Genomic DNA, 57,422 nt, shown 5'->3' with positions numbered 1-57,422 from the left:
CCGGGTGCGTGCGGTCCGGGTGCGAGTCCGGGTCGGGGCCCCGGGTGCGGGCCCGGTGCGGACGGGTCGCCGGGGCCTCCGGCGCACCTGACGCCGTGCCGGCGCCACCTCGACGCGTCGGACGGTCTCCGGCCCACCCGGCGGCCCCGGCCGGGATCGCCGGGCGGGGCCGGGCGGGCTCGCCCCGAGGGCGGGCGGTGGGCCGGCGGGCCGCCGGCCGGGCTCAGTGGTCGACGGTGACGACGATCTTGCCGACCTGGGCGCCGGCCTCCAGGTAGCGGTGTGCCTCGGCCATCTCCGCCAGCTCGAAGGTGCGGTCCACCACCGGGGCGAAGTCCCCACTGCGCAGGCCGGAGGTGACGAAGGCCGCCGCGCGGCGCAGCCGCTCGGGGTCGGTGGTGATCTCGTGCACGGTGTAGGTGCGCATGTTCAGCGCGGGCATGCCGAGTTCGAATCCCGGATACGGGGTGACCTCGCCGCTCAGCGCCCCGTACACGAAGAGCGTCCCGCCGGGGGCGACCGCCTTGGCCAGGCCCACCACCCCGGGGCCGGCGACGGCGTCGAAGACGAACTCCGCGCCCCGGCCCCCGGTCAGGCCGAGCACCCTCGCGGCGGTGTCCTCCTCGTCGGTGACGACCACCTCGGCCGCCCCCGCCCGCAGCAGCGCCTCCTTCTTGGCGGCGGTGCGCGTGGTGGCGATGGGCACCGCTCCGACGCGGCGGGCGATCCGGATGGCGGCCAGACCCACGCTGCTGGAGGCGGCGGTCAGCACCACGGTGTCCCCGGCGCGCATCCCCCCGACCTCCACCAGCGCCCCGTAGGCGGTCAGATAGGGCATCCACACCGCCGCGCCGCCGACCGCGTCGAGGCCGTCGGGGCGGTCCAGCACCGCGGCGGCGGGGACGACGGCGCGCTCGGCGTAGACCCCGTAGTCGTTCATGGAGAACGCGGGCAGCACGCTGACCGGCCGACCGGGCTCGAACCCCGTCACCCCGGCGCCGACGGATTCGACCACTCCGGCGGCCTCCGCCCCGAGCCGCGCCGGGAACGCCTTGACCGGCTCGATGTAGTGGCCGCCGCGGAACAGCGCCTCGGCGCGGTTGAGGCCGATCGCGTCGATCCGGACGAGCAGCTCGCCGGGTCCGGGCCGGGCGAGGTCCACGTCCTCCAGCCGCAGCACCTCCGGCCCGCCCACCTCGTGGAACCGTACCGTCCTGACCATCGCGCATCCCCCTTCGACCGGTGACCGCGGCGCGGAGGGCGCGCCGCCGCGCCACACTCAAGCGGAAGGTGCGACGACTGTCAAACTTTGATGGTCGTCATACTTCGATCGGTGCCATACTTCGACGGGTGTCGTACGATGCGGGCGGGAGGTCGATGACGATGACGGCAGCACGGCGCACGGGACGGGACCGCGTCCCGCCGCACCCGGACGTCCGGACGATCAGCCTGCAGCAGGTACTGGAGGCGCTGGTCGACCCGGTGCGCCGGCACATCGTCAGCGAGCTGTACGCCGCCGGAGAGGACCTCGCCTGCGGCGCGATCGACCTGCCGGTCAGCAAGTCCACCGCCACCCACCACTTCCACGTCCTGCGCGAGGCCGGCCTGATCCGCCAGTACTACGCCGGCACCTCCCGCCTGAACGCGCTGCGCCGCGACGAGGTCGACGCCGCCTTCCCCGGACTGCTCATCGCCCTGGTGGCCCGGCGCGACGGGGCCTGACCGGCCGCTCGGGCCGCTCGGGGCAGGGCGACCCGGCGCGCCCGCGGGTCACAGCCCGCCGCCGCAGCCTCCGCAGCCGCCGCAGCTCGCGCAGCCGGCGGAGCCCAGGCCGGGCGGGTCCGAGGCCCGCGACGAGGAGTCCTGGCCGGAGGAGGAGCGACCGGAGGAGCTCGTCGAGCCGGTGGACGGACGGACCGGCGGCCCGTCGAGAGCCTTGCGCAGCCCGGAGCCCGCGGGTGCCTGCCGCAGCCCGTCCCGCGCCACCCTGGCCAGCACCCCCGCCTCCCGCTCACCGCACCGGAGACCGGGGTCCAGTGCCGGCACCCAGGAGGACCGCTGCCCGTTCACCAGGTCCAGCATCGCCAGGCCGGCGTGCGTGTACGGCAGGTGGAACGGCACCGGGGTGCACACCGCGGCCAGTTGGGCCACCACCGCCAGCAGCGCGAAGGCCACCAGCGGCGGCAGCGCGCTCCGGTCCCGGGCCAGTTCCAGCACCACCACCATCAGCCCGGCGGCGAGCGGGAGGAGCGTGGCGTACCGCTGCCTCGCGGCGGCGCTGCGGGCCGCGCGGTGGGCGGCGGGCCGTACCGTCAGGCCGCCCTGGACGAGCCGTTCGGCGAGCCGGCGGACGGACGGGGCCTCCTCCGCCTCATCCCGCAGCTCGCGTGCGTCCCGGTCCCGGGCCGTGGCCAGCCGGGCGGCGATGTCCGCCTGGATCTCCTCCTCGGGTGGCGGCTCGCCGGTCATGGTCAGCCGGTAGCTGCGGACCACCGACAGCCGGCCGGCCAGATGCAGCGCCACCAGCGCCGTCTCCACCACCCGCCGCTCCCCCGCCCGCAGGTAGGCCACCTCGTACACGGTGGGCGGAGTCCCCGGCGGGCGCGGCTTCGCCGCCCCGAAGTGCAGCGTCCGGTACGCCTGGATCCGCAGTGCGGTGGCGATGGCCACCACCGCAGCGGTCACGACGAAGACGATGATCCACACAAGTCCCCCTGATTCCCCACGCGTCGGGACCACTGTGGACCTGTCCGGCACCGCGGACAACGGCCCGGGCGGGCTTGGCAGGTCCGTGCCATCGCCTTGCGGGAAGGCCGGGCGTGTGTGCGGCGGCGCGGGCCTCCGGTGGACGCGCCCTCAGCCGCCGGCGCGGGAGGCGCGGGACGCCGCGGCGTGGTGCGCGGCGGGGTCGGCGGCGATGGCGGTGCGACCGGTGTCGGGCGGGGCCGGGCGGGGGCAGGAGGCCGCGGGTGGTCGAACCAGGCGCGCAGGGTGGACGCCGGCACCAGGTCCGGCAGGCGGTCCAGCACCACCTGCCGGCCCGGTGCGTCCCGTCATGCCTGTGCCGCCACCAGGTCCGGCAGCGGCCGTTCGCTCGCCCGGTCCGGGACGAACCGCAGGCCCCAGGGCGGGTCGACGACCGTCCGGGCGAACACGGCCGCGCGCGCCCGCCCCCCGTCCGGCGGATCGGCGAGAGCGTCCGCGGCCCCGCGAGAGACGTCCGGCCACCGGAGCGAGCCGTGACCGGAACGGCTCCGGCGGCGGGTCAGTGCAGGACCACGGCCGCCGTGATGCGCTTCCCGCCGCCGGGGAGCGGGACCACCTGGACCTGGCAGGCGAGGTGGCACACCATCGGCCAGCCGTGGCCGCCCGGCAGCGGCGCCGCGGAGTCCCGGGTGAGGCGGGGCAGCGCGTCCTCGGCGTCCTCCACGGTGATCACCACCCGGCCGTCGAGGACGGCCGTGTGGTAGCCGGTGACGCCGCCGGCGTGCCGGATGGCGTTGGTGACCAGCTCCGAGGTCACCAGCAGCGCGTCGGTGATCGCCGTGTCGGGCACCGGACGGAGCTGGTCGCGCAGCAGCCGGCTGACCGTGTCCCTCGCGTCCGCCGCGGACCGGGGCAGGGTGTCCCCGACCCGTTGTGACCCGGTGGTCGCCATTTCCGTACCCCCGTGGGCCCGGCCGTGCTGTGTCCCGCTCAGCAGCGGCCCCGGCCGGACCGAGCCGCCATCGCGTCCCTAAACCTCGCCCGCCGGCCACCGCAGCAGGGCCGACCGTACCTGGCGCTGAAGCAACCCTAGGCACTCGGCCAGGGACCGGCAAAGGGTGACTGCGGCCGAATCGTAACCGGACCATGGCCGAAGACACACGCATGATTCCGGAAAGAGCGGGCAGCGGCCCCTTACCCGCAGGAGAGGGTGCGGGTGGCGTCACTCGAGTGTAGGAGGGGTTTCACCGTGACCACGGCAGTCGCTGCGCAGACCACGACCACCGGAGAGGCAGAGTGGAGCGAGCCGCCGAGGGAGAGCGGTACCTGTTCGTCCGGCTCCCCGGCCCCCTCCGAGGTCACCGATCCGCGGAACATGTCCCCCCAGGACGCCCGCGCCCTGTCGAAGGTGTTCTTCCAGCGGCTGGCCGTGCTGGAGGAGGGCACCCCGGAGTACCAGTACGTGCGCAACACCCTCATCGAGATGAACATGTCGCTGGTGAGGTACGCGGCGGGACGTTTCCGCGGCCGGGCCGAGGAGATGGAGGACGTCGTCCAGGTCGGGATGATCGGGCTCATCAAGGCCATCGACCGGTTCGAGCTCTCCCGGAACGTGGAGTTCGTCACCTTCGCCGTGCCCTGCATCGTGGGTGAGATGAAGCGGTTCTTCCGCGACACCACCTGGGCCGTGCACGTTCCCCGGCGCCTGCAGGAGGCCCGGGTGGAACTGGCGAAGGCGACGGAGGAGCTGACCAACCGGCTCGGTCGGTCGCCGCGGGTCGGTGAGCTGGCGGAGCTGATGAACCTCACGGAGGAGGAGGTCATCGAGGCCCGGGTGGCGGCCAACGGCTACAACACCGCTTCCCTGGAAGCCGTGGTGGGCGGCGAGGGCGACAAGGACGGTGAGGCGGCGCTGGTCGACTTCATCGGCGAGGAGGACCCGGCGCTCGACCTGATGGAGAACTTCCACGCGCTCGCCCCGCTCATCGCCCAGCTGAGCGACCGGGACCGGAGGATTCTGCAGCTCCGGTTCTCCGAGGAGTTGACCCAGTCGCAGATCGGCCAGGAGCTGGGCGTCTCCCAGATGCACGTCTCGCGGCTGCTCTCCGGCATCCTGGCCCGGCTGCGGGCCGGGCTGCTGAGCACCGCCTGAGCCGGCCGGCCACCGATCGGCCCGCCGGCGAGCGGCCCCCGGCCCCGCCGGCCCCGTCCGTCCCGCCCGGAGTCTTCCCCTCCGGGCGGGACGGACGCCGTCTGCCCGGGGCCGCACGTCATGCCGCCGTCCGGCCGCGCCACCCGGGCCGTGGGACGCCCGGCCCGCGCACCCGCACGGCCCGCTGCCGCGAATCGCTCGGCCCGGCGCGCCGATGAGGCGACGCCGCACGGCCCGGTGCCGAGGAGCCGATGCCGATGCGCGCAGCCGGCCCGGTGCCGATCAGCGCAGCTCGATACCGATGAGGCAGGTGTCGTCGTCGGTGTCGGACCGGCTGTGGGTGAGCAGCCGGTTGAGGTAGGAGTCCAGGTCGCCCGTCTGGCTCCCGGCCGTGCCGACCAGTTGGCCCAGGGAGTGCTCCACCGAACGGTCCCGGCGCTCGACCAGGCCGTCGGTATACATCAGCAGCCGGTCCCGCCCGTCGAGGCGCAGCCGGTGCTCCTCGTAGTGGGCTTCCGGCACCGCGCCGAGCAGGATGCCCGGGGGCAGCGGCAGTGCGGCGGCCTCGCCGTCCCGGACCAGCACCGGCGGCAGATGACCGGCGCGCGCCCAGCGCAGGGTCCGGGTCGCGGGGTCGAACAGGCCGCACACCGCGGTGGCGGTGATCTGCGAGGTCAGATAGTGCGCCACGGTGTTGAGCCAGGTCAGCAGCTGCCCCGGGCCGGCCCCGGTGACGGCCAGGCCGCGCAGCGCGTTGCGCAGCACCACCATGCTGGTCGCCGCCTCGATCCCGTGCCCCGCCACGTCGCCGACGCACAGCAGCACCTGCTCGGAGGGGAGGACGACCGCGTCGTACCAGTCGCCGCCCACCAGGTGGTCGGTCTCCGCGGGCCGGTAGCGGACCGCCACCCGCAGGTTCGGGGCCAGGATCGGGCCGCGGGCCGGCGGCATGATGGCGTGCTGCAACTGCAGGGCCAGCCGGTTCCGTTCGGCGGCCCGCGCCTCGGTGTGCGCCAGCTGGTCGCGGGTGACCGCCAGCGCCACCTCCGTCCAGTGCTGGGAGGAGACGTCCTGGTAGGCACCGCGTACCGCGGTCAGGACGCCCCCGTCCGCGAGTACCGGCTCGGCGACGATGCGGATGTGGCGGGTGACTCCGTCCGGCCGCCGCAGCCGCAGGGCCGCGGAGGCGGGGCGGCGGTGGTGCAGCAGCGTCCGCAGGAAGCGGCGGATGGCCGCCGAGTCGTCGGGGTGGGCGTGGCCGGGCAGCTGCTCCAGCGGCACCGGGGTGGCGGTGGGCGGCAGCCCGTAGAGGTGGAACAGCTGGCTGTTCCAGACGATCTCGCCGGTCCGCAGGTGTTCCTCGAAACCACCGATGCGGCCCAGCCGCTGGGCGTGCTGGAGCAGGCTCGCCAGTCGCGCGGCCTCGTCCTCGATCCGCCATATCAGCAGCACCGCGTCGCCGTGGCGGCTGATGCTGACCCCGGTGACGGCGGTCACCGGAACCTGTCCGACCAGCGCGGTCAGCGGCATCCGCTCCGCGCGGAACGGCTCTCCGGTGGCGTGCACCCGCTGCACCTTCTCGAACAGGCCGCTGTCGTCGGCGCTCATCGGGTAGGCCTCCAGCAGCAGCGCCCCGGCCACGGCCGCCCGGGGGCGCCCGACCGGGTCGACGAACATGCTGTTGGCGTGGCGGATACGGAAGTCGGTGAGCCGCCCGTCCGGGTCCAGCTCGGGCCGGAGCACCAGCGCCGGGTCGTGCAGGCCGTCGGCGAGGGCCACCAGCTCCGCCAGGTCGCGGTCCGGTGCCCGCACCGCACCGGCGAGCGGCACCGGATGGTCCTCCAGGGTGTGGGCGCACAGTTCGGCCAGCGCCTCCACCTGCCGGTCGACCTGCGGCGGCTGCGGCGGCAGCGGGCGTGCCCAGCCGATCTCCAGCACGCCGGTGATCCGGCCGCCGGCCCCGGCCGGGACCGCCACCCGGCCGCCGTCGGGGAACTGCCGGTAGCCGATGGTCGGCAGGCCGGTGCGGGAGAGGCTGTCCAGCCGGATCAGGCGCAGTTCGCTGAGCGCCCGGCGGGCCACGGTCGCCACCCCGGGCGGAACGTAGTGCCAGCGGGCCGCCTCCTCCGCGGAGAACCCGGCGCAGCCGGCCAGGGTCAGGGAGGAGTCCGCACCGGCCGCCCAGACGGCCACCGCGGTGGCGCCCAGCGGGGCGAGCGCGTGCTCCAGGATCGACTCGGCGACCGCCTGGGTGTCGTCGGCGGCCAGCGCGCCGCTCTCCGCGGTGCGCAGCCGTACCGCCACCGACGGCAGTCCGGGTCCGGCGGCCGGCCCCGGCTCCGCGGACGCGCCGTTCGCCAGGGCTTCCGTCCGGTCGGCGGTCACCTGCGCCAGGAAGTCCCCGGCCGCCTCGGCGAGCCGGTCGTGGGACGCCTGGTTGACGATGTCCGCGGCGAGTTCCAGCTGGGTCAGGCCCACGCCGTCGGCGAGGGCGGCCAGCTGCCGTGCCGCTTCGGCAGGGCCGCAGTGCAGCCGCTCCACCAGCACGCCCTTGGCCATCTCCACCAGCCCCCGGCCGTCGGCCGCCGCGTGGGCCTGCCGCACCTCGCGCCGGAGCCGGTCCACGGTGGCGGCCAGCCGGCCGATGCCGGTCTCCTCCGACTCCGGTGGCCTGCGGGCGGGTTCCTGTGCCGCGGGCCCGGACGGCCCGCCGGACAGCCCGGCGGTCGTCTCGCCGGACGGCTCGGCGGACGGCTCGGCGGACGGCTCGGCGGACGGCTCGGCGGGGACGGTGCCGGGCTCCGGCAGCCGGGCCGCGGGCACTGCCGTCCCGTCCGGTCCCGCGGCCGGGGCGGCCGGCGGTTCGCTGCGGGCCTGCCTCTCCTGCGGCTGGGGGTACTCCACTGCACTGCTCCTCGCGGGATCGCTCGAACGGCCGGTCGCGGAACCGGGCGTTTTTCCCGTCATCCGCCGTCTACCCGCTATCCGTCCAGCCACCGCCGGACGCACGCGATCAGCTCGTCGGCGTCCACCGGCTTGGTGATGTAGTCGCTGGCCCCGGACGCCAGGCTCTTCTCCCGGTCGCCCGGCATGGCCTTGGCCGTCACCGCGATGATGGGCAGGTCGGCGAACCGCGGCAGCGCGCGGATGGCGGCGGTGGCCGCGTAGCCGTCCATCTCCGGCATCATCACGTCCATCAGCACCACGTCCACGCCCGACGCGGCGTTGAGCATGTCGATGCCCTCGCGGCCGTTCTCGGCGATCAGCACCCGCATGCCGTGCAGTTCCAGTATCCCGGTGAGCGCATAGACGTTGCGGGCGTCGTCGTCCACCACGAGCGCGGTCCGTCCGGCGAGCACCCCGTCCGGCTGCGCCATCGGCTGCTGGGTGTCCTCGGGCCGGACCAGGGGCAGCACGTCGCCGGGCTCGTCGGCCGACAGGTGCAGTGCGATCCGCTCGCGCAGCTCGTCCAGGCTGGACAGCAGCTCCAGCGGCCGGCCGGTGGCGCGCGCCCGCAGCGCCTGCTCCTGGGCGGCGGTCAACGGCCGGCTGCTGTGGGCCAGTACCGGCACGTTGTGCAGCGCCGAGTCGCCGTCCATCGCCTCCAGGAAGCTCCGGACCGGCGCTTCGGCGGTGCCCAGCTCCAGCACCACGCAGTGGCAGGGCTCGTTGGCCAGCGCGGTGGCGGCCTCCTGCGGCCCGACGGCGGTGACGACTTCCAGGGCCACGCCGGGGTCCGTCGGGTGGCGGCTGTCGGTGAGGTCGCCCGCGGCGCTCTCGGCGACCAGCGACAGCAGGCCGCGCGGCCGTTCCTCGATGACCAGCAGCCGCCGGCGCCGTTCCGGCCGGGCCGGGCCGACCGCCGGGGCGGCGGGTCCGGCAGCGGCCGTCGCCCCGTCCTCGTCCCCTGCCGGGAGCGCGGCCGGCGCCGCGGGCGGCCGGAAGTCGGGGCGGGCGACGGGCAGGTAGAGGGTGAAGGTGCTGCCGACGCCGGGGGTGGACTCCGCGGCCACCGCGCCGCCCAGCAGATAGGCGATCTCCCGGCTGATCGACAGCCCCAGGCCGGTGCCGCCGTACTTGCGGTTCGTGGTGCCGTCCGCCTGCTGGAACGCGCCGAAGACGGTCTCCAGCTGCTCCTCCGGGATACCGATCCCGGTGTCCTTCACCCGGAAGGCCAGCACCGCACCGCCCCGGTGCACGGAGTCCGGCAGCTCGGCGTCCGACGCCGGTTCGATGCAGAGCTCGACGCCGCCCTGCTCGGTGAACTTCACCGCGTTGGAGAGCAGGTTGCGCAGCACCTGCCGCAGCCGTGAGTCGTCGGTGAGCAGGTCCACCGGGACGCCGGTGGCGGTGGAGATCCGGAACTCCAGGCTCTTCTGCGTCGTCATCGGCCGGAAGGTGGCCTCGACGTAGTCGAGCAGCCGGCGCAGCGACACCCGCTCGGGGTTGACGTCCATCTTGCCCGCCTCGACCTTCGACAGGTCGAGGATGTCGTTGATCAGTTGCAGCAGGTCCGACCCCGCCGAGTGGATGATCCCCGCGTACTCCACCTGCTTGGGCGAGAGGTTGCGGGTGGGGTTCTGGGCGAGCAGCTGGGCCAGGATGAGCAGGCTGTTGAGCGGGGTGCGCAGTTCGTGGCTCATGTTGGCCAGGAACTCCGACTTGTACTTCGAGGCCAGCGACAGCTGCTGGGCCCGGGTCTCCAGCTCCTGCCGGGCCTGCTCGATCTCCAGGTTCTTGTTCTCGATGTCGCGGTTCTGGTCCGCCAGCAGCGCCGCCTTCTCCGCCAGTTCGGCGTTGGACCGCTGCAGCTCCTCCTGCTGGGACTGGAGTTCCTCGGAGCGTTCGCGCAGTTCGGCGGTGAGCCGCTGGGACTCCTCCAGCAGCTCGTCGGTGCGCGCGTTGGCGACGATGGTGTTGACGTTCACCCCGATCGTCTCCATCACCTGGTCCAGGAAGTCCCGGTGGATCTGGGTGAACCGGGTCACCGACCCCAGCTCGATCACCCCGAGCACCTGGTCCTCCGCCACGATGGGCAGCACCAGCAGGGCCGCCGGGACCGCGCTGCCCAGGCCGGAGGAGATGGTGACGTAGTCGTCCGGCAGCCCCTCCACCGCGATGGTCCGCCGGCTCCGTGCCGCCTGGCCCACCAGGGAGCGCCCGACCGGGAACCGGGTGGGCCGGTCGTCGGCGGCGGGGTAGCCGTACGAGCCGACCAGCGCCAGTTCCGGGCCCCGGGCGCCGTCCTCGGCCAGGTAGAACGCCCCGTACTGCGCCTCGACCAGCGGGGTCAGCTCCTCCATGACCAGCTCCGCCACGACCGCCAGGTCGCGGTGCCCCTGCATCAGGCCGGAGACGCGGGCCAGGTTGGACTTCAGCCAGTCCTGTTCGCGGTTGGCGCGGGTGGTCTCCCGCAGGGACTCCACCATGGCGTTGATGTTGTCCTTGAGCTGGGCCACCTCGCCGGAGGCCTCCACGCTGACCGAGCGGGTGAGGTCGCCCTCGGCGACCGCGCTGGCGACCTCGCCGATGGCCCGCACCTGGCGGGTGAGGTTGCCCGCCAGCTCGTTCACGTTCTCCGTCAGCCGCTTCCACATGCCGGAGACCCCGTCGACCTCGGCCTGGCCGCCGAGGCGCCCCTCGCTGCCGACCTCGCGGGCCACCCGGGTGACCTCGGCGGCGAACGAGGAGAGCTGGTCGACCATCGTGTTGATGGTCGTCTTCAGCTCCAGGATCTCGCCGCGCGCGTCCACGTCGATCTTCCGGGACAGGTCGCCGTTGGCCACCGCGGTGGTCACCTGCGCGATGTTGCGGACCTGGCCGGTGAGGTTGTTGGCCATGGAGTTGACGTTGTCCGTCAGGTCCTTCCAGGTGCCGGCCACGTTGGGCACTCTGGCCTGACCGCCCAGTATCCCCTCGGTGCCCACCTCCCGGGCCACCCGGGTCACCTCGTCGGCGAACGCCGACAGCTGGTCGACCATCGTGTTGATGGTCTCCTTCAGCTCCAATATCTCGCCCCGCGCGTCCACCCGGACCTTGCGGGACAGGTCGCCGTTGGCCACCGCGGTGGCCACCTGCGCGATGGACCGCACCTGGGCGGTCAGGTTCCCGGCCATGGAGTTGACCGAGTCGGTGAGGTCCCGCCAGGTGCCCGAGACACCACGGACGTTCGCCTGCCCACCGAGCATGCCCTCGGTGCCGACCTCGCGGGCCACCCGGGTCACCTCGTCGGCGAAGGCCGAGAGCTGGTCGACCATCGTGTTGATGGTGTTCTTCAGCTTCAGGATCTCGCCCCGCGCGTCCACGTCGACCTTCTGCGACAGGTCGCCGCGCGCCACCGCGGTGGCCACCTGCGCGATGTCGCGGACCTGCGTGGTGAGGTTGCCCGCCATGGCGTTCACCGAGTCGGTCAGGTCGGCCCAGGAGCCCGACACGCCCGGCACCCGCGCCTGGCCGCCCAGCATCCCCTCGCTGCCCACCTCGCGGGCCACCCGGGTCACCTCGGAGGTGAACAGGGAGAGTTGGTCCACCATGCCGTTGAAGACGGTCGCGATCTCCCCGAGCAGCCCCTCCGCCCGCTCCGGCAGCCGGGTACGGAAGTCGCCGTCACGTACCGAGGTGAGACCGGCCAGCAGTTGCCGGAGCTCCGCCTCCCCCGCCTCGTCCAGACGGGCCTGAGCCCCGTTCCCCGGCTCGGAACCCCGGTCGTCCACCGTGCTGGCAGCCATGTTCCCCTCGTCGTACTCGTCACCCGGCCCGTTTCCCCCGTCCGGCCGGGGTCGCCCGTGCACCCCGGCGGGATGGACGAGGGCGCCGCCATGACGCTCCACCGCCCCTGCCCGGACGCACCACGCGCATCGCCGCGCCGGGCAACGCGAGGCTATCCCACCGGATCGGTGCCGGGCACACCACCGGCATGCCGGACGACCGTCCCGTTTCGCCCCCTGGCCGCGACCGCCGGCGGCCGTGCGGCGCCCCACCGGCGGGAGGGCGGCATGCCGGGCGCCGGCCGGGGCATCCGGAACAGTCCACGGCGCGGGCCGCCGTGCCGGAGAGACCGAGGAGCGTGCGGAATGGCCACGGCGAGAGCGTCGGGTGCGGACACCGGAGCGGCGGGGACGGACGGGGGCGGCGCGCGCCGGGACGCCGCGGTGACCACGGACGTACCCGCGCGCCTGGACCGGCTCCCCTGGTCGCCCTGGCACTGGACGGTGGTCGTCGGCCTGGGCACGGTGTGGATCCTCGACGGCCTGGAGGTCACCCTGGTCGGCAACATCGCCGGCCGGCTCTCCGAGGACGGCAGCGGCCTGGACATCTCCGCGGCCCAGGTCACCGGCCTGGCCGCGGCCCTGTACGTGACCGGGGCGTGCTGCGGCGCGCTCTTCTTCGGCCGGCTCACCGAACGGTACGGCCGGAAGAAGCTGTTCATGCTCACCCTGGCGGTCTACCTGGGCGCGACGGCGCTCACCGCGGTGTCGTTCACCAGCTGGTGGTTCTTCCTCTTCCGGTTCCTCACCGGTTTCGGTATCGGAGGCGAGTACGCGGCGATCAACTCCGCCGTCGACGAGCTGATCCCCTCCCGGTACCGGGGCCGGGTCGACCTGATCATCAACGGCAGTTTCTGGCTGGGGGCGGTGGGCGGCTCGCTGCTGTCCGTGCCGATGCTCGACACCTCGCTGTTCGCCGCCGACGTGGGGTGGCGGCTGACGTTCGCGTTCGGCCTGGTGCTCGGGCTGGCGATCCTGCTGGTCCGCCGGAACGTGCCGGAGAGCCCGCGCTGGCTGTTCATCCACGGCCGGGACCGGGAGGCCGAGGAACTCGTCGACGACATCGAGGAGCAGGTGGCCAGGGGCACCGGCGCACCGCTGCCGCCGGCGGAGGGGAGCATGACCATCCGCCGCCGCGGGGACATCGGGTTCGGCACCGTGGCCCGGACGGTGTTCGCGACCTACCGCCGGCGCGCCTTCCTGGGGCTGGCGCTCTTCATCGGCCAGGCCTTCCTGTACAACGCCATCACCTTCGGCTTCGGGACGATCCTCACCACCTTCTTCGACGTCTCCGCGGGGCGGACCGGCTACTTCTTCGCCGTGATCGCCGCCGGGAACTTCCTCGGGCCGCTCCTGCTGGGCCCGTTGTTCGACACCGTCGGCCGCCGCGTGATGATCTCCGGGACCTATCTGCTCTCGGGCTGCCTGCTGCTGATCACCGCCTGGCTGTTCGGCGCCGGCCACCTCACCGCGTACACCCTCACCGGCTGCTGGGTGGCGGTGCTCTTCTTCGCGTCCGCGGGCGCCAGTTCGGCCTATCTGACGGTGAGCGAGGTCTTCCCCATGGAGACCCGGGCGATGGCCATCGCGTTCTTCTACGCGGTGGGCACGGCCGCCGGCGGCATCAGCGGGCCGCTGATCTTCGCGGAACTGACCGAGTCCGGGGTGGTGGGCGACACCGTGCTGGCCTTCCGGATCGGGGCGGTGCTGATGTGCCTGGCGGGCCTGGTGGCCGCGGCGCTCGCGGTCCCGGCCGAGCGCCGGTCGCTGGAGGACGTCGCCGCGCCGCTCTCGGCGACCCCGGCCCGCTGACGGCGGGCCGGGGCCGGGCGTTCCTCCGGCGTGCGGCGGCGGACGGCGTGCGCGCGGCGGACGGCCCCGGTCCCGGCGGACGGCTCCGGCGGCGGACGTCCGGTCCCGGCGGACGCCGGCCGGTCCGCGGTCGGCGGCGCGGCCGGGCGGGGGCCGGATAGGATCGCCGCGCCGACCGCCGCGTCCGCGGGTCACCCGGTGACCGGACCCCGCCAGGGAGGAAACCATGACGGAGGACTTCGCCACCCTGTCCACACCGCTGCTGGCCGACGCCTGTGTCCGCGACGGCGTCCCGCTGCGCGCCGCGCCGCCGGGCATCCGGGCGGCCGGGCCCGGACAGCGGCTCGCCGGCCGGGTCAGGCCGGCCCGGCACTACGGCAGCGTGGACGTGTTCCTGGAGGCCTTCGGGACGGCCTCGGACGGTGAGGTCCTGGTCGTCGACAACGGCGGGCGGCCGGACGAGGCCTGCGTCGGCGACCTGGCGGCACTGGAGGCCCAGGCGGCCGGGCTGGCGGGCCTGGTGGTGTGGGGGCTGCACCGCGACACCCCGGAGCTGGTGGAGATCGGTCTCCCGGTGTTCAGCTACGGCGCCTTCCCGGTCGGCCCGCTCCGGCTGGACGAGCGGGAGCCCGAGGCGCTGCGCACCGCGCGCTTCGGCCCCCACCTGGTGAGCGACGCGGACGTGGTCTTCGCGGACGACGACGGCGTGCTGTTCGTCGCGGCCGACCGGGTCGACGGCGTGCTGGCGACCGCGCACCGGATCCGGCGGACCGAGCGCGAACAGGCCGCCCGGATCCGGGCGGGCGAGACGCTGCGCGCGCAGACGCGCTTCGACGACTTCCTGGCCCGGCGCGCCGCCGATCCCGCGTACACCTTCCGCCGGCACCTGCGGCGCGTCGACGGCGCGATCGAGGAGTAGGCGGGGGCGCCGCACCGCGCGCCCGGCTGGAGCACCGGCCCCGGTCCCGCGGCCCGTTGCGGCGGCGGCTCGTACAGGTCGTCGTGGCCGCGCGGCTGGCGGAGCACCCTCGCCGGCGGGGTGGCGCCGTCCGGCACACTGCTCAGCCGCCAGTGGTCGTCGGTCCACGGGAACTCGCCGTCCTCGCTGCGGCAGGCGCCGCGGGACCCGGCGCCCGCCTCGCCGTGCCCCGGCGGTTCGGGCAGGGTGGGCTCGTCCAGGGCCTTGATCCGGAGGTCGCCTTCGCAGGGGAGGACCTCCCGGAACGGGATGGTGTCGGCGGGGAACGGGATGCGCTGCCCGATCGGCCACCGCCGGACGTACGCGCTGGGTCCGACCGCGGTGATCGCAGCTTCGCACGGACGGCCGGAGGCGTCGGCGGCGGGAAGCCCCCGGTGGCCCCGGCCGGGCCGGGGTCGCGGCCGGGCCGGGTCAGATGGCGAGCCGGGCGAGTTTCTCCGGGTTCCGCACCACGTACACGCACCGGATCGCGCCGTCGGCCACGTCGAGGCTGAAGACCATGTCGGGCCTGCCGTCCAGCAGCACCACACCGGCCCACCCGCCGTTGACCTCGGCGAGCGTGACCTCGGCGCCCGGCAGCCGGGCGGCGGCACCGGCGAGGAAGCGGCCGATGTGGTCGGCGGTCCGCAGGATGCGCAGGGGGGCCTGGGCCTTGCCCCCGCCGTCGCCGACGAGCCGGGCGTCGGGCGCGAGCAGCGCCAGCAGTCGCGCCAGGTCGCCGCCGGCCGCCGCGGCGATGAACCTCTCGGTCAGGTCGCGCTGCTGGGCCGGGTCCACGGCGTACCGGGGCTTGCGTTCCTCGACGTGCCGCCGGGCCCGGCCGGCGAGTTGCCGCACCGCGGCCTCGGTGCGGTCCAGTGCGGCGGCGATCTCCCCGTACGGGAAGCCGAACGCCTCCCGGAGGACGAACACGGCGCGCTCCAGGGGTGACAGTGACTCCAGCACGACGAGCACGGCGAAGGAGACGGTCTCGGCCCGCATGGCGCGTTCGGCGGTGTCCGGGACGGTGGTGCCGAAGTCGGTGCGCAGCGGCTCGGGCAGCCACGGCCCGACGTACGCCTCACGACGGGACCGGGTCTGCCGCAGCCGGTCGATGGCGAGCCGGGTGGTGACGCGCACCAGATAGCCGCGGGGGTCGCGGACTCCGGCCTGGTCGGCGCCGGACCAGCGCAGCCAGGCCTCCTGGACCACGTCCTCCGCGTCCGCGACGTGGCCGAGCATCCGGTAGGCCACTCCGAGGAGCACCGGGCGGTGCTGCTGGAACACGTCGGTCGCGGTGTCGGCTGAGGTCACCGGCCTATCCCACCCGACAGTGGGGCATGTTGTCCAGTAATGCCGCCGGGCCGGGCCGCGGCCCCGTGCCCGGACCCGCTGCCCGGGCACGACAGGGGACTTACCAAGTGGTAACCATTGCTGACATCCTGTCTCGCGAGAGTCTCGCCGCCGCCGGGAGTCCTCCCCAGCCGAGAGTCCGCCGCTGCCGAGAGAGCAAGGAGCCCCGATGGCCACCACCGTCTCCTTTCCCGTCTCCACCGCCTCCGGGGAGCGCACCGTGCGGATGGTCTACGAGCGCCGCGGCTCGGGCGAACCGCTGGTCCTGCTGCACGGCGTCGGCCACCACTGGCAGGCGTGGGAGCCGGTGCTGGACATCCTCGCCACCACCCACGAGGTGATCGCCGCCGACCTCCCAGGCTTCGGCGCCTCGGCGGCCCTGCCGGACGGCGTCGCCTACGACCTGCCGGGCGTGGTCCCGGTGCTCGGCGGGTTCTTCCGGGCCCTGGGGCTGGACCGCCCCCGGATCGCGGGCAACTCGCTGGGCGGCCTGCTCTCCCTCGCCCTGGGCCGGGCCGGCCTGGTACGGACCGTCACCGCGCTCGCCCCCGCCGGGTTCTGGACCGAGGCCGAACGCCGCTACGCCTTCGGGGTGCTGGCCGGGCTGCGGGCCGGCGCGCTCCTGCTGCCGCAGCCGACGGTGCGGGTGCTGGCCCGCTCGGCGGTCGGCCGGGGCGCGCTCACCGGGGCCATCTACGCCCGGCCCGGCCGCCGTTCACCGGAGGCGGTCGCCGCCGAGACCGGGGCGCTCCGCGGCGCCACCGGGTTCGCCGCCACCCTCGCCGCCGGCCGCCACACCCGCTTCACCGAGGACCTGCCGGACGTCCCCGTCACCATCGGCTGGGGCACCCGGGACCGGGTGCTGCTGCGCCGCCAGGGCGTCCGGGCCAAGCAGGCGATCCCCGGTGCCCGGCTGATCCGGCTGCCCGGCTGCGGCCATGTGCCGATGAACGACGACCCGGCGCTGGTGGCCCGCGTCATCCTGGACGGCAGCAGCCGCTGACCGGCCGCCGCCAAGGACGCCGGAGCCGAGCCCCACACCGGCCGCCACCAGCAGGCTGCCCAGCGCCTGCGGTACGCCGTAGCCACCGGCCCCCACCAGGGGCGCCGTGGCGGCCGCGGAGACCGGGATCAGACCGGAGAAGAGGGTGGCGCGCTCCGCGCCGATCCGCTGGACACCGATGTACCAGAGCACGAACCCGACCACGGTGGCCACCACCGCCTGCCACAGCAGGGCGAGCCCCTCACCGGTGTCCGGCGGTCGCAGCCAGTCGCCGCCGTCCATCAGCAGGCCGAGCACACAGGACTCGACGGCGGCGATCCCGCAGGCCGCCGCGGACAGCAGCCGGGGGCCGAGCGGACGCAGCACCGGCACCGCCAGCAGAGCGAAGCCGGCCTCCCCGGCCAGCGCCCCCAGCGACCACAGCAACCCGGCGGTGTCGGTGCGCCCCCACCCCTGCACGGTGAACGCGCCCGCGGCCACCGCGAGCGCGCCGAGCACCACCGGCCGGGCCGGCCGCCGCCCGTCCAGCGCCGGGGCGACCACCGCCACCAGCACCGGGGCGCAGCCGACGAAGACCCCGGGCACGGCCGGCTCGGCGGTCCGCTCCGCGGCCAGGATGGTGAGGTTGAAACCGACCATGCCCACCGCGGCGAGGACCGCCAGCCGCAGCCACTGACGCCCGGACAGGTCGCGCAGCGGAGCGGTGCCGCCGCGGCCGAGCAGCCAGGTCAGCAGTGCGCAGGCGAGCCCGTAGCGCAGGGCCTGGCCGCCCGCGTACGGATAGTCGCCGAGGACGGCGTTGGCGGTGAAGGAACCGCCGACCAGTACGCAGGCGAGGGCGGCGCACAACGCGCCGGAGCGGGCGGACGGACGGCGGGCGGACGGGGACCCTCCCCGGGTGGTTCGCAGCATGAGACGGACGCTACGGAGCCGTGCGGTACCCCTTAAGGTCCAATCCGATGACTGCTACGGGGACCACTTCGGCCGACGGTCCGGGCGACGGCGGCTGGACCGCGGCCTGGGAGCTGCTGCTGCCCACCGCCTCGGCACCGCCGCGCGGCCGCGGCCGGATGCTCCAGTCCGCGCTGCGCGAGGCGGTGCGTTCCGGGCGGATCGCCGCCGGGACCCGGCTGCCCTCCAGCCGGGAGCTCAGCGCCGACCTCGGAGTCTCCCGCGGCCTGGTCACCGACGCCTACGAGCAACTGACCGCGGAGGGCTATCTCTCCAGCGCCCGGGGCGCGGGCACCTGGGTGAGCGGCGCGGCGCGCGCGGTGGCCGCCGCGGGGCCCACCCGGCACCCGGCCCCCGAGGTCCGGCGGGCCGGCTTCCTGCCCGGCTCGCCCGACCTGTCGCTGTTCCCGCGGACCGCGTGGTCGGCGGCGCACCGGCGGGTACTGGCGGAACTGCCGCACGACGGGCTGGGGTACCCCGACCCGTGCGGACTGGCGGCACTGCGCGCGGCGGTCGCGGCGCTGCTGACGCGGCGCCGGGGCGTGGTGGCGGAGCCCGGCCGGGTGATCATCTGCTCCGGGGTGGCGCAGGCCATGACGCTGCTGTGCACCGTCCTGCGCACCCGGGCGCCGGGGCCCGGGGTGGTCGCCGTGGAGGACCCGGGCAGCCCGGAGCACCATGCGCTGATCGCGGCGTCGGGTCTGGCCACGGCGGCGGTGCCGCTGGACGCCGAGGGCATGTCGCCGCGGGCGCTCGCCGCCGCCGGTGCCCGCGCGGCGGTGCTCACCCCGGCCCATCAGTTCCCGTCCGGCATCGCGTACTCGGCGCGGCGCCGCACCGAACTGCTCGACTGGGCCCGCGCTGCGGACGGGCTGCTCGTCGAGGACGACTACGACGGCGACTTCCGGTACGACCGGGCGCCGGTCGGCGCGCTGCAGGGCCTGGATCCGGAGCGGGTGGCCTACACCGGGTCGGTCAGCAAGTCCCTGGCGCCCGGGCTCCGGCTGGGCTGGCTGGTCCTGCCCGAGGCCCTGGTGGCCCCGGTGGCGGAGGTCAAGCGGACCATGGACCTGGGCCACCCGGTCCTGGACCAGGCGCTGCTGGCGGACTTCATCACCCGAGGCGACTACGACCGGCAGCTGCGCCGCTGCCAGCGGGCCTACCGTGAGCGTCGGGACGTGCTGGTCGCGGAGCTGACGGAGCGCTACCCGGGCACCGAGATCACCGGTATCGCCGCCGGGCTGCACGTCATCGCCCGGCTGCCGGCCCGGTTCGGCCCGCAGCGGCGCTTCCTGGCCGAGGCCGGGCGGGCCGGGGTGGCACTGCGTCCGCTGGACGACTACACCGGGGCGCCCCCGCCACCCGGCGGAGCCGTGCGGCTGGTGCTCGGCTACGCGCACCTGCCGCCGGCCCGCATCCGGGAGGCGGTGCGGCTGCTGCCCCGCTGACCGGAACCGGCCGGTCCGGCCGCGCGCGGCCCGGTGCGGGCGGCCGGGTGCTCGGGACGGCGCCCCGCCGGGGGTCGGCGGACGGCACCCACGTCGGCGCCCGGTGCGGCGGGCCGGCACCCGCGACGACGCCCACGACGGGGCTCGGTGCGGGCGGCCGGGTGCTCAGGACGGCGCCCGGTCCTCCTCCACGTGCCCGCAGGCGGCGCACACCCATATGAGCCCGATCGCGTCCCGCTGACGCCACATGGTGCGGCGGCACCGCGGGCAGCCGCGCGTCTGGATGCCGTCCCGCCCCATCAGGGGCGGCTCCGGGGTGCTGTCGGCGTAGTCCCGGATCCTCAGGCGGGTGGCGGTGTCGTCAGCGCGGCCCATGCGGAGCAGGCTCACCACGCGGGACCGGGCCTCGTCCGCAAAGTCGGTCTCCATCGGGCCGGAGCGTAGCGCTCGGGGGTGACATCCCGGGCGACACCTCCGTTCTGTCACCCGAATCGGTGCCACGTCCGGGCCGGCTCGCCCCGCGGCGGCCGGGCGCGCACGCCGGGTGGGCCGGCGGCCGGCCGGCATCCGGTCGCTACCCTTGCCGGCATGGGCAACCGGGGGGACTTCGGTCGGCGGGCGTCAGCGGTCCTCCGGGAGCGCGGGATCAGCACCGGGTCCGCGGCGCGCGCACTCGGCCAGGACGCCGCGGGCCTGGCCCGGGTACCGGCCGGGAAGCGGATCCCGTCGGACCGGCTGGTCGCGGCCTTCGACCGGGCGTTCCCGCCGGATCCGCGGCCCGCGGCGGAACCGGACCGGCCGGACCCGGTCCGCGGCTGCGACGAGGTGGCCGCCGTGCGGGCCGCCTCACAGCGTCTCGTCCTGCTCGACAACAGCATGACCGGCCGGTCCGCCGCCGGAGCGGCCGCCCGGGAGTTCGCCGCGGTCCACCGGCGCCTGCGCACCGGCGACCACGACGCCCGGTACGAACGCGACCTTTGGGCGGCCGCCGCGGAACTGGCCGAGGTGGCCGGGTGGGCGTGCATCGAGGCGGAACGGCACCCGGCGGCGGACCGGCTCAACCGCGAGGCGCTGCTGCTGGCCCGGATGTCCGGGGACCGTTCCATCGAACTGCTCATCATCCAGAACCTCGCCATGCACGCCGGCTGGCTCGGCCGGCCCCGGGAGGAACTGGCCCTGGCCCGCGCCGTCCTGGAGGGCCGCCCGCTCACGCCGCGGGTGGAGGCCATGTTCCGGATCCGGGAGGCCCGGGGGCTGATGGGGACCGGCCGGCTGGCCGCCGGTGCCCGGTCGCTGGCCCGGGCCCGCTCGCTGCACGCCGACGGCGAGCGGAACGGCGACCCCGCCTGGGCCTGGTGGGTCACCCCGGGCGAGATCGACGGGCACGAGGGGCTGGGGCTGCACGCGGCGGGGCGGCACGCGGACGCCGTCCCCTTCCTGGAGCGCGCCGCCCGGCACTCCGGGTCCGCGGTCGGCTACCAGGCGATCTTCGCCGCACGGCTGCTGGACTGCCTGCTCCGGACCGGGCGGTGGCGGGACGCCGAGGAGCTGGCCCGCTCGGTGACGCCCACCGTCGGCGAGATCGGGTCGGTACGCACCCGGAACCTGCTGGCCGGCACCGCGCGGCCGGGGGGCGCTCCGGACCGGGCGCCGATCGGCGTCCGCGACGCGCTGGCCGCGCTCGCCGCCGCCGTCGAGGGCGGTCGGTCCGACCGGTGACGTCACCGCGGCGGCGGGGTTCCGGTCCACTGCCGGCCGGGCCCGGCCCGGCCCCCGTCCACCCCGGTGCGGCCCGTGCGGCGGCAGGGCGGCGCGGGCGCTTCCCGGGCGGCGGCGCCCGTTGTTCACTGTCCGTTCGGGTGGGTGGCATCTCGCCCCGATAGCAACCCAGTGCGAAGAACGGCACGGCGGGCCACCGCCGGCACGACAGCCACAGGAGGTTCCAGATGGTGCGCGGTTCCGGGGAAGCGTTCGGGCGGCGGGCGGTGCTGCGGGGATCGGCGGCCGCGTCCACCGCGCTGGCCCTGCCGGTGCTGCCGGCCCTGGCCGGGGCGGCGCCGGCCCAGGCGCTGTCCGGCCGGCCGAGCGCCCGGTGGGGCGTCCAGGTGGGCGATGTGACGACGACCTCGGGTCTGGTCTGGGTGCGCTCGGACCGGCCCGCCCGGATGGTCGTGGAGACCTCCGCCACCGAGTCGTTCAGCCGTACCCGCCGCTGGCGCGGCCCGGTGGTCGGCCCCGGCACCGACTTCACCGGCACCACCGCGCTGCACGGCCTGCCCCCGGGCACCGAGGTGCACTACCGGGTCCTGCTCACCGACCCGGACGACCCGCGGCGGGCCGCCGAGCCGGTGTACGGGACCTTCCGCACCGCCCCGGCCCGCCGCCGGGGTGTGCGGTTCCTGTGGTCGGGGGACCTGGCGGGACAGGGCTGGGGCATCAACCCGGACCGCGGCGGCTTCCGCGTCTTCGACGAGATGCGCCGGCGGGACCCGGACTTCTTCCTGTGCAGCGGCGACAACATCTACGCCGACGGCCCGATCCTGCCCACCGTCACCCTCCCGGACGGCAGCGTCTGGCGGAACGTCACCACGGAGGAGAAGTCGAAGGTCGCGGAGACGCTGGCGGAGTTCCGCGGCAACTTCCGCTACAACCTGCTCGACGCGCCGCTGCGCCGGTTCAACGCCCAGGTGCCCACCGTCACCCAGTGGGACGACCACGAGGTGCGGAACAACTGGTACCCCGGGCAGATCCTCACCGACGACCGGTACACGGAGAAGAGCGTGGACGTGCTGGCGGAGCGTGCGCGGCGCGCGTTCGCCGAGTACTACCCCGTCTCCACGCTGCGGGCGGACGGCGAGGGCCGGGTCTACCGGGTGCTGCGGCACGGGCCGCTGCTCGACGTGTTCGTGCTGGACATGCGCACCCACCGGGACGCCAACTCGCCGGGCCGGCAGCCGGAGAACACCCAGGGCATCCTCGGCGCCCGGCAGCTCGCCTGGCTGAAGCGGGAGCTGTCGCGGTCCCGGGCGGTGTGGAAGGTGATCGCCTCGGACATGCCGCTGGGGCTGGTGGTCCCGGACGGCGCGGCGAACTTCGAGGCCGTCGCCCAGGGCGACCCGGGCGCGCCGCTCGGCCGCGAGCTGCAGGTGGCCGAGTTGCTGCGGCACATCAAGCACCAGCGGATCACCGGCACGGTCTGGCTGACCGCGGACGTCCACTACACCTCGGCGCAGCACTACGAGCCGTCCCGGGCGGCGTTCACCGACTTCGAGCCGTTCTGGGAGTTCGTCACCGGGCCGCTGCACGCGGGCGGGTTCCCGGCGGGGAAGCTGGACGGCACCTTCGGGCCGCGGCAGGCCTTCGTGAAGTCCCCGGACCGGGCGAACGTCTCCCCGGCCGAGGGCTTCCAGTTCTACGGCGAGGTCGACATCGACGGGGACAGCGGGGAGCTGACGGTACGGCTGCGCGAGGAGGGCGGCGCGGTACTGTTCACCCAGGTGCTGCAGCCCGGCCGGGTGGGCCAGTGAGCGCGGTGCCGCTCCCGCGTCCGGCCGGCGGACGAAACCGGACAGTAGCCTTCAGAAGGCTCCTTTACCCAGCGGTCACAGTACGTTCGTGATCACGCAACACCACTGGGCGAGGGTGTGTGCATGACTCATCAGACCTGTGCGCACACCCTCCGCCGCCACCACTGGCGGCGTGACCTCGTCGAACTCGCGGCGCTGTTCACCGCGGTGGCGGTCGCCGACGCGATCGCCAACACGATCGCGCACGGCCCGGACGGGCCGGTGCTGCTGATCGCCTCGGCGACGGCGCTGCTCGGCACGGCGGCGTTCCACACCTGGTGGGCCCGGCGGCACGGCCACGCACCGCCGCCGACCGCCACCGATACCGGCGCCACGGCGGACACCTCGCGGGAGGAGACCACGCTGTGGCGGATGCGGACCACGGTCCGGGACGTGCCGGGCAGCCTCGCCGCGCTCTGCGGCGAACTCGCCCGGCACCGCGTCGACATCCTGACCCTCCAGACCCATCCGCTCGGCGACGGCACGGTGGACGAGTTCCTGCTCCGCACACCCGGCGGGCTGCAGCCCGCCGAGCTGACCCGGGCGGTGGCGGACGGCGGCGGCAGCGGTACCTGGCTGGAACGGGCCGACACCCACGACCTGGTGGACGCGCCGACCCGGGTGCTCAACCTGGCCACCCGTACCGCGCTCGACGCCGCCGAGCTGCCCCTGGCGCTGCGCCAGCTGCTCGGCCGCTGCACCATCCACTCGCTGCCCGCCACCACGCTCGGCGGCCGGCCGCTGGGCCGGCCGCTGCCGGTGGAGGGGGTGCTGGAGGAGACCGTGATGCGGCTGCGCGACCCGTCCGGCGGCTCGATCACCATCGAGCGGCCGCACCCGCCGTTCACCCCCACCGAGTTCGCCCGGGCGCGGGCCCTGGTCGAGCTGGACGCCCGGCTGGGGCCTCGGGTCCCGCACCGGCACGACACCCTCACCCTGCCCGAGGGCAACGAGATCACCGTGCGGCGTGCCGACACCGCGGATCTGGCCGCGGCACGCGCGATGCACGAACGCTGCTCCACCCGGACCCTGGAACAGCGCTACCACGGCCCGGTCGGCGACGCGGACCGCTACCTGGACCACCTGCTCAGCCCGCGGTACGGGCGCACGCTGGCCGCGTACACGCCGTCCGGCCGGCTGGTCGCGCTCGGCCATCTGCTGTGGGACGGTGACGAGACCGAGGTCGCGCTGCTGGTCGAGGACGAGTGGCAGCGCCGGGGCGTCGGCTCCGAGCTGCTGCGGCGGCTGGTCGCGATGGCCGCCGAGGCGGACTGCGCGCACGTCTACGCGGTCACCCGGTCGGCCAACACCGGCATGGTGGCCGCCATGCGGGGCCTCGGACTCCCGCTGGACTACCAGATCGAGGAGGGCACGCTGGTCATCACCGCCCGGCTGACGCCCGCCGCGGAGCCGGCGGCGACCGACCCGCTGCCCGCGCCGCACTCGCGCCACTGACCGCCGCCCGGCACGGGCGAGGGGCGGCGCCGGGGCTCGGCCCGGCGCCGCCCCTTCCCCTATCAGGTACACAACCGAAAACGGTGATGACGCGGCGCCGGCCGGCGTACGAGGATGGCCCCATGTCCGATACCGCATACCTCCTGCCCCGTCAGGTCGCCGACGCCTATGTCGACGCGCTGATCGAACTCGACCCGATCGCCGGCACCTTCATGGGAGTGCCCGAGTCCTCCCGGCGGCTGCCGGACTTCTCCCCCGCCGGCCAGGAGGCACTCGCCGACCTCGCCCGCACCACGCTGGACCGGCTCGCCGAGGCCGAGGCGCGGCCCGGCGCGGACAGCGGCGCCGAGCGTCGCTGCGCCCGGCTGCTGCGTGAGCGGCTCACCGCCGAGCTCGCCGTCCACGAGGCGCGGGAGCCGCTGCGCGCGGTCAGCAACCTGCACTCGCCGCTGCACTCGGTGCGCGAGGTGTTCACCGTCACCCCCGCCGACACCGCGGAGGACTGGGCCGCCCTCGCCGAGCGGCTGCGCGCGGTGCCCGCCGCGCTGGCCGGCTACCGCGCCTCGCTCGCCGAGGGGCTGGAGCTGAAGCTGCCCGCGGGCCCGCGCCAGGTGTCCACCGTCATCGGCCAGCTGGACGAGTGGATCGGCACGGACGGCGGCTGGTTCGCCCAGTTCGCGGCCGGCGGAGCGGACCGCCCCGGAGTCTCCGACGAGCTGCGCGCCGAACTGCGGGCGGCGGCCGCGGCGGCCACCGGCGCCCTCGCCGAGCTGCGCGACTGGCTGCGGGACGTCTACCGGCCCGGTGTCGACGGCGCCCCGGAGGTCGTCGGGCGCGAGCGCTACGCGCGCTGGTCCCGCTACTGGAACGGCACCGACCTCGACCTGGACGAGGCGTACGCCTACGGCTGGTCCGAATACCACCGGCTGCTGGCCGAGATGCGCTCCGAGGCGGCGAAGATCCTTCCCGGGGCCGACCCGTGGGAGGCGCTGCGCCACCTGGACACCCACGGCGAGGCCGTCGAAGGCGTCGAGGAGACCCGTCAGTGGCTGCAGCGGCTGATGGACGAGGCCATCGAGGCGCTGAACGGCACGCACTTCGACCTGGCGGAGCGGGTCAAGCGGGTGGAGTCCATGATCGCCCCGTCCGGCACCGCCGCCGCCCCGTACTACACCCAGCCGTCGATGGACTTCTCCCGGCCCGGCCGTACCTGGCTGCCGACCATGGGCGAGACCCGGTTCCCCGCCTACGACCTGGTGTCCACCTGGTACCACGAGGGTGTCCCCGGCCATCATCTGCAGCTGGCGCAGTGGACGCACGTGGCCGACCAGCTCTCCCGCTACCAGGCCACGGTCGGCATGGTCAGCGCCAACGCCGAGGGCTGGGCGCTGTACGCCGAGCGCCTCATGGACGAACTGGGCTTCCTCACCAACGCCGAGCGGCGGCTGGGCTACCTCGACGCCCAGATGATGCGCGCGGTGCGGGTGATCGTGGACATCGGCATGCACCTGGAGCTGGAGATCCCGGCGGACTCGCCGTTCCACCCGGGCGAGCGGTGGACCCCGGAGCTGGCCCAGGAGTTCTTCGGCCGGCACAGCGGACGGCCGGCGGACTTCGTGGAGAGCGAGCTGGTGCGCTACCTGGGCATGCCCGGGCAGGCGATCGGCTACAAGCTGGGCGAGCGCGCGTGGCTGACCGGCCGTGAGGCGGCGCGGCAGCGGCACGGGGACGCCTTCGACCTCAAGGCGTGGCACATGGCCGCGCTGTCCCAGGGGTCCCTGGGCCTGGACGACCTGGTCGAGGAGTTGTCGGCGCTCTGATCCGGACGCCGTCCGGACCGGGACGGGCGCGGCGGGCACCGCCGGGTCCGTCCCGCGGCGGTCCCGGCCGGGGTCAGATCCGCCAACCGCGGATGCGGTCGGCGCATTCGTAGACCTCGACGCGGTACTCCTTGATGTCCCGGGCGAGGTCCACGATGGCGCCGTAGGGCGGGTCTATCCCCTCGCCGGTGGCCGCCATGTAGGCGACGACCACCATGCACGCGTAGAGGCTGCTGCGCGCGGGCAGCGGCTGGAGGCGCACCAGCGAGTGCATCAGGGCCGCCGCCCGCCAGGCCGCGTCGGGTGCGTGGTCGAACTTCGCCACGTCGAAGGCGTGCCGGGACACCGCAGCGGCGAGTGCCGTGTAGTCGTGTACGGCGGGTTCGTCGTACAACTTCTGTTCCTGGACCCCGAGGAGCCAGGGCAGATCGATGCGCAGGTTCATCAGGCCGCCGCGCCCCGGCCGGCGGTCGGCGGCACTTCCTCGGGGAAGGCCTCGTCGAACTCCTCGATGTGGTCGTTCCAGAACTTCGCCGCGTGCTGGACGAAGAGGCGGCGCTGCTGTTCCCGCACCGACAGGTCGTGGACGTACGCCTTGACGCTCTTGCCGTCGGCGGCCGCGGCCTCGCGGATCGCCGCGAGTTCCTCTTCGGTGAACTCGATGTTCAATGCGGGCATGACAGAACGGTACCGCAGCGGTACCGGACCGCGGGAGGCGCCGGACGGCCCGTCGGAGCGGCCGGCGCGGTCCGCACCGGGCGGCGCCGGCGGCGCACGGACGGGCGCGCGCACCGGACCGGTGAGGACCCCGGGGCGGTGAGGAGACCGGGCCGAGGGCGGGGGCGGGCAGGGCCCGGGCCGAGACGAGCACGGCCGGGGCCGGGCCCGGGAAGGAGCGGCCTTCGCCGCCCGCGCCGCGGTGCACCCGCCACCCGGCGCGCGGCGGCACCGCGGAACCGGGCGGTCAGCAGCCGCAGTCGGCGCCGTCGCCGACGGGCGCGGTCAGCGGATCGGCGGGACGGCGCTCCCGGCCCTCCCAGGTCTCCACCTCGAAGCCCTCACGGATCCAGTACTCGATGCCACCGAGCATCTCCTTGACCCGGTAGCCGAGCCGGGCCAGGGCGAGCGCGGCGCGGGTGGCGCCGTCGCAGCCGGGCCCCCAGCAGTAGACGACCACCGGGACCGCCGGGTCGAGCAGGTCCGCCGCCTGTTCCGGGATGAGCGCGGTCGGCAGGTGCACCGCGCCCGGCACATGCCCCTGGTCCCAGGCGGGGGTGGACCGGGAGTCGACGACCACGAAGCCGGGTTCGCCGGCTTCGAGCGCGGCATGCACATCGGACACGTCGGTGTGGAAAGCGAGCCGGGAGGCGAAGTACGCGGCGGCCTCGGCGGGAGCGGCCGGAGGCACCGAAAGAACCCGGGAGACTGCGCTGACCTGCGGTGATGTCGTTGTCATGGGTAAGAATCTACGGTCCGGCAACCTCGGTGGTGAAGCCATGATCCACGGTGATCTCCTTGATGGGCCGGGGATTCCCCTGCTAGACATCGCCCATGACCGGCTATTCCCCGGACGCCATCGACTGGCGCATTCTCGACGCCCTGCAGGCCAACGGCAGAGCGGGCTTCGCCGAGCTGGCGCGCACCGTGAACATGTCCGCCAGCGCCGTGACCGAGCGGGTCCGGAGGCTGGAGGAAGCCGGCATCATCACCGGATACGCCGCGGTGGTCGACCCCGAGCGACTGGGCCTGGCGGTACTCGCCTTCGTCCGGCTGCGCTACCCCAACAGCAACTACAAGCCGTTCCACGATCTGATCGCCGCCACGCCGGAGATCCTGGAGGCGCACCATGTCACCGGCGCGGACTGCTTCGTCATCAAGGTGGCGGCGCGGTCCATGCGCCACCTGGAGCAGGTGACCGGCCGGATCGGCGGGCTCGGCCCGGTGACCACCAGCGTGGTGTACTCCTCGCCCCTGTCCCGTCGCGCGCTGACCCCCTGACCATCCGCCCACTGCCGCTCACTCCCCCACCCGGGCTCCGGTGGCCGCGGGTCCCGCCACCCTCGCGCCGCCCGGTGCGCGGGCGCGCACCGGGCGCGCACCGGACTACGCGCAATCGGACACCGGCCCGGGCGGTGCGACAGGGGAGGTGAGGAACACCGGAACGGAGAACCGGCGCTGAGCCCTCAGCTTGTCGATCAGCCGCTCGACGGTGTTCCGCTCCTCGTAGGGACCGGCATCGTGGCCGACGGCCGGCCGCCTCTGAGGCCCTTGTTCTTCCGGGGAACTGCTCGAGCCCGGGTCCTTGTCTATGGTGGTGCGTGGCCACAGGCGCGCCCCTGGTTGCAGAGGCCGCCGCATCTCACAGGGGGACGGGATGAGCGAGTCGAGCGACGACACCGAGGGCACAGGCATCCTGATCGCACTTGGCATGACGGTCGGCCTGTCCCTGGTCTGGGCTCATGTCATCAAGGACCAGGCAGAGCTGATGACCTGGGGCGCCCTGGTGATGGCCGCAGTCACCGGCCTGGTCGCCGGAGACTACAGCAACCACAGCCAGGCGGTCGCCGTCACCTGCGCCTTGGCCACCCCGATCGGCACCTACCTGGGCACGCTCCTCGGCCTCTGCCTGATCGCCGTCGCTCAGTACGGAGGTGACTTCGGCGACGCCTGGCAGATCTTCACCAGCAACACCAGTGAGGCGGCGCGCCTGTTCGAAATGGAGGCCCAGGACCGCGACTGGCTCTTCCTGTTCCTCTCGGCACCGGTGGGGTACGGAGCGGCGATGCTGGAGGATTGACCTGGGGTGGGTCCCCGCGGCGGCCGCGGGGACCCGGGCGCCCCTCAAGGCCACGCTTGGGGGCTTTTGCGGCCCTGCCCGCCCACCAGCCGCCGCCACTTGGACTGCTCAGGCGGGCGGACGTCGAACGAAGCCCTCATCGAGACCGGACCGGCTCAGCGCCGTTCTTCGTTCCGATGTCCGTCGTCTCCCGACAGCGCGCCGTCTCGGGGCGGGGCATCCCCACACCGGCGGGCGATCACCCGACCGACCACCGGCCCAGCCGGGGTGCGCGCGGGACCGCTCAGGTGGTGTAGTCCGCGTTGACCCGGATGTAGCCGGCGGACAGGTCGCAGCCGTAGACCGTGGCCTCGGCGGTCCCGAAGCCGAGTGAGACCCGGATGTCGACCTCCGACTGCCGCATGACGCCGGTGAGTTCCTCCAGCGTGCGTTCCGTGGGCTCCTCGGGGTACACCTCGATGTCGCCGAACGCGACCCCGACCCGGTCCGGCTCGATGTCAGTCTCGTCGGTGTTCTTTCCGATGGCCATCAGCACCCGGCCCCAGTTGGGGTCGGCGCCGTGCACGGCCGTCTTGACCAGGGGCGAGTTGAGGACGCTCTTGGCGATGCGCTCGGCCTGCGGACGGTCGCGCGCCTCGGTGACGGTGACCCGCAGCAGCTTGGTGGCGCCCTCCCCGTCACCGGCGAGCTGCCGGGTGAGGTCCAGGCAGAGATCGGTCAGCGCGGCGGTGAACGCCGGCAGGTCGACCGGGCCGGCCGCGCCGTTGGCGATGACCGCCACCGTGTCCGAGGTGGAGGTGTCGGTGTCGACGCTCAGGCAGTTGAACGTCTGGTCGACGGCCGTGCGCAGCGCCGCGTCCAGGTCCTCCGGTGACAGCTCCGCGTCGGTGAACAGATAGGCCAGCATGGTGGCCATGTCGGGCTCCAGCATGCCGACGCCCTTGGCGACGCCGATGATGCGGGTGTTCCCGATCGTGCGGCCGGCCGTCTTGGGCCGGGTGTCGGTGGTCATCATGGCGCGCGCCACGTCCAGGGGTTGCGCCCGGAACGCGTCGAGGCCCCGCTCGGCGGCCTGGTCGAAGTGCGCGCGGATGGTGTCCATCGGCAGCGGGCGCCCGATGACTCCGGTGGACCCGATGAGCACTTCGCCGTCCGGGACGCCGAGGATCGCGGCGACCCGGCCCACGACTTCCGCGGCGTTCTCCTCGCCCTGCTTCCCGGTGGCGACGTTGGCGTTCTGGGCCAGCGTGGTGACGGCACGCAGGTTCCGCCCCGCGGCGTGCTCCCGGCTGAGGACCACGGCGGGTCCGGCGAACAGGCTCCTGGTGAACATCGCCGCGCTGGCCGAGGGGCGATCGGACACCACGACGGATATGTCGTGCCCGTGGTCGCGCAGTCCGCCGTGTCCGGTGTAGGCCCGGAAGCCGGCCGGCCACGCCCGCACCTCCGGGATGATCGAATAGTCATGCGTCATGACGTATATGTTTGCAGACCGGATCATGGGCTGTCCAGAGATCACCCCTCCAGGCGGCGCGGCCCGGCCCTCGCCCACCCGGCCGCCACCATCGCGGCGGCGCCCACCTCCACCGGCCCGCGCCAACGGACGGCGGAGCGGCGTGATGTGATGGCGCGGTGAGTCGCGCCACGGAAGAGACCAACCGCCGCCTGCTGCGGGCCCGGGACGCGATGGACCGCGCCTACGCGCGGCCACTGGACGTCCCGGCGCTGGCCCGGATCGCCCATGTGTCACCGGCGCACTTCACCCGCGTCTTCCGGGCCACGTTCGGTGAGACGCCGCACCGCTATCTGCAGCGCCGCCGGATCGAGCGTGCGATGTTCCTGCTCCGGGAGACCGACCGCAGCGTGACCGACATCTGCTTCGACGTCGGCTTCGGCAGCCCGGGGACCTTCAGCCGCACCTTCCGCGACATCGTCGGCCGCTCCCCGAGGGCGTACCGGAAGGAAGCCATCCGGGCCGGGGTGCCGACCTGCTTCACCATGGCCTGGTCCCGGCCGAGCGACTGACCGCCCGCACGCCCGCCCACCGCCGAGGAGGCCGCGCACCGCGGACGCCGGGACCGCCGACCGCCGACGCGGCCGCCCGCCGACGCCGGAACCGCTGAGGCACCGAAACCGCTGACGGACGGCCGCCGACCGAGCAGTTTCGGATAAGTTTCCGCGCCGGGACCCCAGTAGCGTGATCCCCATGTTCAACGCCATCACGCAATCGCAGATATACGTTCTCGACCAGGACGAGGCCCTCGACTTCTACGTCGGCAAGCTCGGCCTGGAGGTCGCCGCCGACGTCGACATGGGCTTCATGCGCTGGCTGACCGTCAGCGTCCCCGGCCACCCGGAGCGCCAGATCCTGCTCGAGAAGCCGGGCGCTCCGGCGATGTCGGAGGAGACCGCGGAGCAGGTCCGCGACCTGGTGACCAAGGGCGCGATGGGCGGCTGGCTCATCTTCACCACGGACGACTGCCGCGCCACGTACCGGACGCTGCTGGACCGGGGCGTGGAGTTCACCGAGGAACCCACCGACCGCCCGTACGGGACGGACTGCGGGCTCCGCGACCCCTTCGGCAACCGCATCCGCTTCACCCAGCCGAGGGCCTGAGTCCTCCGGCGGGCCGCGGTTACTCCGGGCCTGCGGTGACCGGGTGGACCGTGGAACCGTCGCGGCCCTTGACCACCCGCAGCTGGGCCGGAACGCGCTGCCGGAGCTCGGCGACGTGGCTGACGATGCCCACCGCTCGGTCCCGTTCCCGCAGCGAGTCCAGCACGTCGAGGACCTCGTCCAGGGTCTGTTCGTCCAGGCTGCCGAAGCCCTCGTCGATGAAGAGGGTGTCCAGCCGGGTGCCGCCCGCCTCGTCGGTGACCACGTCGGCCAGGCCCAGGGCGAGGGAGAGCGAGGCGAAGAAGGTCTCGCCCCCGGAGAGCGTCGCGGTGTCCCGCTCCTGGCCCGTCCAGGAGTCGATCACGTGCAGGCCCAGACCGGCCCGGCGGCTGCCGGTCCGCTCGTCGGAGTGGACCAGGGTGTAGCGCCCGGCGGACATCCGCCGCAGCCGGGCGCTGGCCGCCGCCGCGACCTGCTCCAGCCGGGCCGCCAGCACATAGGACTCCAGGCGCATCTTCCGCTCGTTGTCCGCCGAGGTGCCGGCGGCCAGCGAGGCCAGCGCGGCGATCCGCTCGTAGGCGGTGCGCAGCGGGGCCAGCCGCCGGGCGTCGCCGATCGCCTGGGTGGAGAGCCGGTCCAGCTCCGCGCACCGCTCACGGGCTGCCGCGTCCCGGGCGGATGCCTCGCGGAGTGCCCCGGTGGCCGCCTCGGCGGCGGCCTGCGCGGACGCGAGGTCGGCGGGCGGCCGCTCGCCGGCGGCCGCCACCTCGGGGTCGGCCAGTTCCGCCGCCACCGCCGCGGACGCGCTGCGCCACTGGTCGAGCCGTTCCTGGAGGTGGCGTCGGCGGTCGGCCGGCAGCTGGGCCTCGGCGGCCTCGGCCGGGGTGCCGAAGCCGGCGGCGGTGGCCGCGTCGGCGAGCCGGGCGTCGGCGTCGGCGAGCCGGGCGGCGGCGGTCCCGGCGGTGCGCACCGCTTCGGCGGCCTCGGCGACCAGCCCGGCCCGCCGCTCCAGCAGGGCGGCCCGTTCGGCCACCGTGGCGGCACCACCGCGGGCCTGCTCCACCTCCGCGGTGAGCCCGTCCCGCTCCCGCGCCAGGGTCTCGCGGCGCGAGGTGCGCGCGGCCGTCCGGTGCTCGGCCTGCTCCCGCTGGGCGGTACGGCGCCGCTGCTCGCTCTCCGCGTGCGCCAGGTCCTCCCGGGCGTAGTGGCCGTCGGCGGCGGCCTGCCGCGCCGCGGCGACGGCGGTACGCAGGTCGGCGAGTTCCCCGGTGAGCGCCGCCACGGTGGCTCCCCCGGCGGCGGCCTCGGCGGCCGCCCGCGCCTCGCGCAGCGCCTGCAGTTCCTCCTCGGCTGCCTTGCGGGCGGCGTCGGACTCCTCGAAGGCGGCCAGCGCCGCCTCCTCGGCCGCCCGGTCCACCTGCCCGTCCGCCGCCCGTGCCGGCCGGGGGTGGTCCGCCGATCCGCACACCGCGCACGGCTCGCCGGGCCGCAGCGCGGCGGCCAGTTCGGCGGCGATGCCGCGCAGCCGCCGTTCCTTGACGTCGAGCCAGCCGGCCCGGGCGTCCGCGGCCAGCTCCCGGGCGCGCAGGGCGCGTTCGCCGGCCTGCCGGACCCGGTCGCCGAGGCGCTCGTGCTCCTCGGCCGCGGTCAGCCGCCGGGCCATCGGCTCCAGCTGGGTGCCCAGGTGTTCGGCACGGGCCGCCGCGGCGTCCGCCGTCTCGACGCGCCGCTGGTAGGACGCCCGGGCCGGTTCCCATCCGGCGAGCCAGTCGACGGCTTCCTGGACGGTCTCCTCGTCGGCGCGGGCCTCCCGGTCCAGGGCGGCGAGCTCGGCGGTGATCTCCGCGGCCCGCCGTTCGGCCCGGCGGGCGGCGGCGATCCGGCCCAGCTCCTCACGGAGTCCGCGTTCGTGCGCCGCGAGTTCCCCGCCGGGCGCGTCGGCCAGCCGGGCGGGCAGCCGGGAGCGGGCGCGCCGTTCCGCGGCGGTGGCCGCCGCGTGCTCGTGTCCGGCCTTCGCCCGCAGGTCCAGCGCGGGGGCGACGGTCTCCGCGGCCCGTGCCCGGTCCAGCCGGTGGGCGCTGCGCTCGTACTCCTCGCGTCCGGCGGCCAGTTCGGCGGCGCGGCGGCGGGCGGTGGCGTGCCGGTGCTGGAGCCGGGCCAGTTCGCGGGTCTCCTCCAGCCGCTCCCCCGCGGCCCGGTGCGCGGCCTCGGCGGTCCGTACCCGGCCGGCGGTGATGTCCCGGCGCTCCCGCGCGCCGCTGCGGGCCACCGCCGCCCGCTCCAGCACGAACGTGGCGAGGCCGGGCCGGCCGGGCACCGGTGCGTCGCCGTCGGCGCCGGCCCGCGCGGTGCGGCCGGTACGCGGCCGGCCCCGCGCGCCGGTGCCGGACGGGGTGCGCTGGTCGGGGACGGCGGGGCCGGCCGGTTCCAGCCGGGGCAGCTGCGCCAGGTCGGGGCAGTCGCCCGCGGCCTGGTCCATCCGGTGGGCGAGGTTGAGCAGCCGTTCGTCGGCGCTCACCACGCCCTTCTCGGCCTCCCGCCGCTGTTCGGCGAGCCGCTCCTCGACGGCGGCGAAGCGCCCGGTGTCGAACAGCCGGCCCAGGAGCTTGCCGCGGGCCTCGGCGTCGGCCCGCAGGAAGCGGGCGAAGTCGCCCTGGGGCAGCAGCACCACCTGGCAGAACTGCTCCTTGCTCATGCCGAGCAGCCGGCCGATCTCCTCACCGATCTCCTGGTGCGAGCGGCTCAGTCCGCGCCAGCTGCCGTCCGGGCCCTGCTCCCGCAGTTCGCTCACGGCGCGCTCGGTGGTGAATCCGGTGCGGTTCTTCTTCGGGCGCGGCTGTTGCGGGCGACGGGTGACCTCCAGCCGCCGTCCGCCGACGGTGAGCTCCAGCACCACCTCGGTGCGGACGTCCGGTCCGGCGTGGTCGCTGCGCGGGCTGAGGCCGGTGGCCTGGCGGGCACCGGGCACGCTGCCGTAGAGGGCGTAGCAGACCGCGTCCAGCACGGAGGTCTTGCCCGCGCCGGTGGGCCCGTGCAGCAGGAAGAGCCCGGCCGCGGACAGCTCGTCGAAGTCGATCTCCTGGGCGCCGCCGAAGGGCCCGAAGGCCGTGACGGTCATGCGGTGGAGTCTCATCGGGCGACCTCGTCGAGGGCTTCGGCGGTGCGGACCGCGTCCAGGGCCTCGGTGAGCACCTCGCGCTCGGCAGCGTCCGGGCCCTGGCCGCGGACGTGGGCGACGAAGTCGACGGCGATCTCCCGGTCGCTGCGGCCGCGCAGCCGCTGGGCGTAGGAGCGGCCGGGGGTCTCCTCGGCCTGTTCGGGCGCGAAGGCGAGGCTCACCACGTGCGGGAAGCGGGCGGCGAGGCGGGCCATGGGGTCGGCCGGGCGGGCCGGGTCGGTGAGGGTGGCCTCGACCCAGGAGTCGCGGTGCGCGTCGAGGGCGGGGTCGGTGAGCAGTGTCTCGAGGCGGCCGTGCAGCCGGGCGAGCGGCCGCGGCACCGGCCAGTCCACCCGCTCCGCGGTCAGCTCGCCGCCGGCGCCCAGGTCGATCAGCCACATCGACTTGCGGTGCCGGGCCTCGGAGAAGGAGTAGGCCAGCGGTGAGCCGGAGTAGCGCACCCGCTCGGTGATGGTCTGGCAACCGTGCAGGTGGCCCAGGGCCACGTAGTCGACGCCGTCGAAGACCTCGGCCGGTACCGAGGCGACCCCGCCCACCGAGATGTCCCGCTCGCTGTCGCTGGGGGCGCCGCCGGTGACGAAGGCGTGGGCGAGGACGACCGAGCGGGTGCCGGCGGGCCGTCCGGCCAGGTCGGCGCGCACCCGGTCCATGGCGGCCCGGAGCACCGCGGTGTGGCCGCCGGCCGGGGCGCCGAGCTCCTGCCGTACCAGGGCGGGTTCCAGGTAGGGCAGCCCGTAGCAGGCGACCTCGCCGTGTTCGTCGGAGAGCAGCACCGGGGTGGCGCAGCCGGCCGGGTCGGTGCGCAGGTGGATCCCGGCGCGGTCCATGAGGCCCGCGCCGACGCCCAGGCGGCGGGCGGAGTCGTGGTTGCCGGAGATCAGCACGGTGGGGACGCCCAGCTCCGCGAGCCGGTGCAGCGCCTCGTCGAAGAGTTCCACGGCGGCCAGCGGCGGGACCGCCCGGTCGTACACGTCACCGGCGATCAGCACGGCGTCCACCTGCCGCGCCCGGACGGTGGCCACCAGGTGGTGGATGACCTCGCGCTGCGCGCCGAGCAGGCCGACCCGGTGGAAGGACCGGCCCAGATGCCAGTCGGAGGTGTGCAGGATTCTCACCGGGCCGCTCCGACCTGCATGTTCTCCGCTCCTCCAGCTTCTGCGACCAGCACCGGACCAGCACGGGCTCCGCGGTCGGCACGGACCACGTTAGCGCCGTCCGGCCCCGGGCCGGTCACCGGCCCGCGCCGGCGGCCGGGCGGCGGAGGTCGGACGGCGCCGGTCGTCACGAGGGGGCAGGACGGCGGGGGTCGTCACGAGGGAGCAGGACGGCGGGGGTCGTCACGGCGGGGGTCGTCACGACGGGGGCAGGACGGCGCCGGTCGTCACGAGGGGGCAGGACGGCGGGGGTCGTCACGGCGGGGGTCGTCACGACGGGGGCAGGACGGCGGGGGTCGTCACGACGGGGCAGGACGACCGGGGCCGCCGGCCGGGGCCCGGGACGCCCCGCCCCGGCGTCCGCCCGCCGCACCGGCCGGCCCCCGTGCCGGGCGCGCCGCGGTTCAGAACACCTCGGAGGCGAAGCGGGACGCCGTCTCCGCCAGGACGGCCACGCCGTCCCGGGCCCACAGCCCGTCGTTGAAGAGCTCGACCTCGATGTGGCCGCGCCAGCCGGTGGCTTCGACGAGGGCGCGCCAGGCGCGGAAGTCCAGGTGGCCGTCGCCGAGCTGGCCCCGCCCGGTGAGGGCGCCCGCGGGCAGCGGGGTGGTCCAGTCGGCGAGCTGGAAGGAGTGGATGCGCCCCGCGGCGCCGGCTCTGGCGATGGCGGCGGGCGCGCGGTCGTCCCACCAGACGTGATAGGTGTCCACGGCCACGCCGACCCGGGCCGGCGGGAAGGGCTCCGCCAGCGCGAGGGCCTGGTCGAGGGTGGAGACCACACAGCGGTCCGCGGCGTACATGGGGTGCAGGGGCTCGATGGCCAGCCGGACACCGCGCTCGGCCGCGTGCGGCACCAGCAGGGCGAGTGCCTCGGCGATGCGCGCGCGGGCCGCCACCAGGTCGTGGCTGCCCGCGGGCAGACCGCCCAGGACGAGGACGAGGGTGTCCGTGCCCAGGGCGGCCGCCTCGTCGATGGCCGCGCGGTTGTCCGCCAGCGCGCGGGCGCGTTCCGCGGAGCCGGTACCGGTGAGGAAGCCACCGCGGCACAGCGAGGTCACCGTGAGCCCGGCGTCGCGGACCAGCTTCGCCGTGGCGGCCAGGCCGTGCTCGGCCACCGGCTCGCGCCACAGCCCGACGGCGGGGACGGCCAGCCGGACGCAGGCGTCGACGAGCGCCGGTACCGACAGCTGGCGCACGGTCATCTGGTTGACGCTGAAGCGGGCGAGGGGGTTCACCGCTCGATCCCGTGGAGGGTGAGCAGGGCCCGCATGCGGGCCTCGGCGAGGACCGGGTCGGGGAACAGGCCGAGCCCGTCGGCCAGCTGGTACGCCCGGGCCAGGTGCGGCAGCGACCGGGCGGACTGGAGTCCGCCGACCATGGTGAAGTGGGACTGGTGCCCGGCCAGCCAGGCGAGGAACACCACGCCGGTCTTGTAGTAGCGGGTGGGGGTGCCGAACAGGTGGCGGGAGAGTTCGACGGTCGGGTCGAGGAGCTCGCGAAAGGTTCCGGTGCCGCCCGTGTCCAGGGCCCGCACGGCCTCCGCGGCCAGCGGGCCGAGCGGGTCGAAGACGCCCAGCAGCGCGTGGCTGAAGCCCTGGTCGTCGCCGGCGATGAGTTCCGGGTAGTGGAAGTCGTCGCCGGTGTAGCAGCGGACGCCGGCGGGCAGGCGGCGGCGCAGGTCGACCTCGCGCCCGGCGTCGAGCAGCGAGACCTTGACGCCGTCGACCTTCCCGGGGTGGGCGGCGACGACCTGCAGGAAGGTGGCGGTGGCCGCGTCGAGGTCGGTGGCGCCCCAGTAGCCGGCCAGGGCGGGGTCGAACATCGGTCCCAGCCAGTGCAGGATCACCGGTTCGGCGGCCTGGCGCAGCAGGTGGGTGTAGGTGTCGAGGTAGTCGTCGGGTGTGCGGGCGGCCGCGGCCAGGGCGCGGGAGGCCATCAGTACCGCCCGGCAGCCGGCGGCCTCGGCGAACGCGAGCTGCTCCTCGTAGGCGGCGCGCACCTCGGCGAGTGAGGCGGGTCCGGTGAGCTGGTCGGTTCCGACGCCGCAGACGACCGGGGCGCCCAGGGACCGTGCTTCGGCGGCGGACCGGCGGATCAGTTCGGCGGCGCACGCCCAGTCCAGGCCCATGCCGCGCTGGGCGGTGTCCATGGCCTCGGCGACGCCCAGGCCGTGGGACCACAGGTGGCGGCGGAAGGCGAGGGTGGCGTCCCAGTCGAGGGCGGCCGGTGAGTCCGGGGTGGTGTCGGCGTACGGGTCGGCGACCACGTGGGCGGCGGCGAAGACGCTGCGGGAGGTGGGGGCGGCGGCCGGCGGGCGGCGCGGCGGTTCGGCGCGCGGCTGGTAGCGGCGGAGTCCGCCGCCGGGCTGCGGCAGGTGGATCGTCACAGCGTCAGCTCCGGGACCTCCAGCCGGCGGCCCTCGGCGTGGCTGCGCAGGCCCAGTTCGGCGAGCTGGACGCCGCGGGCGCCGGCCGCCAGGTCCCAGTGGTACGGCGTGCCGAGCGCCACATGGCGCAGGAACAGCTCCCACTGGGTCTTGAAGCCGTTGTCGAACACGGTGTTGTCCGGTACCTCCAGCCACTGGTCGCGGAAGGGTTCGGTGGTCGGCAGGTCGGGGTTCCACACCGGCTTCGGGGTGGCCGACCGGTGCTGGACGCGGCAGTTGCGCAGGCCCGCGACGGCCGAGCCGTGGGTGCCGTCGACCTGGAACTCGACGAGCTCGTCGCGGGCGACGCGGACCGCCCAGGAGGAGTTGATCTGTGCGACGGCTCCGCCCGCCAGTCCGAAGACGGCGTACGCGGCGTCGTCGGCGGTCGCCTCGTAGGGGGTGCCGCGCTCGTCCCAGCGGCGCGGGACGTGCGTGGTGAGGTGGGCGAACACGGAGGTGACCGGTCCGAACAGCTCACGCAGCAGGTACTCCCAGTGCGGGAACATGTCGACGGTGATGCCGCCGCCGTCCTCGGCGCGGTAGTTCCAGCTGGGGCGCTGGGCGTCCTGCCAGTCGCCTTCGAAGACCCAGTAGCCGAACTCCCCGCGGATGGAGAGGACTTCGCCGAAGTAGCCGCCGTCGACCAGGCGCTTCAGCTTCCACAGGCCGGGGAGGAAGAGCTTGTCCTGGACGACGCCGTGCCTGATGCCCGCGGCCCCGGCGAGCCGGGCGAGGTCGAGGGCGGCGGCGAGGTCGGTGGCGGTGGGCTTCTCGGTGTAGACGTGGGTACCGGCCGCGATGGCCTTCTTCAGGGCCTCGGCGCGGGCCGGGGTGACCTGCGCGTCGAAGTAGATGTCGACGCCGTCGGCGAGGACCGCGTCGAGGTCGGTCGAGTACGCGGTCAGGCCGTGGCGGTCGGCGATGCGGCGCAGCGCGTCGGCGCGGCGGCCGACGAGGACCGGCTCGGGCCACAGGACGTCGCCGTCCCCGAGGTCGAGACCGCCCTGTTCGCGGAGGGCGAGGATGGAGCGCACCAGGTGCTGGCGGTAGCCCATCCGTCCGGTGACGCCGTTCATGGCGATGCGCACGATTCTCTTTGTCACCAAATGCCTCCATGCGGGCACTCTTCGGACGGTCGAATGGAAAGCGCTTTCTACAGAGCAGGAAAATAGCCTGCGGAAAGGTCCCTGAACAAGGGTTCCGCGGCCGTGCCGCGCCGGGGCAAGCGATGTCCTCCGCCGTGCCGGGTGAGGCGGTCGGGCGGATCGGGGCCCTCGGGTGCCGCCCGTCGAAGGAGCCGCTCCGGGGCCCTCACGGCCGGCCCGACCGGGGCCGTCGCGACCGGGCCGGAGCCGCGGGATCCGGTGTTCCCGAGCGACCGCCGGACGCGCCCCCGCGCCGGGCGCCGGACGGGTACCCCCGGCCATGACACCGGCCCCGCGCGGCCTTCCCCTCCGCCGGCCAGGGGGGCCGCTCACCCGTGCCGGATCGCGTCCACCAGCCCGGCGACCAGGTCCGCCCGCTCGGCCATGGCGTCGACCAGCAGGTACTCGTGGTCGGCGTGCGCGCCGCCCCCGACCGCTCCGAGGCCGTCCAGGGTCGGCACGCCCAGCGCGGCGGTGAAGTTGCCGTCGCTGCCGCCGCCGACCGACGCGCCGTCGATGCCCGGGCGCAGCCGACGGGCCATCGCGAACAGTCCGGCCGACGCCGACTCGGGCATCGGCGGCCGGCCGATGCCGCCGCGGACCGTGATCTCCGCCCCGTCGAGGTGCGGAGTGAGCGCCGCGAAGGCTGCTTCGACCCGCTGCTGCTCGCCGGCCGTCTCCACCCGGACGTCGACGACGACGGTCGCCTCCGCCGGCACGACGTTGTCCAGGGTCCCGGCGGACGCGACGGTCGGGGTGACCGTCGTACCCGCCTCGGGCCGGCCGAGCGCGGCGATGTGCAGTACCTGGTGCGCCGCTTCGACCAGGGCGTTCACCCCGGCCGCCGGCTCCAGTCCGGCGTGCGAGGCCCGGCCCTTGACCGAGACCCGGAAGGTGCCGCAGCCCTTGCGTCCGGTCTTCAGGCCGCCGCCGTCGGCGGCGCCCTCGACCACCAGCACCGCGCCGCAGGCCCGGGCCCGTTCCTCGATGAGGGCTCGCGAGGAGTGCGAGCCGACCTCTTCGTCGGCGGTCACCAGGATCTCCACCCCGGAGCGGTCGTCGAGCGCCGCCAGGCCGTGGACGGCCTGCACCAGGCCGCCGAGCATGTCGAAGACCCCGGGGCCGGTGGCCCGACCGTCCGCGACCCGGAACGGGCGGCGTTCCAGGGTGCCGAGCGGGAAGACGGTGTCGTGGTGGCCGAGGATCAGCACCCGCGGGTCGCCGCCCGCCGACCAGTGGACGTGCGGCCCGCCCGCGCTCGGCAGCAGGTCGGCCCGCCCGCCGAGGCGGCTCTCGATGACGGCGGCGACAGCCTTGGCCGATGCCGCCAGGGCGTCGAGGTCGCGCGAGGGGGACTCGGTCTCGACGAGTGTCCTCAGGTCCTCGATCATCGCGTCCACACTCACCGGGACGCCCTTGCGCATCGTCATGCGGCAAGGGTAGTCGGCATGCGGTGCACCCGGCCCGGACCCCGCGGCCCCCGCCCGCCGGGCGTCCGGGCGGGTGCCGCCGCGCGCCGCGTCACCCTGTCGCCGGCGTGCCGATGAGTTTCCCGGGCCGGTCCGGTCAGTACTGGTGAGGAAACCGATGGCCCGGTCACGTCAGGAGGCGCTCATGCCCAGGATCACCCCGAATCTCTGGTTCGACTCGCAGAGCAAGGAGGCGGCCGAGTTCTACTGCTCGGTGTTCCCGAACTCGGAGATCACCGGCATCACGTACTACGGGGAGGCCGGCCCCCGGGAGCCCGGCTCGGTGATGACGGTGGACTTCTCACTCGACGGCCAGGCGTACACCGCCATCGACGGCGGCCCCGAGTTCACCTTCGACGAGGCGGTCTCGTTCCTGATCAACTGCGACGGCCAGGAGGAGGTCGACTACTACTGGGAGAAGCTCACCGCGGACGGTGGCCGGGAGGTGCAGTGCGGCTGGCTGCGGGACAAGTTCGGGCTGTCCTGGCAGGTGTGGCCGACCCAGGCCGACGAGCTGCTCGCCGATCCCGACCAGGAGCGGGCCACCCGAGCCATGCGGGCGATGCTCGGGCAGAAGAAGATCGACCTGGCCGCGCTCCGGGCGGCGGCCGACGGAGCGTAGCGCGATCCGGACATGACGGTGCGTCGGCGGCCTTGCCGCCGGCGCACCGCCGCGCGCTCCGGCCCACCGCCCCGGCCAGCGGATACCTGGGGACCTCAGCCGCCACAAGGCCGCTGGAGAGATCATTTACGGACAGCGCTGCGCGCTCTTTCGGCCAATCGGTCGACCATCGGATGACCATGGGAACATCCGTGCCCTTTCTTGGTTCTCTGTGCTCGTGAAGATCCATTCGCCGGGTGCCGCGCCACCGCGCGGGCGCGGCGACGCGGGCGGAGTGTCACCGGACGAGGGGGGAGAACGGTGTATGGACACGGGCCGCAGGAGCACCCTGCGCCTCGAGCCGGAGACCCGGCCCTCGCGATACGCGCGACGAGGCACACCCCTCGTCCGACACAGCTGAGGAAGTGTCCATGACGGTTCGCGCACGGCTCCCGCTCACGGCCTACCAACGGGACATATGGTTCTCGGACACCCTGTCCCCGGACTCACCGCAGTTCTCGATCGTGCTGCGGGAACGGTTCTCCGGGCCCGTCGACCTCGATGTGCTGACGGCCGCGGTCCGGCACGTCCTGGCGGCCAACGACGCGCTGCGGATCCGTTTCGGGAGCACCGACGGCCGCCCCTACCAGTGGCTGGAGCCGGAGGAGCCGCAGCTGTCGGTGGTGGATCTGCGCTCCGCGGCCGACCCGGAGGCGGCCTGTCTGTCCTGGGCCGACCACAGCAGGTCGGTCCGGCTGCCGGTGCTGGGCGGACGGCTGTACCGGGCGGCGCTGCTGCGGGCGAGCGACACCGTGGTGCACTTCCAGCTGACCGTGCACCACCTGGTCGCCGACGGCTGGTCGCTGAGCGAGTTCCGGCAGCAGCTGCTCACCCGCTACGCGGAGGCGGTCCGCGGTGAGCCGGCCGCGGCGCCCGCGGCGCCGTCGTTCCTGGACTTCGCCGACGCGGACGCCGGCTACCGCGCGTCGCCGTCGTATCCGCGCGACCGCGAGTTCTGGGAGACCGCCCTGGCCGGCGCCGAACCCCGGCTGTTCGCCCGCCGGGCCCCGTCCGGCCCGCGCCGCGGCCGGCGGACCTCCTTCGACGTCGACGGCGAGCTGGTCGAGCGGGTCCTGGCCGCCGGGCACTCGCCGTTCTCCGTGATCGTCGCGGCGTTCGGCGCCTGCCTGGCACGCCTGCACCAGGCAGACGACGTGATGCTCGGCGTCCCGCTGCTGAACCGGCACTCGGCCGAGGAGCGCCGGGTGGTCGGCCCGTTCACCAACATGCTCCCGCTGCGGGTCAGGACCGACGGCAACCCCTCGATGTCCGGGCTCACCAAGCAGGTGCGGGCCTCGGTCCGCGGACTCCAGGAGCACCAGCGGATCCCGCTGGCGGACGTGCTCCGCGAGCGGTCCGCGGCGGGCGCCGGGCAGCTGTTCGACGTGACGATCAGCTATCTGCACTTCCCCGGCCCGCCGGACCTGCCGGGCCTGGCGGTGCGCACCGACATGGTGCAGGAACTGCTCGAAGCGAACGTGCTGGCGGTCAGCATCCACGGCTACGGGGGCGCCGCGGGGTTGCGGGTCGACCTGGTCTACGCCGAGGACGTCTTCGACGCGGACCTCCCGGTCTCCGCGCTCGTGGAGGCGGTGCGGTCACTGGTCCGGCAGGGCGCGGAAGCGCCGGACAGCCCGGTCACCGCGCTGCCCGGTCCGGCCGGCGCGCCCGCCGGACGGTCCGCCGGCCCGGCCGGCGGACCGGACCCCACCGCTGCCGCGCCGGAGCCCGGGGACGGCAGCCCGCGCAACGAGGTGGAGGCCGGACTGGCCGCGGTCTGGGCGGAGGTGCTGGAGGTCCCCTCGGTGGGCATCCACGACAACTACTTCGTCCTCGGCGGCGACTCGATCACGATGCTGCGGATCCGGGCCGGGGGCGAGCGGCGGGGCATCCACTTCTCGGTCACCGACCTGATCAAGGCCCCCACGGTGGCGGGGCTGGCCGCGCGCGCGGTCGTGGACGCCGGGCACGGGTCGGCGGCGACCGCCGTGGCGCCGTTCGAGCTGGTGCCGGCGGTGGACCGCGGACGGCTCACGGCCTTCGCGGACGCCTTCCCGCTGACCCGGGTGCAGCTGGGGCTGCTCTACCACAGCCGCAGGCACGAGGACTCCGCCGTCTACAACGACGTCTTCCGGTACTCCGTCGGCACCGCCTGGCACGAGGCCGAGTTCCGGGCCGCGTTCGCCGCGCTGGTCCGGCGCCACCCGGTGCTGCGTTCCTCGTTCGACCTGGCCTCCTACTCCCAGCCGCTGCAACTGGTGCACCACCGGGTGCCGGCCGCGCTGGACGTGGTGGACCTCCGCACGGTGCCCGCGGACGAGGCCGCCGCGGCCATCCGCTCGCACATCGAGGAGCGGCGCTTCGTCCGGTACGCGTTCGAGCAGGCCCCGCTGTACCTGTTCCACGCCTACGTCCGCCCGGACTCCGTCGAGCTGGTGTTCAGCTTCCACCACGCCATCCTGGACGGCGGCAGCGTGGCCAACCTGATCACCGAGCTGTTCCAGGACTACGCGCACGCCATCGGCGCGGACGTGCCGCCGGTGCCGGACGTCGACCTGCCGTCACCGGCCGACCATGTGCGCGAGGAACTGCTCGCGCTGGACTCGGCGGACAGCCGGGCGTACTGGCGGCAGACCCTGGACGGGGTGACGCTGCCGCAGCTGGACGGCTTCCGGTCGGCCGGGCCGCCGGCCCGCCCGGAACTGGTGGTGCACGACGCCGAGCTCCCCGAGGACGTGCAGGCGGCCGCCCGCCGGTTCGCCCAGGACCACGAACTGCCGCTGAAGTCGGTGCTGTTCGCCGCCTACTGCCTCACCATGGGGCAGCGGTTCTCGGCCCGCGACTTCGTCACCGGCCTGGTCACCCACGGCCGGCCGGAACTCCCCGACGCGGAGCGGATCCTCGGTCTGTTCCTGAACACCATGCCGGTCCGGGCCGACCTGACGGGTCTGACCTGGCTGGACGCGGTGCGGTCGGTGTTCGCCCAGGAGCAGCGGAGCCATCCGCACCGGCGGTACCCGCTGAGTGCCGTGCAGAGTGACGAGGGCGCCGGGTTCGTCCTGGAGTCGGCCTTCAACTACGTCCACTTCCATGTGCTCGCCTCGGTGCTGCGGCTCCCGGAGGTGCGGCTGCTGGACTTCCGGACGTGGGAGGAGACCAACTTCAAGATCCTGGTCAACGCCTACGTCGACCCGCTGGACGAACGCATCCGGCTGCGTGCCGACTTCGACGGCGCGGTCTTCACCACCGCGCAGGCCGAGTCGTTCGTGGACACCTTCGCCCGGGTGCTGCGGCGGATGACGGACCGGCCGCGGGAGACGGTGGACTTCGGCTTCCTGACGCCGGAACCCGCCGTCCTGACCCCGGTGGCCGAGCCGCTGCCGGACGTGGTGACCCTCTTCACCGAACAGGCCGCGCGCACGCCGGACGCCACCGCGGTGGCCTTCGACGGCGGCCGGTGGACCTACCGGGAGCTGGCCCGGGCCGCCGACCGGGTCGCCGGGCACCTGCGTGCCGCGGGGACCGCCACCGGTGACCGGGTGGCGGTGGCGCTGGGCAGGTCGCCGGAGCTGATCGCGGTGGTCCTGGGCATCGCCCGGGCCGGCGCCGCCGTCGTGCCGCTGGACACCGGCTACCCGGTGGAGCGGCTGCGCGTGATGGTCGAGCAGGCCCGGCCGGTCCGGGTCGTCACCGACCGGGACCACGCCCACCTCGTCGGCGACCCGGACCTCCTGCTGCCGGTCGAGTCGGTCATCGCGGCGGACCACCCGGACGCCGGTGACCCGGCTCCGGTGGCGATCTCCCCCGAGGACATCGCCTATGTGCTCTTCACCTCCGGCTCCACCGGGGTGCCCAAGGGCGTGCGGATGCCGCACCGGTCGCTGGCCAACCTGATCGCCTGGCAGAACGCCGCCGCCAGTGCCGCGCCCGGCGGCACCACCCTGCAGTTCGCGCCGCTGAGCTTCGACGTCTCCTTCCAGGAGATCTTCTCCACGCTGACCTCCGGCGGGGTGCTGCGGCTGGTCGCCGAGGAACAGCGGCGGGACGCGCGCGCCCTGCTCGAACTGCTCGACTCAGCCCGGGTGGAGCGGGTGTTCCTGCCCTACGTGGCGCTCCAGCAGCTCGCCGAGACCTCCGACGCGCTCGGCCTGGTGCCCGGGCACCTGCGGATCGTGGTCTCCTCGGGCGAGCAGCTGCGGGTCACCGAGGAGATCCGGCGGCTGTGCGCGGCGCTGCCCGGCGTGGTCCTGGAGAACCAGTACGGGCCGACCGAGTCGCACGTCGTCACCAGCTTCACCATGACCGGTCCGGCGAGCGCGTTCCCCGCCCTGCCGCCGATCGGCACGCCGATCGCGGGCTGCGCGGTGCATGTGCTGGACGAGCGGCTGCGGCCGGTGCCCTCGGGTGTCCGGGGCGAGATCCACCTGGAGGGCGCGTGCCTGGCCGACGGGTACCTCGGGGGCCCGGAGGCGACCGACGAGCGGTTCCGGCCGCATCCGTTCGGCGGCCGCGGCCGGCTGTACCGCACCGGTGACCTCGGCCGGGTGCTGCCCGGCGGGGACGTCCTCTACCTGGGCCGGGCCGACAGCCAGGTGAAGGTGCGCGGCTTCCGGGTGGAGCCCGCGGAGGTGGAACTCGCGATCACCGGCGACCCCGACCGCTTCCCGGGGATCGGTGAGGTCGCGGTGGTGGCACGCCACCGGGAGGGGACGGACTCCTTCCTCGCGGCCTTCCTCGTCCCCGACCGCACGGGCGGCGAGGCGGCCGGCCTGGACCAGGTGCGCGCGGGCCTGCGGCGCACCCTGCCGGAGCACATGGTCCCCTCGCATCTGCAGTGGCTGCCGGAGCTGCCGCTCACCCCGAGCGGGAAGCGGGACGACGCGGCGCTGCGCCGGGTTCCGCTGCACACGGACGAGCCGGACGCCTCGGCGGCGCCCGCCGACGAGTACGAGCGGACGCTCAGCGAGATCCTGGCCGAACTGCTGCGGCTGCCCGCGGTGGGGGTGCACGGCGACTTCTTCGACCTGGGCGGCACCTCGCTGACCGCGATGCGCCTGATCGTGCTGATCAAGCAGCGGTACGGGGTGGACATCCCGATGTCGCGGTTCGTGACCACGCCCACCGTGAGCGGGCTGGCGGAGCTGCTGCGCTCCGGCGGGGCGCGCGCCACGTTCGACCCGCTGGTGCCGTTCCGCACCGACGGCGCACGTCCGCCGATGTTCTTCGTCCACCCGGCGGGCGGCAACGTGCTGTGCTTCGCGCAGCTGACCAAGCACCTCCCCGCCGATCAGCCGTTCTACGGGCTGCAGGCGGCCGGGACGGAGCTGGGCAGCGAGCCGCTGCGTTCGGTGGAGGAGCTGGCGGCCGGCTATCTGGCGGCGATCCGCCGGGTGCAGCCGCACGGGCCGTACACGCTGGGCGGCTGGTCCTTCGGTGGTTTCGTGGCCCTGGAGATGGCCCGGCAGTTGCGGCGCCAGGGCGAGCGCACCGCCCATGTGTTCCTGCTGGACACGGTCGCGCTGGAGCCGGGGAAGCTCACCACCATCGACGACGAGGCCCTGCTGACCTGGTTCTTCTGGGAACTGCTGTTCCTGGAGCTCGGTGGCGAGTCGCCGGAGGCGCACATTCCGCGGCATCTGGACAGCCTGGCGGAGAAGTTCGAGTTCATCGCGCAGCGGGGCGTGGACCTGGGCGTCCTGCCGCCGGGCAGCTCGGCGGCGATCGTGCGGCGGCTGTTCGGCGTGTACGCCGCGAACTGGCAGGCCGCGCTCGACTACAGCGGACAGACGTTCGACGTGGACTTCACGCTGCTGCGCGCCTCGCAGCCGCTGCCCCAGGTGCTGCTGGACATGCACACCACCGCGGGCACCCTGCACCGGGACCCGTACAACGGCTGGCGCGACCGTACGACGGGCGAACTGACCGTGGTCGAGGTGCCCGGCGACCATTTGCTGATCATGGAGGAGCCGTACGTGCCGGTGATGGCCGCGAAGATCATGCGGATGATCGACGAGGCGTCCGGCGGTGCCCGGTGAGCCGCGGGCCGCTCAAGGCGATCGTCGTCGGCGCGGGCATCGGTGGGCTGACCACCGCCATCGCCCTGCGCCGGGTGGGTGTCGAGGTCGAGGTGTACGAGCGGGCCGGCGAGCTGCGGGCCACCGGCTCGGCGCTGTCGGTGATGACCAACGCGGTCACCGCGCTGGCCGGTCTCGGCATCGACCTGCACCTGGAGAAGTACGGCCGGCAGGTCGACCTGTTCCAGATCAGGACCGGCCGGGGCCGGCTGATCAGGACCATGCCGTTCCCCGAGGTCTGCCGTGACCTGGGCGCGCCCAGCTTCTGCATCAGCCGCCCCGACCTCCAGCAGGCGCTGCTGGCCGAGGCCGGTGACTGCCGGATCGAACTGGGCGCGGTGGCCACCGGTTTCGAGATCTCCGGCGGCGGCGCCGAGGTCAGGTTCGCGGACGGGCGGGTGGCGTCCGGGGACGTGGTGATCGGCGCGGACGGCTTCCACTCCGCCGTCCGGCGCCGGCTGGCCGGGCTGGACGACGCCCGCGACGGCGGCTACGTGTGCTGGCTGGGCATCGTCCCCTTCCGGCACCGGCGGTTCACCACCGGCTACGTGGGCCACTACTGGGGCAGCGGCCAGCGGTTCGGGCTGATCGACATCGGCCACGGCCGGGCCTACTGGTGGGGCACCCGGAACATGTCCGCCGAGGCCTCGCACGACTGGCGCGGCGGCAAGGACGAGATCCTGCGCACCTACGCCGGGTGGGCCGACGAGGTGCGGGAGGTCATCCGGGTCACCCCGGAGCCGGACATCATCGCGGTGCCCGCGCAGGACCGGCCCTTCCTGGAACGCTGGGGCGAGGGCCCGGTGACGCTGCTCGGTGACGCCGCGCACCCGATGCTGACCAGTCTCGGGCAGGGCGCGGCGGTGGCGATGGAGGACGCCGTGGTGCTGGCCGAGTGCCTGAAGGGGGCCGCCGACCCCGTTCGGGCCCTGCGGCGGTACGAGGACCTGCGCCGGGAGCGGACCCGGGAGCTGGTGGTGGCCTCGCGGATGGCGAGCGACGCCCAGCACCTGGAGAACCCGTGGCGCCGCACCGTCCGCGACCTGCGGCTGCGCTTCGCCAAGCGCCGGTCGCTGGTGGAGCGGGACACCGCCATGCTCACCTTCCCTCCGGTCCCGGCCGCGCCGTGACCGCCCCGAGCCGGAAAGGACCGGACGTGTCCTCAGGCACCGCGGCGCCGCCCGCCGCCGACGCCACCGTGCCGGGTCTGTTCCGCCGGCAGGCCCGGCGCACCCCCGACCGGCCGGCCGTGACCTGCGGCGGGCGGACGATCAGCTACGGCGAGCTGGACCTGCGGTCGGCCGGGCTGGCCGCCGCCCTCCGGGAGCGCGGCGTCCGGCCCGGCGACCGGGTCGGGGTGTGCCTGGAGCGCGGCATCGACCTGGTGGTCGCGCTGCTGGCGGTGGTCAGGGCCGGTGCGGCGTACGTGCCGCTCGACCCCGGCTACCCGGCGGAACGGCTGGCGTTCGTGGCGGAGGACACCGGTCTGGACGTGGCGGTCACCGACACGTCGTTGCCGGGCGTCACACCGGTGCCGGTGACCGCCGCGGCCACCGGTCCGGCCGGCCCGCTGCCGGACCCGGACCCGGACTCGATCGCGTACGTGATCCACACCTCCGGGTCGACCGGCCGCCCCAAGGGCGTGCTGGTGCCGCACCGCAACGTGGCCGCCCTGCTGGCCGCCACGGCGGCGGAGTTCGCCTTCGGGGAGGAGGACGTGTGGACCTTCTTCCACTCCTTCGCCTTCGACTTCTCGGTGTGGGAGATCTGGGGGTGCCTGCTCACCGGTGGGCGGCTGGTGGTGGTGCCGCACTGGACCGCCCGTGATCCGCACGCCTTCCACGCACTGCTGGCGGAGGAGGGGGTGACGGTGCTGAACCAGACGCCGTCGGCCTTCACCCCGCTGCCGCGCACCGCCGCGTTCGGTTCCGGCGGGCTGCGGGTGCGGTTGCTGGTCTTCGGCGGCGAGCCGCTGGACACCCGGGTGCTGGTTCCGTGGTTCGAGCGCTACCCGCGCACCCGGGTGGAGAACATGTACGGCATCACCGAGACCACGGTGCACTGCACCCGGCGCACCCTCACCCCGCACGACGCCCGGGAAGGGCTCCGCTCGGTCGGGCGCGCGCTGCCCGGCTGGGAGCTGTACGTCCTGGACGAGCGGGGCCGCCCGGTCGGGGCCGGGGTACCCGGTGAGATCCACGTCGGCGGGGCCGGGGTGGCGGCCGGGTACCTCAACCGGCCGGAGCTGACCGCGCGGCGGTTCCGCCCCGACCACCTCGGCGGTGGCGGCGGTCTGCTGTACCGCAGTGGTGACCGCGGGCGGTGGCGGGAGGACGGCGAGCTGGAGCACCTCGGCCGGCTCGACGACCAGGTGAAGATCCGCGGTCACCGGATCGAGCTCGGTGAGATCCGCGCGGCGCTGCTGGAGGAGCCGCACGTGCGGTCCGCGGTCGCGGTGGTGCGGGACACCGCCGACCCGGCCGACGCCCGGGTGGACGCCTATGTGGTGACCGCCCGGCCGGACACGGCGGCGGGGCTCCGGGACGCGCTGGCCCGGCGCCTGCCCGGTTATCTGGTTCCCGCCACGGTCACCGCGCTCGACGCGTTCCCGCTCACCGCCAACGGCAAGGTCGACACCGCCGCGCTGCCCGCCCCGCGCGCCCGTGCGGCGGCCGCCCCCGCGGAGCGGACGGCCGCGGACCCGGTGACCGAGCGGCTGACCGGGATCTGGGAGCGCCTGCTGGAGGAACCGGTCGGCCCGGAGGACAACTTCTTCGAACTGGCCGGGAATTCGCTGCTGCTCGCCCGCCTCGCCACGGAGCTGCGGGAGAGCGGACTGGCCGACGTGTCGCTGCGCGATCTCTATCTGCACTCCACCCTCTCGGACATGGCCGGACTGATCCGGTCCCGCGCGGCACGGTCCGCGCCGCACTGAGGCCCGCCGCCGGGCGGCACCGTGCGGGGCGCGCGGCGCCCCGTCCGCCGGTGCCGCCGGTGCCGCCGGTGCCGCCGGTGCCGCCGGTGCCGCCGGTGCCGCCGGTGCCGCCGGTGCCGCCGGTGCCGCCGGTGCCGCCGGTTGACCCTCCCAGACCCTTCGAAAGGCAGGACCCCATGACCGTCGCACTGCTGTGCGTCCCGCACGCCGGGGCCGGGGCGAGCATGTTCCGCAAGTGGAAGCGCCACCCCTTCCGGCAGCTTGAGGTCGTCCCGGTGCAACTGCCGGGCCGCGAGGAGCTGTTCGCCCAGGACCCGCTCACCTCGCTGACCGAGGTGGTGGACTGGTGCCTGGACCGGGTGCGGGAGACGCCCGAGGACGCCCCGTTCGCGCTCTTCGGGCACAGTTTCGGCGCGCTCGTCGCCTACGAGACGGCGCAGCGGCTGGTCGCCGAGGGGGCGCGGCTGCCCGAGCGGCTGGTGGTGAGCGGGGTGGCCGCGCCCTGGCTGCCGCGACCGGTCATGGGAGGCGAGACGCTGACCGACGACCGGTTCGCCGCCCGGGTCCGCGAGGTGGTGGGCCACGACCACCCCGCGCTGCACGACGCCGAGCTGCGCGGGCTGCTGCTGCCGTCGCTCCGGGCGGATCTGGGCATCAGCGACCGGTACACCCCGGGGTCCACCGACCCGCTGCCGTTCCCGGTGACCGTACTGCGCGGGGCGGACGACCAGTTGGTGTCCCGGCAGGACGCGGCGCTGTGGTCGAAGGTCGGCGCGTCGTCCACCGAAGTGATCGAGATGCCCGGGGACCACATGTACTTCTCCCTGGACCCGAAGCCGCTGCTGGCCGAACTCGACGCGGTGTTCGCCCGCGGCGCGGGCTGACCGCGGGTCACGCGGCCGGAGGCTTGTCCTGGGAAGGCCGTCCCGTTCGGGGCGGCCATTTCCCGGACAGACTAATCAAGTTTGACTAGACTGTGGGCATGGGAGAGACGACCATTCCGATCCTGCCGTGCCGGACGCTGCCGCCCGTCCTCGACTTCTACACCGCGCTCGGATTCGCGGTGACCTTCCAGCAGCGGAGCCCCAATCCGTACGCGGTGGTCCAGCGCGGCGGTATCCAGCTCCAGTTCTTCGGCATGAAGCACTACGACCCCGCCGGTTCGTACAGCACCTGCTACATCGGGACCGACGACGTCGACGGCCTGCACCGCGCCTTCCGGGCCGGCCTCAAGGAGACCTACGGCAGGGTGCCCACCAGCGGGTTGCCGCGGATCGGCGCACTGCGGGACACCTCGTACGGCATGCGGCAGTTCCTGGTCACCGATCCGGGCGGCAACTGCCTCCGCGTCGGCCAACCGGTGAGCGAGGCGCACCACCACCGGCCCGCCCCGCGGGAGCCCTTCGCCCGGGCCCTGCACCACGCGTCGCTGCTGGCCGACTCCAGGGAGGACCCGGCGGCGGCCGCCGCCGTCATCGACCGGGCGCTGACCGGCGACGGCCGGCCCACGCCCGTGCAGCTGCTGCGGCTCCTGGTGCTGCGCGCGGACGTCGCCGGACGGCTCGGCGACGAGCGGGCCGCCGCGTCCGCCCTGGCCCGGGCCGGCGCCGTCGACCTCACCGCCGAGGAGCGGGAATCGGTCCGCGACGACCTGGCACGACTGAGCGAGCTGGCCGCGGCATCCCGGTGATCGGAGTCCGGCGGGTCAGGCGTCGCCGTACGCCTCGCCGCCGAGCCGCAGTGCCGCGGTGCCCGCCGTGACGTCCGCCAGCCAGCCCCGGAACGCGTCCACCTCCGCCTCCGGCAGTCCGACCTCGATGGTGACCGCCTCCGCGTAGCGCACCTCGCGCACGGCCCGCCCGGTGGCCCGCAGGTCGTTCTCCAGCTTCCCGGCCCGCTGGTGGTCCACGGTGACGGTGGCCAGCCGGAAGCGCTGCCGGACGACGGTCCCCACGGTGTCCAGCGCCTCGCCGACCGCCCCGCCGTACGCGCGGATCAGTCCGCCCGCCCCGAGCTTCACCCCGCCGTAGTAGCGGGTGACCACGGCCACCACGTACCGCATGTCCCGCCGGAGCAGCATCTGCAGCATGGGCACCCCGGCGGTGCCGCCGGGCTCACCGTCGTCCCCGGCCTTCTGCACCGCGCCGTCCGCGCCGATGACGTAGGCGAAGCAGTTGTGGGTGGCGGTGGGGTGCCGGTCCCGCACCCGCTGCAGGAACTCCTGCGCCTCGCGTTCGGTCGCGGCGGGCGCGAGCGCGCAGATGAAGCGCGACCTGTTGATCTCGATCTCGTGCTCGTCCTCGCGTGCGACGGTCCGGTAGCGCTCCTGCATCAGGCCACCCTATGCGGTCCGGCACCGGTGCCGGCCGCTCGCCCCGGTGGCCGGCCGGCACCGACCGCGCCCGGCTCCCCGGCCGCCACGGGCGGGAATGCCCCGGGCCGGCCGCTGGTTGAGCCGGTCATGTACGCAGACGCGCGGACGATCCGCAGGATCCTCGAGGAGACCGGCGACACCTGGGCGGTCGTCGGGCTCTCCGGCAACCGGCAGCGCGCCGCCTACGGTGTCGCCGAGGTGCTGCGCCGGCACGGCAAGCGGGTGGTGCCGGTGCACCCCAAGGCCGAGACGGTGCACGGCGAGCCGGGTTACCCCACGCTGGACGCCATCCCCTTCCCCGTCGACGTGGTCGACGTCTTCGTCAACTCCGCACTCGCCGGGCAGGTCGCCGACGAGGCGGTGGCCATCGGCGCCAAGGCGGTGTGGTTCCAGCTGGGCGTCGTCGACGAGGACGCCTGGCACCGCACCCGGGAGGCGGGGCTGGACATGGTCATGGACCGCTGCCCGGCGATCGAGTACAACTCCCTGGGGCGGTAGGGACGGTCGCCCCGCCGCCGGCCCCGGACCGGCCGGAAGCCGGGGTGTAGCGTCTCTTCATCATGATCACGATACGCGCCGCCCTCCCCTCCGACGCCGCCGAACTGGTCCGGCTGCGCCGCCTGATGTTCGAGGCGATGAACGGACGTGCCGAGCCGGGGGCGTGGGAGCGGGAAGCGCGGGCCATCGCCGAACGGCAGCTGGCGGACCGTCCGCCGGCGCTGCTGGGCGCCGTGGTGGACGGCGACCCCGCGGACGGCGGCCCGCACCTGGCCGCCTGCGCGGTCGGCCGGGTGGAGGCGCGGCTGCCCGCGCCGGGACATCCCACCGGGCGGTTCGGCTTCGTCTTCAGCGTGTGCACCGACCCGCGGTACCGCCGGCGAGGGCTCGCACGCGCCGCGACCGAGGCGCTGCTCGACCGGTTCGCGGCGGAGGGCGTCACCCGGGTCGATCTGCACGCCACCGAGGAAGCCGAGGGGATGTACCGCCGGCTCGGTTTCACCGAGCACTCCATCCCGCTGTCCCTGGACCTGTCGCGGCGCGGCCGCCCGGCGCCGGGTCCCGGGGCGAAGCGGCCGGGCCCGCCGCGGTAGGACCGGTCTGCTCGGCGCCGGCCGGGGACGAAGCCGGGCCTCCGCAGCGTCGGCCCCGGCACCGGCAGACGGTGCGGCGTGGCGCGCCGGGTGGGTGGTGCCGGCGGTGCCGGGCGGCCCCGGCACCGGCGGCGGAGGTCAGCCGCCCAGCCCCTCCAGCACGGTGGCCCCCGGCAGCTCGCCCAGCGCCTTGCCCGGCACGATCAGCTTGCCGCGGCGCCCGCCGCTGCCGATCAGGACGTACGGCATGTCGATGACGGCGGCGTCCACCAGGAGCGCCCAGTCACCGGGCAGGCCGATGGGGGTGATGCCGCCGAACTCCATCCCGGTCTCCCCGGTCGCCGTCTCCATCGGCGCGAACGAGGCCTTGCGGGCCCCGAGCCGGCGGCGCACCGTCCCGTTGACGTCGACCCGGGTGGGCGCCGGCACCAGGCAGGCGGCGAGCGAGACCTCGCCGCCGCGCTTGCCGGCGACCACCACGCAGTTCGCGGACTGCTCCAGCAGCCAGGGCCCGTAGTTCTCCACCAGGACGGCGGTGTCGGCCTTGTCGGGGTCGGTGTCGACGTACAGCACCTGCTCCACGGGGAAGCCGCCGCGCCCGTCGCGCAGGACGGCGGCGACCGGCTCGCGGAGCAGCTCCAGGGCTTCGACGGCCGGCCGGACGTCGTCGAAGGCATCCATCGGCGTTCGCATGGCGGTCAACCTAACAGCCCCGCCCGGGGCGGGCGGGGCCGTCTCAGCGGGCGGGCGGCACGGCGGCCGTCGTCGGCTCGGCCGGTGCGGCCGCCCTCGTCGCGGTGGGCTGCGGGACGCCCGCCCCGAAACGCGCCGCGCCGGTGGGCCGGGACGCCGGCCCCGAAGTGCGCCGAGGTTCCGGCGCGGGCTCCGGCCGGCCGCGGCACGGTCCGGCTGCCGGCCGTGCCGGTGCGCCGGGACACAACGCCGCCCGCCGTCCGGGGCACGCGGCGGCGGCAGGCGGTCCGGCGGCGGGTGCGGCGGACCGGGGCCGGCCACCGGCCGGGCTCACCCGCTCAGCGGCGCGGTCCTCCCGTCCGGGTCGCCGGCGTCCGGACCGTCCGGCTCCGGCAGGTCGCCCAGCGCGAGCAGCTGCTCGGGGGTGACGCCCTCGGGGATCGGCACCGGAGCCGGGGTGCGCAGCGGCGGCTGCCAGCCGGCCACCTCGTCCCAGCGGCGCACCACCTTGGCCGGTGCGCCCGCCACGACCGCGTGGTCCGGCACCTCGCCCCGGACCACCGCGCCGGCCGCCACCACGACGTTCCGGCCCAGTCGCGCGCCCGGCAGGATGACGGCCCCCGCGCCCAGCCAGCTCCCCGCGCCGATGGTCACCGGGGCGCTGCGCGGCCACTGCTTGCCGACCGGCTGGCCGGGGTCGTCGTAGGAGTGGTTGTCGGAGGTCACGTAGACGTACGGGCCGCAGAACACCTCGCGTTCGATCACCACCGGACGGGAGGCGACGACATGGCTGCCGCGCCCCAGGACGACGCCGTCGCCCAGCCGGATGACCGGTTCCGGCCCGAGGTCGAGGCCGGGCATCATGCCCGCGGTGAGGGTGACCTGCTCGCCGATGATGCAGTGCTCGCCCAGTTCGATCCACGGCTCGCCGAACACCGTGCCGAGCGGGAAGGCGAGCCGGGTGCCGGTGCCGATCCTGCGGAAGCGGTACGGCCCGGGGCGCTCGGCGGTGACCGCCCCGGTCTCCCGCAGCCAGCGCCATCCGCGATGCACGGCACGGGAGACGGCCCGGCGGCGCGCCGCGGCGAGCGATGAGAACACGTTCTGGTTCTGGAGCACCCGCACACCGTATCCGGCCGCCCGGACGGCTCCGTATCCGGCCGTGCCGGGCCCCGGGAGCGGCCGGGCGGCCGGGCTGTCAGTCCTCCTGGTGCGCGGCGCGGTGGTCGGCCGCCAGGCCCAGGTACATCTCGGCGTTGAGCGAGATGATCTCGCGCTCCTCCTGGGTGAGCTCCCGCCGGACCTTGGCGGGCACCCCGGCGACGAGCGAACCGGGAGGCACCCGCATCCCCTGCGGGACCAGTGCCTGGGCCGCGACGAGCGAGCCCGCCCCGATGTGCGCCCCGTTGAGGACGGTGGCGCCCATGCCGATCAGCACGTCGTCCTCGACGGTGCAGCCGTGCAGCACCGCGTTGTGCCCGACCGTGACGCGTTCGCCCACCGTGACCGGGTGCCCGGGGTCGACGTGCACGGTGCAGTTGTCCTGGATGTTGCTGCCCGCCCCCACCACGATCGGGCCGCAGTCGGCGCGCAGCACCGCGTGGTACCACACGCTCGCCCCGGCGGCCAGCGTGACCTCGCCGAGGACCACGGACGTGGGGGCGGTGAACGCCTCGGCGGCGATCTCCGGCTTCTTGCCGCCCACCGCCGAGATCAGAGCCTGCTGTGCCATCCCGCTCCCCTGTTCCTCGCTGTCGGTTCCGTCACGGCCGGAGCCCGGTGCCACCGGGCTCCGGGACGACGGCGTCAGTCCATGGCCGCGACCGGCACCGGCTCCCCGGCCTCGGCCGGCACGGTGGCTGCCGTCTCCGGCCGTTCGGCGGCGGCCTTCCTGGCCCGCCGCTTCATCATCAGCAGCGACCCGAGCCCGAAGAGGACCGCGGCCACCAGGCCGAGCCAGGAGAACCGCTTCAGCCAGTCCTCGGCCACCTTCCCGACGGAGTAGATGACCGCGACGGTGCCGCCCGCCCACACGATTCCGCCGAGCACGTTGGCGATGGCGAACTTCCAGTAGGGCATGCGCAGCACGCCGGCCAGCGGACCGGCGAAGATCCGCAGCAGGGCGACGAAGCGGCCGAAGAAGACCGCCCACATGCCCCACTTGTGGAAGGAGCGTTCGGCGCTGGCCACGTGCTCGGCGCTGAAGTGCCGGGGGAACTTCCGCCCCAGCCAGGCGAGCAGCGACTGCCCGCCGCGGCGGCCGATGAGATAGCCGATGGAGTCGCCGATCACCGCGCCGGCGATCGCCGCGCCGCCGAGGATGTACGGATCGATGTGGTCCTGCGAGGCGGCCAGCAGCGAGGCGGTGACCAGGATGATCTCGCCGGGCAGCGGGATCCCGAGGCTCTCCAGGCCGATCACCACGCCCACGATCAGGTAGACGCTGACGGCAGGCACCGTCTCCAGCCACTGCTCGATGTGCAACTCCGCTTCCTCCCCGTCGGTGGTGCTGGTCATGCGGTGTCCGTACCGGCCGCACCGCCCCCGGGGCCCGCGTCCGGGACACGCCGGGGAAGCCTACTCGATCCGGACGAACGGACCGATCTTCACTCGCGGGGGCACGCGGGGCCGCCGGCCGGCCCGTGTCCGGCGGCCGGAGGCGGCGTGGCCGGCGACCGGAGGCGGGGTGTCCGGCGACCGGAGGCGGCGTGGCCGGCGGCCGGAGGCGGCGTGGCCGGCGGCCGGAGGCGGCGTGGCCGGCGGCCGGAGGCGGCGTGGCCGGCGGCCGGAGGCGGCGTGGCCGGCGGCCGGAGGC

Annotated in this window: 44 protein-coding genes and 2 pseudogenes; 22 read left to right on the top strand and 24 right to left on the bottom strand. The window is 74.9% G+C overall.

Annotation, left to right across the window (positions count from 1 at the left end; genetic code table 11):
- Positions 1-223: 223 nt before the first annotated feature.
- The gene (locus ACH4B3_RS25380; protein WP_398466363.1) at positions 224-1,222 is read right to left on the bottom strand and encodes a zinc-dependent alcohol dehydrogenase family protein; all 999 of its coding nucleotides are present in this window, start codon (positions 1,220-1,222) and stop codon (positions 224-226) included.
- A 161-nt stretch (positions 1,223-1,383) separates the two neighbouring features.
- Here ACH4B3_RS25380 and ACH4B3_RS25375 point away from each other — a divergent pair, with 161 nt between their 5' ends.
- Positions 1,384-1,722, top strand: coding sequence for an ArsR/SmtB family transcription factor (locus ACH4B3_RS25375; protein WP_398466361.1), 339 nt, complete (start codon positions 1,384-1,386; stop codon positions 1,720-1,722).
- A gap of 48 nt (positions 1,723-1,770) precedes the next feature.
- Here the strand turns inward: ACH4B3_RS25375 and ACH4B3_RS25370 are convergent, their stop codons facing one another.
- Positions 1,771-2,685 (bottom strand): TIGR04222 domain-containing membrane protein, encoded by a 915-nt coding sequence (locus ACH4B3_RS25370; protein WP_398466359.1) that lies wholly within the window; start codon positions 2,683-2,685, stop codon positions 1,771-1,773.
- 580 nt (positions 2,686-3,265) lie between these two features.
- Positions 3,266-3,658, bottom strand: coding sequence for an ATP-binding protein (locus tag ACH4B3_RS25365; RefSeq protein ID WP_398466358.1), 393 nt, complete (start codon positions 3,656-3,658; stop codon positions 3,266-3,268).
- 297 nt (positions 3,659-3,955) lie between these two features.
- Here ACH4B3_RS25365 and ACH4B3_RS25360 point away from each other — a divergent pair, with 297 nt between their 5' ends.
- Positions 3,956-4,858: an RNA polymerase sigma factor SigF gene (locus tag ACH4B3_RS25360; protein WP_398466356.1), complete on the top strand. Its 903-nt coding sequence runs from the start codon at positions 3,956-3,958 to the stop codon at positions 4,856-4,858.
- A gap of 282 nt (positions 4,859-5,140) precedes the next feature.
- Here ACH4B3_RS25360 and ACH4B3_RS25355 read toward each other — a convergent pair whose 3' ends face one another.
- Both ACH4B3_RS25355 and ACH4B3_RS25350 read right to left on the bottom strand, forming a co-directional pair.
- Positions 5,141-7,762, bottom strand: coding sequence for a SpoIIE family protein phosphatase (locus ACH4B3_RS25355; protein ID WP_398466354.1), 2,622 nt, complete (start codon positions 7,760-7,762; stop codon positions 5,141-5,143).
- Between the two features lie 77 nt (positions 7,763-7,839).
- Entirely contained in the window at positions 7,840-11,586 is a 3,747-nt protein-coding gene (locus ACH4B3_RS25350; RefSeq protein ID WP_398466352.1) for a HAMP domain-containing protein, read from the bottom strand.
- A gap of 345 nt (positions 11,587-11,931) precedes the next feature.
- On the opposite strand from ACH4B3_RS25350, the gene ACH4B3_RS25345 reads away from it, so the two are divergent.
- Together ACH4B3_RS25345 and ACH4B3_RS25340 are read left to right on the top strand one after the other, a co-directional pair.
- Positions 11,932-13,437 carry an MFS transporter gene (locus ACH4B3_RS25345; protein ID WP_398466351.1) on the top strand — a complete coding sequence of 502 codons (1,506 nt, stop codon included), beginning with the start codon at positions 11,932-11,934 and terminating at the stop codon, positions 13,435-13,437.
- 226 nt (positions 13,438-13,663) lie between these two features.
- Positions 13,664-14,356, top strand: a complete 693-nt coding sequence (locus ACH4B3_RS25340; protein WP_398466349.1) for an RraA family protein — start codon at positions 13,664-13,666, stop codon at positions 14,354-14,356.
- A 471-nt stretch (positions 14,357-14,827) separates the two neighbouring features.
- Here ACH4B3_RS25340 and ACH4B3_RS25335 read toward each other — a convergent pair whose 3' ends face one another.
- Positions 14,828-15,709, bottom strand: coding sequence for an RNA polymerase sigma-70 factor (locus ACH4B3_RS25335; RefSeq protein WP_398466347.1), 882 nt, complete (start codon positions 15,707-15,709; stop codon positions 14,828-14,830).
- Positions 15,710-15,917: 208 nt separating this feature from the next.
- Here ACH4B3_RS25335 and ACH4B3_RS25330 point away from each other — a divergent pair, with 208 nt between their 5' ends.
- Positions 15,918-16,751 (top strand): alpha/beta fold hydrolase, encoded by an 834-nt coding sequence (locus ACH4B3_RS25330; protein ID WP_398466345.1) that lies wholly within the window; start codon positions 15,918-15,920, stop codon positions 16,749-16,751.
- 39 nt (positions 16,752-16,790) lie between these two features.
- On the opposite strand, the pseudogene ACH4B3_RS25325 reads toward ACH4B3_RS25330, so the two are convergent.
- Positions 16,791-17,663 (bottom strand): annotated as a pseudogene (locus ACH4B3_RS25325) (DMT family transporter); the annotation flags it as partial.
- A gap of 47 nt (positions 17,664-17,710) precedes the next feature.
- On the opposite strand from ACH4B3_RS25325, the gene ACH4B3_RS25320 reads away from it, so the two are divergent.
- A complete protein-coding gene (locus ACH4B3_RS25320; RefSeq protein WP_398466343.1) occupies positions 17,711-19,150 on the top strand; it encodes a PLP-dependent aminotransferase family protein in 1,440 nt (479 codons plus the stop codon).
- Positions 19,151-19,315: 165 nt separating this feature from the next.
- Here ACH4B3_RS25320 and ACH4B3_RS25315 read toward each other — a convergent pair whose 3' ends face one another.
- Positions 19,316-19,579, bottom strand: a complete 264-nt coding sequence (locus tag ACH4B3_RS25315; RefSeq protein WP_398466341.1) for a hypothetical protein — start codon at positions 19,577-19,579, stop codon at positions 19,316-19,318.
- 159 nt (positions 19,580-19,738) lie between these two features.
- Between ACH4B3_RS25315 and ACH4B3_RS25310 the strand changes: the two genes are divergently transcribed.
- The 4 genes from ACH4B3_RS25310 to ACH4B3_RS25295 all read left to right on the top strand — a co-directional run bounded on the left by ACH4B3_RS25310 (position 19,739) and on the right by ACH4B3_RS25295 (position 25,991).
- A complete protein-coding gene (locus tag ACH4B3_RS25310) occupies positions 19,739-20,869 on the top strand; it encodes an XRE family transcriptional regulator (protein ID WP_398466339.1) in 1,131 nt (376 codons plus the stop codon).
- A 227-nt stretch (positions 20,870-21,096) separates the two neighbouring features.
- On the top strand, positions 21,097-22,677 hold the full coding sequence (locus ACH4B3_RS25305) for an alkaline phosphatase D family protein (RefSeq protein WP_398466337.1): 1,581 nt from the start codon (positions 21,097-21,099) through the stop codon (positions 22,675-22,677).
- A gap of 123 nt (positions 22,678-22,800) precedes the next feature.
- Positions 22,801-24,171, top strand: coding sequence for a GNAT family N-acetyltransferase (locus ACH4B3_RS25300; RefSeq protein ID WP_398466335.1), 1,371 nt, complete (start codon positions 22,801-22,803; stop codon positions 24,169-24,171).
- 122 nt (positions 24,172-24,293) lie between these two features.
- Positions 24,294-25,991 (top strand): DUF885 domain-containing protein, encoded by a 1,698-nt coding sequence (locus tag ACH4B3_RS25295; RefSeq protein WP_398466333.1) that lies wholly within the window; start codon positions 24,294-24,296, stop codon positions 25,989-25,991.
- Between the two features lie 73 nt (positions 25,992-26,064).
- Here the strand turns inward: ACH4B3_RS25295 and ACH4B3_RS25290 are convergent, their stop codons facing one another.
- The 3 genes from ACH4B3_RS25290 to ACH4B3_RS25280 all read right to left on the bottom strand — a co-directional run bounded on the left by ACH4B3_RS25290 (position 26,065) and on the right by ACH4B3_RS25280 (position 27,447).
- A complete protein-coding gene (locus tag ACH4B3_RS25290) occupies positions 26,065-26,436 on the bottom strand; it encodes a toxin Doc (protein WP_398466331.1) in 372 nt (123 codons plus the stop codon).
- A complete protein-coding gene (locus ACH4B3_RS25285) occupies positions 26,436-26,669 on the bottom strand; it encodes a hypothetical protein (RefSeq protein ID WP_398466329.1) in 234 nt (77 codons plus the stop codon). Before ACH4B3_RS25285 ends, ACH4B3_RS25290 begins: the two co-directional genes overlap by 1 nt.
- 286 nt (positions 26,670-26,955) lie before the next feature.
- A complete protein-coding gene (locus ACH4B3_RS25280; protein WP_398466327.1) occupies positions 26,956-27,447 on the bottom strand; it encodes a rhodanese-like domain-containing protein in 492 nt (163 codons plus the stop codon).
- Between the two features lie 95 nt (positions 27,448-27,542).
- Here ACH4B3_RS25280 and ACH4B3_RS25275 point away from each other — a divergent pair, with 95 nt between their 5' ends.
- Positions 27,543-27,989: an Lrp/AsnC family transcriptional regulator gene (locus tag ACH4B3_RS25275; protein ID WP_398466325.1), complete on the top strand. Its 447-nt coding sequence runs from the start codon at positions 27,543-27,545 to the stop codon at positions 27,987-27,989.
- 174 nt (positions 27,990-28,163) lie between these two features.
- Here ACH4B3_RS25275 and ACH4B3_RS25270 read toward each other — a convergent pair.
- A pseudogene (locus tag ACH4B3_RS25270) lies at positions 28,164-28,282 on the bottom strand (IS5/IS1182 family transposase); the annotation flags it as partial.
- Positions 28,283-28,365: 83 nt separating this feature from the next.
- On the opposite strand from ACH4B3_RS25270, the gene ACH4B3_RS25265 reads away from it, so the two are divergent.
- Positions 28,366-28,788 (top strand): hypothetical protein, encoded by a 423-nt coding sequence (locus tag ACH4B3_RS25265; RefSeq protein ID WP_398466324.1) that lies wholly within the window; start codon positions 28,366-28,368, stop codon positions 28,786-28,788.
- A gap of 283 nt (positions 28,789-29,071) precedes the next feature.
- On the opposite strand, the gene argJ is transcribed toward ACH4B3_RS25265, so the two are convergent.
- Positions 29,072-30,262 (bottom strand): bifunctional glutamate N-acetyltransferase/amino-acid acetyltransferase ArgJ, encoded by a 1,191-nt coding sequence (gene argJ / locus ACH4B3_RS25260; protein WP_398466322.1) that lies wholly within the window; start codon positions 30,260-30,262, stop codon positions 29,072-29,074.
- A gap of 158 nt (positions 30,263-30,420) precedes the next feature.
- Between argJ and ACH4B3_RS25255 the strand changes: the two genes are divergently transcribed.
- On the top strand, positions 30,421-30,813 hold the full coding sequence (locus ACH4B3_RS25255; RefSeq protein ID WP_398466320.1) for a helix-turn-helix domain-containing protein: 393 nt from the start codon (positions 30,421-30,423) through the stop codon (positions 30,811-30,813).
- Between the two features lie 181 nt (positions 30,814-30,994).
- The gene (locus ACH4B3_RS25250; protein ID WP_398466318.1) at positions 30,995-31,405 is read left to right on the top strand and encodes a VOC family protein; all 411 of its coding nucleotides are present in this window, start codon (positions 30,995-30,997) and stop codon (positions 31,403-31,405) included.
- A gap of 19 nt (positions 31,406-31,424) precedes the next feature.
- On the opposite strand, the gene ACH4B3_RS25245 is transcribed toward ACH4B3_RS25250, so the two are convergent.
- The 6 genes from ACH4B3_RS25245 to ACH4B3_RS25220 all read right to left on the bottom strand — a co-directional run bounded on the left by ACH4B3_RS25245 (position 31,425) and on the right by ACH4B3_RS25220 (position 40,740).
- Positions 31,425-34,538 (bottom strand): AAA family ATPase, encoded by a 3,114-nt coding sequence (locus tag ACH4B3_RS25245; protein WP_398466316.1) that lies wholly within the window; start codon positions 34,536-34,538, stop codon positions 31,425-31,427.
- Complete coding sequence (locus ACH4B3_RS25240) at positions 34,535-35,698, bottom strand: exonuclease SbcCD subunit D (protein ID WP_398466314.1); 1,164 nt, start codon at positions 35,696-35,698, stop codon at positions 34,535-34,537. Before ACH4B3_RS25240 ends, ACH4B3_RS25245 begins: the two co-directional genes overlap by 4 nt.
- A 443-nt stretch (positions 35,699-36,141) precedes the next feature.
- Positions 36,142-36,939 carry a sugar phosphate isomerase/epimerase family protein gene (locus ACH4B3_RS25235; RefSeq protein ID WP_398466478.1) on the bottom strand — a complete coding sequence of 266 codons (798 nt, stop codon included), beginning with the start codon at positions 36,937-36,939 and terminating at the stop codon, positions 36,142-36,144.
- Between the two features lie 29 nt (positions 36,940-36,968).
- Positions 36,969-38,123: a dihydrodipicolinate synthase family protein gene (locus ACH4B3_RS25230; RefSeq protein WP_398466313.1), complete on the bottom strand. Its 1,155-nt coding sequence runs from the start codon at positions 38,121-38,123 to the stop codon at positions 36,969-36,971.
- On the bottom strand, positions 38,120-39,268 hold the full coding sequence (locus ACH4B3_RS25225) for a Gfo/Idh/MocA family protein (protein WP_398466311.1): 1,149 nt from the start codon (positions 39,266-39,268) through the stop codon (positions 38,120-38,122). Before ACH4B3_RS25225 ends, ACH4B3_RS25230 begins: the two co-directional genes overlap by 4 nt.
- A gap of 371 nt (positions 39,269-39,639) precedes the next feature.
- Complete coding sequence (locus ACH4B3_RS25220) at positions 39,640-40,740, bottom strand: M20 family metallopeptidase (RefSeq protein WP_398466309.1); 1,101 nt, start codon at positions 40,738-40,740, stop codon at positions 39,640-39,642.
- A 184-nt stretch (positions 40,741-40,924) separates the two neighbouring features.
- Here ACH4B3_RS25220 and ACH4B3_RS25215 point away from each other — a divergent pair, with 184 nt between their 5' ends.
- The 6 genes from ACH4B3_RS25215 (at position 40,925) to ACH4B3_RS25190 (ending at position 52,139) form a co-directional block, all read left to right on the top strand.
- Positions 40,925-41,401 (top strand): VOC family protein, encoded by a 477-nt coding sequence (locus tag ACH4B3_RS25215; RefSeq protein ID WP_398466307.1) that lies wholly within the window; start codon positions 40,925-40,927, stop codon positions 41,399-41,401.
- Positions 41,402-41,811: 410 nt separating this feature from the next.
- Positions 41,812-47,475 carry an amino acid adenylation domain-containing protein gene (locus tag ACH4B3_RS25210; protein WP_398466305.1) on the top strand — a complete coding sequence of 1,888 codons (5,664 nt, stop codon included), beginning with the start codon at positions 41,812-41,814 and terminating at the stop codon, positions 47,473-47,475.
- Positions 47,472-48,644, top strand: coding sequence for an FAD-dependent monooxygenase (locus tag ACH4B3_RS25205; protein ID WP_398466303.1), 1,173 nt, complete (start codon positions 47,472-47,474; stop codon positions 48,642-48,644). Before ACH4B3_RS25210 ends, ACH4B3_RS25205 begins: the two co-directional genes overlap by 4 nt.
- Before the next feature lie 26 nt (positions 48,645-48,670).
- Entirely contained in the window at positions 48,671-50,449 is a 1,779-nt protein-coding gene (locus ACH4B3_RS25200) for an amino acid adenylation domain-containing protein (RefSeq protein WP_398466301.1), read from the top strand.
- Positions 50,450-50,625: 176 nt separating this feature from the next.
- A complete protein-coding gene (locus tag ACH4B3_RS25195; protein WP_398466299.1) occupies positions 50,626-51,333 on the top strand; it encodes a thioesterase II family protein in 708 nt (235 codons plus the stop codon).
- Between the two features lie 98 nt (positions 51,334-51,431).
- Positions 51,432-52,139, top strand: coding sequence for a bleomycin resistance protein (locus ACH4B3_RS25190; RefSeq protein WP_398466297.1), 708 nt, complete (start codon positions 51,432-51,434; stop codon positions 52,137-52,139).
- Between the two features lie 15 nt (positions 52,140-52,154).
- Here ACH4B3_RS25190 and ACH4B3_RS25185 read toward each other — a convergent pair whose 3' ends face one another.
- Positions 52,155-52,781, bottom strand: coding sequence for a YigZ family protein (locus ACH4B3_RS25185; protein WP_398466295.1), 627 nt, complete (start codon positions 52,779-52,781; stop codon positions 52,155-52,157).
- A 129-nt stretch (positions 52,782-52,910) separates the two neighbouring features.
- Between ACH4B3_RS25185 and ACH4B3_RS25180 the strand changes: the two genes are divergently transcribed.
- Positions 52,911-53,321, top strand: coding sequence for a CoA-binding protein (locus ACH4B3_RS25180; RefSeq protein ID WP_398466294.1), 411 nt, complete (start codon positions 52,911-52,913; stop codon positions 53,319-53,321).
- A 62-nt stretch (positions 53,322-53,383) separates the two neighbouring features.
- Positions 53,384-53,914: a GNAT family N-acetyltransferase gene (locus ACH4B3_RS25175; RefSeq protein ID WP_398466293.1), complete on the top strand. Its 531-nt coding sequence runs from the start codon at positions 53,384-53,386 to the stop codon at positions 53,912-53,914.
- A 138-nt stretch (positions 53,915-54,052) separates the two neighbouring features.
- Here the strand turns inward: ACH4B3_RS25175 and ACH4B3_RS25170 are convergent, their stop codons facing one another.
- The 4 genes from ACH4B3_RS25170 to ACH4B3_RS25155 all read right to left on the bottom strand — a co-directional run bounded on the left by ACH4B3_RS25170 (position 54,053) and on the right by ACH4B3_RS25155 (position 57,091).
- Entirely contained in the window at positions 54,053-54,607 is a 555-nt protein-coding gene (locus ACH4B3_RS25170) for a YbaK/EbsC family protein (protein ID WP_398466292.1), read from the bottom strand.
- Positions 54,608-54,937: 330 nt separating this feature from the next.
- Positions 54,938-55,732: an acyltransferase gene (locus ACH4B3_RS25165; RefSeq protein WP_398466290.1), complete on the bottom strand. Its 795-nt coding sequence runs from the start codon at positions 55,730-55,732 to the stop codon at positions 54,938-54,940.
- 73 nt (positions 55,733-55,805) lie between these two features.
- On the bottom strand, positions 55,806-56,339 hold the full coding sequence (locus tag ACH4B3_RS25160; RefSeq protein WP_398466288.1) for a gamma carbonic anhydrase family protein: 534 nt from the start codon (positions 56,337-56,339) through the stop codon (positions 55,806-55,808).
- A 74-nt stretch (positions 56,340-56,413) separates the two neighbouring features.
- On the bottom strand, positions 56,414-57,091 hold the full coding sequence (locus ACH4B3_RS25155) for a DedA family protein (RefSeq protein ID WP_398466476.1): 678 nt from the start codon (positions 57,089-57,091) through the stop codon (positions 56,414-56,416).
- Positions 57,092-57,422 lie beyond the last annotated feature (331 nt).

The organism is Streptomyces sp. NPDC018031, from assembly GCF_044327625.1.
Lineage (GTDB): Bacteria > Actinomycetota > Actinomycetes > Streptomycetales > Streptomycetaceae > Streptomyces.
Note: the sequence above shows the minus strand (reverse complement) of the source record. Positions and strands in the feature narration are given on the sequence as shown.

Bases quoted from the DNA above. Each gene is read 5' to 3' on its own strand.
- ACH4B3_RS25380 (WP_398466363.1), bottom strand. From the start codon at position 1,222: ATGGTCAGGACGGTACGGTTCCACGAGGTGGGCGGGCCGGAGGTGCTG.
- ACH4B3_RS25375 (WP_398466361.1), top strand. From the start codon at position 1,384: ATGACGGCAGCACGGCGCACGGGACGGGACCGCGTCCCGCCGCACCCG.
- ACH4B3_RS25365 (WP_398466358.1), bottom strand. From the start codon at position 3,658: ATGGCGACCACCGGGTCACAACGGGTCGGGGACACCCTGCCCCGGTCC.
- ACH4B3_RS25350 (WP_398466352.1), bottom strand. From the start codon at position 11,586: ATGGCTGCCAGCACGGTGGACGACCGGGGTTCCGAGCCGGGGAACGGG.
- ACH4B3_RS25345 (WP_398466351.1), top strand. From the start codon at position 11,932: ATGGCCACGGCGAGAGCGTCGGGTGCGGACACCGGAGCGGCGGGGACG.
- ACH4B3_RS25340 (WP_398466349.1), top strand. From the start codon at position 13,664: ATGACGGAGGACTTCGCCACCCTGTCCACACCGCTGCTGGCCGACGCC.
- ACH4B3_RS25330 (WP_398466345.1), top strand. From the start codon at position 15,918: ATGGCCACCACCGTCTCCTTTCCCGTCTCCACCGCCTCCGGGGAGCGC.
- ACH4B3_RS25320 (WP_398466343.1), top strand. From the start codon at position 17,711: ATGACTGCTACGGGGACCACTTCGGCCGACGGTCCGGGCGACGGCGGC.
- ACH4B3_RS25315 (WP_398466341.1), bottom strand. From the start codon at position 19,579: ATGGAGACCGACTTTGCGGACGAGGCCCGGTCCCGCGTGGTGAGCCTG.
- ACH4B3_RS25310 (WP_398466339.1), top strand. From the start codon at position 19,739: ATGGGCAACCGGGGGGACTTCGGTCGGCGGGCGTCAGCGGTCCTCCGG.
- ACH4B3_RS25305 (WP_398466337.1), top strand. From the start codon at position 21,097: ATGGTGCGCGGTTCCGGGGAAGCGTTCGGGCGGCGGGCGGTGCTGCGG.
- ACH4B3_RS25300 (WP_398466335.1), top strand. From the start codon at position 22,801: ATGACTCATCAGACCTGTGCGCACACCCTCCGCCGCCACCACTGGCGG.
- ACH4B3_RS25295 (WP_398466333.1), top strand. From the start codon at position 24,294: ATGTCCGATACCGCATACCTCCTGCCCCGTCAGGTCGCCGACGCCTAT.
- ACH4B3_RS25290 (WP_398466331.1), bottom strand. From the start codon at position 26,436: ATGAACCTGCGCATCGATCTGCCCTGGCTCCTCGGGGTCCAGGAACAG.
- ACH4B3_RS25285 (WP_398466329.1), bottom strand. From the start codon at position 26,669: ATGCCCGCATTGAACATCGAGTTCACCGAAGAGGAACTCGCGGCGATC.
- ACH4B3_RS25280 (WP_398466327.1), bottom strand. From the start codon at position 27,447: ATGACAACGACATCACCGCAGGTCAGCGCAGTCTCCCGGGTTCTTTCG.
- ACH4B3_RS25275 (WP_398466325.1), top strand. From the start codon at position 27,543: ATGACCGGCTATTCCCCGGACGCCATCGACTGGCGCATTCTCGACGCC.
- ACH4B3_RS25265 (WP_398466324.1), top strand. From the start codon at position 28,366: ATGAGCGAGTCGAGCGACGACACCGAGGGCACAGGCATCCTGATCGCA.
- argJ (WP_398466322.1), bottom strand. From the start codon at position 30,262: ATGACGCATGACTATTCGATCATCCCGGAGGTGCGGGCGTGGCCGGCC.
- ACH4B3_RS25250 (WP_398466318.1), top strand. From the start codon at position 30,995: ATGTTCAACGCCATCACGCAATCGCAGATATACGTTCTCGACCAGGAC.
- ACH4B3_RS25245 (WP_398466316.1), bottom strand. From the start codon at position 34,538: ATGAGACTCCACCGCATGACCGTCACGGCCTTCGGGCCCTTCGGCGGC.
- ACH4B3_RS25235 (WP_398466478.1), bottom strand. From the start codon at position 36,939: ATGACCGTGCGCCAGCTGTCGGTACCGGCGCTCGTCGACGCCTGCGTC.
- ACH4B3_RS25220 (WP_398466309.1), bottom strand. From the start codon at position 40,740: ATGACGATGCGCAAGGGCGTCCCGGTGAGTGTGGACGCGATGATCGAG.
- ACH4B3_RS25215 (WP_398466307.1), top strand. From the start codon at position 40,925: ATGCCCAGGATCACCCCGAATCTCTGGTTCGACTCGCAGAGCAAGGAG.
- ACH4B3_RS25210 (WP_398466305.1), top strand. From the start codon at position 41,812: ATGACGGTTCGCGCACGGCTCCCGCTCACGGCCTACCAACGGGACATA.
- ACH4B3_RS25195 (WP_398466299.1), top strand. From the start codon at position 50,626: ATGACCGTCGCACTGCTGTGCGTCCCGCACGCCGGGGCCGGGGCGAGC.
- ACH4B3_RS25190 (WP_398466297.1), top strand. From the start codon at position 51,432: ATGGGAGAGACGACCATTCCGATCCTGCCGTGCCGGACGCTGCCGCCC.
- ACH4B3_RS25185 (WP_398466295.1), bottom strand. From the start codon at position 52,781: ATGCAGGAGCGCTACCGGACCGTCGCACGCGAGGACGAGCACGAGATC.
- ACH4B3_RS25180 (WP_398466294.1), top strand. From the start codon at position 52,911: ATGTACGCAGACGCGCGGACGATCCGCAGGATCCTCGAGGAGACCGGC.
- ACH4B3_RS25175 (WP_398466293.1), top strand. From the start codon at position 53,384: ATGATCACGATACGCGCCGCCCTCCCCTCCGACGCCGCCGAACTGGTC.
- ACH4B3_RS25170 (WP_398466292.1), bottom strand. From the start codon at position 54,607: ATGCGAACGCCGATGGATGCCTTCGACGACGTCCGGCCGGCCGTCGAA.
- ACH4B3_RS25160 (WP_398466288.1), bottom strand. From the start codon at position 56,339: ATGGCACAGCAGGCTCTGATCTCGGCGGTGGGCGGCAAGAAGCCGGAG.